At 74.7% G+C, this 55,776-nt stretch carries 57 protein-coding genes and 1 pseudogene (1 of these 58 only partly in view); 45 read left to right on the top strand and 13 right to left on the bottom strand.

Going from position 1 to position 55,776, the window contains the following annotated elements; all coding sequences use genetic code 11:
• Positions 1–281: the end of a CHAP domain-containing protein gene (locus tag AB0I11_RS09535; protein ID WP_357316094.1), read on the top strand. It extends 397 nt beyond the left edge of the window; 281 of the gene's 678 nt are visible here — the last part of the coding sequence; its start codon lies off the left edge, out of view; it ends in the stop codon at positions 279–281.
• 120 nt (positions 282–401) lie between these two features.
• On the opposite strand, the gene AB0I11_RS09530 is transcribed toward AB0I11_RS09535, so the two are convergent.
• From AB0I11_RS09530 to AB0I11_RS09520, 3 genes are read right to left on the bottom strand one after another with little or no spacing between them, the layout of a single operon-like run.
• The gene (locus tag AB0I11_RS09530; protein ID WP_357316089.1) at positions 402–1,121 is read right to left on the bottom strand and encodes a VTT domain-containing protein; all 720 of its coding nucleotides are present in this window, start codon (positions 1,119–1,121) and stop codon (positions 402–404) included.
• A complete protein-coding gene (locus AB0I11_RS09525; RefSeq protein WP_357316086.1) occupies positions 1,118–1,840 on the bottom strand; it encodes a glutamine amidotransferase in 723 nt (240 codons plus the stop codon). Before AB0I11_RS09525 ends, AB0I11_RS09530 begins: the two co-directional genes overlap by 4 nt.
• The gene (locus tag AB0I11_RS09520) at positions 1,830–3,077 is read right to left on the bottom strand and encodes a MurT ligase domain-containing protein (protein WP_357316577.1); all 1,248 of its coding nucleotides are present in this window, start codon (positions 3,075–3,077) and stop codon (positions 1,830–1,832) included. Before AB0I11_RS09520 ends, AB0I11_RS09525 begins: the two co-directional genes overlap by 11 nt.
• Positions 3,078–3,432: 355 nt before the next feature.
• Between AB0I11_RS09520 and mraZ the strand changes: the two genes are divergently transcribed.
• From mraZ to AB0I11_RS09400, 24 genes are all read left to right on the top strand, one after another.
• Positions 3,433–3,864, top strand: coding sequence for a division/cell wall cluster transcriptional repressor MraZ (gene mraZ, locus AB0I11_RS09515; RefSeq protein ID WP_046569779.1), 432 nt, complete (start codon positions 3,433–3,435; stop codon positions 3,862–3,864).
• A gap of 207 nt (positions 3,865–4,071) precedes the next feature.
• Positions 4,072–5,175 (top strand): 16S rRNA (cytosine(1402)-N(4))-methyltransferase RsmH, encoded by a 1,104-nt coding sequence (gene rsmH / locus AB0I11_RS09510; protein WP_357316574.1) that lies wholly within the window; start codon positions 4,072–4,074, stop codon positions 5,173–5,175.
• Positions 5,172–5,762, top strand: coding sequence for a hypothetical protein (locus AB0I11_RS09505; protein ID WP_357316081.1), 591 nt, complete (start codon positions 5,172–5,174; stop codon positions 5,760–5,762). The genes rsmH and AB0I11_RS09505 overlap by 4 nt, the downstream gene beginning before the upstream one ends.
• Positions 5,763–5,765: 3 nt before the next feature.
• Positions 5,766–7,973 (top strand): penicillin-binding protein 2, encoded by a 2,208-nt coding sequence (locus AB0I11_RS09500; protein WP_357316078.1) that lies wholly within the window; start codon positions 5,766–5,768, stop codon positions 7,971–7,973.
• Between the two features lie 53 nt (positions 7,974–8,026).
• Positions 8,027–9,601, top strand: a complete 1,575-nt coding sequence (locus AB0I11_RS09495; RefSeq protein ID WP_357316075.1) for a UDP-N-acetylmuramoyl-L-alanyl-D-glutamate--2,6-diaminopimelate ligase — start codon at positions 8,027–8,029, stop codon at positions 9,599–9,601.
• On the top strand, positions 9,598–11,043 hold the full coding sequence (gene murF / locus AB0I11_RS09490; protein WP_357316072.1) for a UDP-N-acetylmuramoyl-tripeptide--D-alanyl-D-alanine ligase: 1,446 nt from the start codon (positions 9,598–9,600) through the stop codon (positions 11,041–11,043). The genes AB0I11_RS09495 and murF overlap by 4 nt, the downstream gene beginning before the upstream one ends.
• A complete protein-coding gene (mraY, locus tag AB0I11_RS09485) occupies positions 11,040–12,167 on the top strand; it encodes a phospho-N-acetylmuramoyl-pentapeptide-transferase (RefSeq protein ID WP_357316069.1) in 1,128 nt (375 codons plus the stop codon). The genes murF and mraY overlap by 4 nt, the downstream gene beginning before the upstream one ends.
• A gap of 200 nt (positions 12,168–12,367) precedes the next feature.
• The gene (locus AB0I11_RS09480; protein ID WP_357316571.1) at positions 12,368–13,783 is read left to right on the top strand and encodes a putative peptidoglycan glycosyltransferase FtsW; all 1,416 of its coding nucleotides are present in this window, start codon (positions 12,368–12,370) and stop codon (positions 13,781–13,783) included.
• Positions 13,783–14,889, top strand: coding sequence for an undecaprenyldiphospho-muramoylpentapeptide beta-N-acetylglucosaminyltransferase (gene murG / locus AB0I11_RS09475; RefSeq protein ID WP_357316066.1), 1,107 nt, complete (start codon positions 13,783–13,785; stop codon positions 14,887–14,889). The genes AB0I11_RS09480 and murG overlap by 1 nt, the downstream gene beginning before the upstream one ends.
• Positions 14,890–14,920: 31 nt before the next feature.
• The gene (gene murC / locus AB0I11_RS09470) at positions 14,921–16,408 is read left to right on the top strand and encodes a UDP-N-acetylmuramate--L-alanine ligase (protein ID WP_357316063.1); all 1,488 of its coding nucleotides are present in this window, start codon (positions 14,921–14,923) and stop codon (positions 16,406–16,408) included.
• Positions 16,405–17,223: an FtsQ-type POTRA domain-containing protein gene (locus AB0I11_RS09465; protein WP_357316058.1), complete on the top strand. Its 819-nt coding sequence runs from the start codon at positions 16,405–16,407 to the stop codon at positions 17,221–17,223. The genes murC and AB0I11_RS09465 overlap by 4 nt, the downstream gene beginning before the upstream one ends.
• Before the next feature lie 231 nt (positions 17,224–17,454).
• The gene (gene ftsZ / locus AB0I11_RS09460; RefSeq protein WP_357316055.1) at positions 17,455–18,570 is read left to right on the top strand and encodes a cell division protein FtsZ; all 1,116 of its coding nucleotides are present in this window, start codon (positions 17,455–17,457) and stop codon (positions 18,568–18,570) included.
• Positions 18,571–18,579: 9 nt separating this feature from the next.
• Positions 18,580–19,326, top strand: coding sequence for a YggS family pyridoxal phosphate-dependent enzyme (locus tag AB0I11_RS09455; protein WP_357316052.1), 747 nt, complete (start codon positions 18,580–18,582; stop codon positions 19,324–19,326).
• Positions 19,327–19,524: 198 nt separating this feature from the next.
• The gene (gene sepF / locus AB0I11_RS09450; RefSeq protein WP_357316048.1) at positions 19,525–20,220 is read left to right on the top strand and encodes a cell division protein SepF; all 696 of its coding nucleotides are present in this window, start codon (positions 19,525–19,527) and stop codon (positions 20,218–20,220) included.
• Positions 20,221–20,248: 28 nt separating this feature from the next.
• Positions 20,249–20,554, top strand: coding sequence for a YggT family protein (locus AB0I11_RS09445; RefSeq protein WP_357316045.1), 306 nt, complete (start codon positions 20,249–20,251; stop codon positions 20,552–20,554).
• A gap of 41 nt (positions 20,555–20,595) precedes the next feature.
• Positions 20,596–21,399, top strand: coding sequence for a DivIVA domain-containing protein (locus AB0I11_RS09440; RefSeq protein ID WP_357316041.1), 804 nt, complete (start codon positions 20,596–20,598; stop codon positions 21,397–21,399).
• 75 nt (positions 21,400–21,474) lie between these two features.
• Entirely contained in the window at positions 21,475–22,131 is a 657-nt protein-coding gene (locus AB0I11_RS09435) for a hypothetical protein (RefSeq protein ID WP_357316039.1), read from the top strand.
• The gene (locus AB0I11_RS09430; RefSeq protein WP_357316036.1) at positions 22,128–22,430 is read left to right on the top strand and encodes a DUF167 domain-containing protein; all 303 of its coding nucleotides are present in this window, start codon (positions 22,128–22,130) and stop codon (positions 22,428–22,430) included. Before AB0I11_RS09435 ends, AB0I11_RS09430 begins: the two co-directional genes overlap by 4 nt.
• Before the next feature lie 22 nt (positions 22,431–22,452).
• Positions 22,453–23,952 carry a potassium/proton antiporter gene (locus tag AB0I11_RS09425; protein ID WP_357316033.1) on the top strand — a complete coding sequence of 500 codons (1,500 nt, stop codon included), beginning with the start codon at positions 22,453–22,455 and terminating at the stop codon, positions 23,950–23,952.
• Positions 23,953–24,176: 224 nt separating this feature from the next.
• Complete coding sequence (locus AB0I11_RS09420) at positions 24,177–24,596, top strand: TraR/DksA C4-type zinc finger protein (protein WP_046569752.1); 420 nt, start codon at positions 24,177–24,179, stop codon at positions 24,594–24,596.
• A 68-nt stretch (positions 24,597–24,664) separates the two neighbouring features.
• On the top strand, positions 24,665–25,267 hold the full coding sequence (gene lspA / locus AB0I11_RS09415) for a signal peptidase II (RefSeq protein WP_357316028.1): 603 nt from the start codon (positions 24,665–24,667) through the stop codon (positions 25,265–25,267).
• Entirely contained in the window at positions 25,264–26,208 is a 945-nt protein-coding gene (locus tag AB0I11_RS09410) for an RluA family pseudouridine synthase (protein WP_357316025.1), read from the top strand. The genes lspA and AB0I11_RS09410 overlap by 4 nt, the downstream gene beginning before the upstream one ends.
• A 12-nt stretch (positions 26,209–26,220) precedes the next feature.
• Positions 26,221–27,102 carry a hypothetical protein gene (locus AB0I11_RS09405; RefSeq protein WP_357316019.1) on the top strand — a complete coding sequence of 294 codons (882 nt, stop codon included), beginning with the start codon at positions 26,221–26,223 and terminating at the stop codon, positions 27,100–27,102.
• A gap of 140 nt (positions 27,103–27,242) precedes the next feature.
• Positions 27,243–28,682: an ATPase gene (locus tag AB0I11_RS09400; protein WP_357316016.1), complete on the top strand. Its 1,440-nt coding sequence runs from the start codon at positions 27,243–27,245 to the stop codon at positions 28,680–28,682.
• Positions 28,683–28,762: 80 nt separating this feature from the next.
• Here AB0I11_RS09400 and AB0I11_RS09395 read toward each other — a convergent pair whose 3' ends face one another.
• Complete coding sequence (locus AB0I11_RS09395; protein ID WP_357316613.1) at positions 28,763–29,323, bottom strand: hypothetical protein; 561 nt, start codon at positions 29,321–29,323, stop codon at positions 28,763–28,765.
• Here AB0I11_RS09395 and AB0I11_RS09390 point away from each other — a divergent pair.
• Positions 29,309–30,184, top strand: coding sequence for a DUF2567 domain-containing protein (locus tag AB0I11_RS09390; protein ID WP_357316568.1), 876 nt, complete (start codon positions 29,309–29,311; stop codon positions 30,182–30,184). The genes AB0I11_RS09395 and AB0I11_RS09390 overlap by 15 nt on opposite strands.
• Here the strand turns inward: AB0I11_RS09390 and AB0I11_RS09385 are convergent.
• Positions 30,150–30,851: an LON peptidase substrate-binding domain-containing protein gene (locus AB0I11_RS09385; protein ID WP_357316013.1), complete on the bottom strand. Its 702-nt coding sequence runs from the start codon at positions 30,849–30,851 to the stop codon at positions 30,150–30,152. The two genes, AB0I11_RS09390 and AB0I11_RS09385, sit on opposite strands and share 35 nt — an antisense overlap.
• 106 nt (positions 30,852–30,957) lie before the next feature.
• Between AB0I11_RS09385 and hisD the strand changes: the two genes are divergently transcribed.
• From hisD to hisF, 12 genes are all read left to right on the top strand, one after another.
• Positions 30,958–32,280, top strand: coding sequence for a histidinol dehydrogenase (gene hisD, locus AB0I11_RS09380; protein WP_357316010.1), 1,323 nt, complete (start codon positions 30,958–30,960; stop codon positions 32,278–32,280).
• A gap of 61 nt (positions 32,281–32,341) precedes the next feature.
• Positions 32,342–33,412 (top strand): histidinol-phosphate transaminase, encoded by a 1,071-nt coding sequence (locus tag AB0I11_RS09375; protein ID WP_357316007.1) that lies wholly within the window; start codon positions 32,342–32,344, stop codon positions 33,410–33,412.
• A 55-nt stretch (positions 33,413–33,467) separates the two neighbouring features.
• A complete protein-coding gene (hisB, locus tag AB0I11_RS09370; protein WP_046569734.1) occupies positions 33,468–34,079 on the top strand; it encodes an imidazoleglycerol-phosphate dehydratase HisB in 612 nt (203 codons plus the stop codon).
• 118 nt (positions 34,080–34,197) lie between these two features.
• Complete coding sequence (locus tag AB0I11_RS09365) at positions 34,198–34,368, top strand: hypothetical protein (RefSeq protein WP_357316002.1); 171 nt, start codon at positions 34,198–34,200, stop codon at positions 34,366–34,368.
• A 58-nt stretch (positions 34,369–34,426) separates the two neighbouring features.
• Positions 34,427–35,050 (top strand): imidazole glycerol phosphate synthase subunit HisH, encoded by a 624-nt coding sequence (gene hisH, locus AB0I11_RS09360; RefSeq protein WP_357315998.1) that lies wholly within the window; start codon positions 34,427–34,429, stop codon positions 35,048–35,050.
• Between the two features lie 7 nt (positions 35,051–35,057).
• Positions 35,058–35,381 carry a hypothetical protein gene (locus AB0I11_RS09355; RefSeq protein WP_357315995.1) on the top strand — a complete coding sequence of 108 codons (324 nt, stop codon included), beginning with the start codon at positions 35,058–35,060 and terminating at the stop codon, positions 35,379–35,381.
• 15 nt (positions 35,382–35,396) lie between these two features.
• Positions 35,397–36,125, top strand: a complete 729-nt coding sequence (gene priA, locus AB0I11_RS09350; RefSeq protein WP_357315992.1) for a bifunctional 1-(5-phosphoribosyl)-5-((5-phosphoribosylamino)methylideneamino)imidazole-4-carboxamide isomerase/phosphoribosylanthranilate isomerase PriA — start codon at positions 35,397–35,399, stop codon at positions 36,123–36,125.
• Positions 36,122–36,553 carry a RidA family protein gene (locus AB0I11_RS09345; protein WP_357315989.1) on the top strand — a complete coding sequence of 144 codons (432 nt, stop codon included), beginning with the start codon at positions 36,122–36,124 and terminating at the stop codon, positions 36,551–36,553. Before priA ends, AB0I11_RS09345 begins: the two co-directional genes overlap by 4 nt.
• A gap of 81 nt (positions 36,554–36,634) precedes the next feature.
• Positions 36,635–37,081, top strand: a complete 447-nt coding sequence (locus tag AB0I11_RS09340; RefSeq protein ID WP_357315986.1) for a MarR family transcriptional regulator — start codon at positions 36,635–36,637, stop codon at positions 37,079–37,081.
• A 5-nt stretch (positions 37,082–37,086) separates the two neighbouring features.
• Positions 37,087–37,512 (top strand): organic hydroperoxide resistance protein, encoded by a 426-nt coding sequence (locus AB0I11_RS09335; protein ID WP_357316565.1) that lies wholly within the window; start codon positions 37,087–37,089, stop codon positions 37,510–37,512.
• Positions 37,509–38,507 (top strand): NADP-dependent oxidoreductase, encoded by a 999-nt coding sequence (locus AB0I11_RS09330; protein WP_357315983.1) that lies wholly within the window; start codon positions 37,509–37,511, stop codon positions 38,505–38,507. The genes AB0I11_RS09335 and AB0I11_RS09330 overlap by 4 nt, the downstream gene beginning before the upstream one ends.
• A 133-nt stretch (positions 38,508–38,640) precedes the next feature.
• Entirely contained in the window at positions 38,641–39,408 is a 768-nt protein-coding gene (hisF, locus tag AB0I11_RS09325; RefSeq protein ID WP_357315980.1) for an imidazole glycerol phosphate synthase subunit HisF, read from the top strand.
• A gap of 62 nt (positions 39,409–39,470) precedes the next feature.
• Here the strand turns inward: hisF and AB0I11_RS09320 are convergent, their stop codons facing one another.
• Positions 39,471–39,932, bottom strand: a complete 462-nt coding sequence (locus AB0I11_RS09320; protein ID WP_357315977.1) for a hypothetical protein — start codon at positions 39,930–39,932, stop codon at positions 39,471–39,473.
• Between the two features lie 164 nt (positions 39,933–40,096).
• A complete protein-coding gene (locus AB0I11_RS09315; protein WP_357315975.1) occupies positions 40,097–40,774 on the bottom strand; it encodes a hypothetical protein in 678 nt (225 codons plus the stop codon).
• 58 nt (positions 40,775–40,832) lie between these two features.
• Here AB0I11_RS09315 and AB0I11_RS09310 point away from each other — a divergent pair, with 58 nt between their 5' ends.
• Positions 40,833–42,290 carry a PLP-dependent aminotransferase family protein gene (locus AB0I11_RS09310; protein WP_357315972.1) on the top strand — a complete coding sequence of 486 codons (1,458 nt, stop codon included), beginning with the start codon at positions 40,833–40,835 and terminating at the stop codon, positions 42,288–42,290.
• A gap of 82 nt (positions 42,291–42,372) precedes the next feature.
• The gene (locus tag AB0I11_RS09305; protein WP_357315969.1) at positions 42,373–43,680 is read left to right on the top strand and encodes a low temperature requirement protein A; all 1,308 of its coding nucleotides are present in this window, start codon (positions 42,373–42,375) and stop codon (positions 43,678–43,680) included.
• Positions 43,681–43,797: 117 nt separating this feature from the next.
• On the opposite strand, the gene AB0I11_RS09300 is transcribed toward AB0I11_RS09305, so the two are convergent.
• The 3 genes from AB0I11_RS09300 to AB0I11_RS09290 form a co-directional block, all read right to left on the bottom strand.
• On the bottom strand, positions 43,798–45,624 hold the full coding sequence (locus AB0I11_RS09300; RefSeq protein WP_357315966.1) for a long-chain fatty acid--CoA ligase: 1,827 nt from the start codon (positions 45,622–45,624) through the stop codon (positions 43,798–43,800).
• A gap of 139 nt (positions 45,625–45,763) precedes the next feature.
• A complete protein-coding gene (locus AB0I11_RS09295) occupies positions 45,764–46,714 on the bottom strand; it encodes a terpene synthase (protein ID WP_357315963.1) in 951 nt (316 codons plus the stop codon).
• Between the two features lie 164 nt (positions 46,715–46,878).
• Positions 46,879–47,508, bottom strand: a complete 630-nt coding sequence (locus tag AB0I11_RS09290) for a TIGR03085 family metal-binding protein (protein ID WP_357315960.1) — start codon at positions 47,506–47,508, stop codon at positions 46,879–46,881.
• A gap of 219 nt (positions 47,509–47,727) precedes the next feature.
• Here AB0I11_RS09290 and AB0I11_RS09285 point away from each other — a divergent pair, with 219 nt between their 5' ends.
• Complete coding sequence (locus AB0I11_RS09285; RefSeq protein ID WP_357315957.1) at positions 47,728–49,650, top strand: ABC transporter ATP-binding protein; 1,923 nt, start codon at positions 47,728–47,730, stop codon at positions 49,648–49,650.
• Between the two features lie 56 nt (positions 49,651–49,706).
• Positions 49,707–51,494, top strand: a complete 1,788-nt coding sequence (locus tag AB0I11_RS09280) for an ABC transporter ATP-binding protein (RefSeq protein ID WP_357315954.1) — start codon at positions 49,707–49,709, stop codon at positions 51,492–51,494.
• A 458-nt stretch (positions 51,495–51,952) separates the two neighbouring features.
• On the opposite strand, the gene AB0I11_RS09275 is transcribed toward AB0I11_RS09280, so the two are convergent.
• From AB0I11_RS09275 to AB0I11_RS09265, 3 genes are read right to left on the bottom strand one after another with little or no spacing between them, the layout of a single operon-like run.
• A complete protein-coding gene (locus AB0I11_RS09275) occupies positions 51,953–52,552 on the bottom strand; it encodes a TetR family transcriptional regulator (RefSeq protein ID WP_357315951.1) in 600 nt (199 codons plus the stop codon).
• Complete coding sequence (locus AB0I11_RS09270) at positions 52,552–53,307, bottom strand: ABC transporter permease (RefSeq protein WP_357315948.1); 756 nt, start codon at positions 53,305–53,307, stop codon at positions 52,552–52,554. Before AB0I11_RS09270 ends, AB0I11_RS09275 begins: the two co-directional genes overlap by 1 nt.
• Positions 53,304–54,029 carry an ABC transporter ATP-binding protein gene (locus AB0I11_RS09265; RefSeq protein ID WP_357315945.1) on the bottom strand — a complete coding sequence of 242 codons (726 nt, stop codon included), beginning with the start codon at positions 54,027–54,029 and terminating at the stop codon, positions 53,304–53,306. The genes AB0I11_RS09270 and AB0I11_RS09265 overlap by 4 nt, the downstream gene beginning before the upstream one ends.
• Before the next feature lie 103 nt (positions 54,030–54,132).
• On the opposite strand from AB0I11_RS09265, the gene AB0I11_RS09260 reads away from it, so the two are divergent.
• The 3 genes and pseudogenes from AB0I11_RS09260 to AB0I11_RS09250 form a co-directional block, all read left to right on the top strand.
• Positions 54,133–54,522: a MerR family transcriptional regulator gene (locus AB0I11_RS09260; RefSeq protein ID WP_357315941.1), complete on the top strand. Its 390-nt coding sequence runs from the start codon at positions 54,133–54,135 to the stop codon at positions 54,520–54,522.
• Positions 54,519–55,523, top strand: coding sequence for an aldo/keto reductase (locus tag AB0I11_RS09255; RefSeq protein ID WP_357315938.1), 1,005 nt, complete (start codon positions 54,519–54,521; stop codon positions 55,521–55,523). The genes AB0I11_RS09260 and AB0I11_RS09255 overlap by 4 nt, the downstream gene beginning before the upstream one ends.
• A gap of 69 nt (positions 55,524–55,592) precedes the next feature.
• Positions 55,593–55,776, top strand: a pseudogene (locus AB0I11_RS09250) (phosphoribosyl-AMP cyclohydrolase); the annotation flags it as partial.

The raw sequence follows: 55,776 nt of genomic DNA, 5'->3' as shown, positions 1-55,776 counted from the left end.
TCAACGCCGCCGCCGCCAGCTTCCGCACCTACGGCATCAACAACGGCACCTGGCACGGTCGCGGCAGCGGTTACATCCCGCGCAAGGGGGACGCGGCGGTCTTCGACTGGGACGGTAACGGGACCATGGACCACGTGGCGATCGTGACCTCCTACTACGACACCACCACCGACGGCGACTACTACGTGGTCGGTGGTAACCAGTCGAACGGGGTGACGCACGTCCTGCACCGCAACTGGGAGTCGAGCGTCGTCGGCTACGCCTCGCCGGCGAAGAAGTAGCACCCGCTCCGAACGCGCGACCGGTCCGGTGCCTGGTGGTCCGGGCCGGTCCTGCGTGGGTGGCGGGACCGGTGGGACGCCGCAGGCTGGCCGACCGGCGGCTTCCCGGCGCCGCTCACCTCAGCTCGACCCCATCCGCCGCTTGCGTTCGGCCCGCCACCAGCGGTGGATGATGATCGCGCTGGCGATCAGGCCGAGGCTGGCCGGGGCCGCGGCGTACCAGTTGATCGAGTCGGGGGAGCTGACCGCCGCCCCGATGGCCGCGTAACCGATGGCGGTGGGGGCGGCGGCGATCACGCTGCCGGCCAGGAACGGCAGCACCCGCGCCCCGGTGGTGCCGTAGCCGTAGCTGACCAGGCCGAACCCGGCGATGGGCAGCAGCCGGACGGTCAGCACGCCGAACACGCTCTGCCGGGCGAACCAGCCGTCCAGCCGGGCCAGCCGGCCGCGGACCCGTTCGGCGACGAACTGCCGGCCCAGCAGGCGGCCGACCGCGAAGCCGAGGGCCGCCGCGAGCAGCGCGGCGCCGAGGGCGTACGCGGCGCCCTGCACCGGACCGAAGATCGCCCCGGCGGCCAGCGTGACGAAGGTACGCGGGACCAGCGCCACGAGCAGCAGGGCGCCGCCCACCACGGCGGCCACCGGCGCGTACCCGCCGAGCGAGTCGGCCAGCCGGGGCAGCTCGCCCAGGTCCGGGCGGGGAACCAGCAGCAGCGCGACGCCGAACCCGGCGAGCAGCAGGAGCAGCAGCGCGAACCGGCGTGCGGACGGCTGCCGGAGCAACCGGAGGCACCGGCGCAGGCCCGGTGGTCGCCGCCGCAGTCGGGCGGCGCCGGTCATGCCCTCGCGGCCGCGGCCACCGCGGTGCGGCGCTCCGACCGGAGCCGGTCGGCCCAGGTGTCGTCGAGCGCGGGGAGCTGGTGGATGCCGGTCGCCCAGCGCAGCAGCAGGTCGGCCAGGGCCGGGTTGCGGGCCAGCGCCGGGCCGTGCGAGTAGGTGCCGAGCAGCTTGCCCCGCCAGGCCCCCTCGGTGACCCCGTCGTTGCCCACCCCGGCGGTCACCCGGGCCAGCGGCGACACCCCGGCGCCGAGCCGGGTCCGCCCGCCGTGGTTCTCGAACCCGGTCAGGTGCGGGATGCCCAGCCGGGGGTCGACCTCGCCGGCCAGTTCGCCGACGGCCCGGGTGGGGCCCCGGTCGGAGGAGATGTCCAGCAGCTCCAGCCCCGCGTACTGGGCGCCCTTGGCGAAGAAGGAGGTGCCGAGGAGCTGGTAGCCGGCGCAGACGCCGAAGACCACCGAGCCCTGGGCCACCGCCCGGTGCAGGCCGCCGTCGGCGATCAGCCGCTGGGCGCCGAGCGCCTGCGGGCCGTCCTCGCCGCCGCCGAGCAGGTAGATGTCGGCGGTGGCGGGCAGCCGCTGGTCGGAGCGGACCTCCAGCACCTCGACCGGCATGCCGCGCAGCTGGGCCCGGCGGGCCAGGATCAGCGCGTTGCCGCGGTCGCCGTAGGTGGAGAGCAGGTCGGGGTAGATCCAGACGATGCGCAGGCTCTCAGTTGACACGGTCCAGCTCCGCTCGGATGTCCTGGAAGGCGGTGTAGTTGGCGATGACCTCCAGCCGGCCCGGCGGCACCGCGCGGACCGCCTCGTCGAAGCTGCGCATGTGCTGGAACGGGACGGCGTTGACGTCCAGCCGGACGGCCAGGTCGTAGGCCCGGTCGCCGGTGATCAGCACCTGCCGGCCGCGCAGCGGCGAGAAGTCGACGTCGAAGAGCCAGGAGGTGTCCAGCCCGTCGGGGTCGCGGGCGTTGATGGAGAGCAGTGTCGGCGCCTCGTCGGCCATGTCGAACGCCTCCAGCCAGCTGGCCGGGTTCTTGGCCAGCAGCAGCCGGATGTTGCGCCCGTCCCGGTCGACCTGCGCGTAGCGGCCGGCGACCGAGCTGACCGCGCCGAGCCGGGAGACCGCGTCCACCGGGCGTACGCCGAACTCGGCGGCCACGGCGAGCGCGGTGGCCGCGTTGCCGAGGTTGACCTTGCCGGGGAGCTGGAGCTGCACCTTGTGCCAGGCGCCGGTGGGGTCGAGCACGCCGTCGTCCTCGACGGTCCACTGCGGCTCGGGGCGGCGTAGCGGGCAGCCGGTGCACCACCACTGCTCGCCGGAGCGTTCGATGGTGGAGCCGCACTCGGGGCAGACCCACGAGTCGTCGTGCCAGCGCTGGCCGGCGCTGAACCAGGTGACGTGCGGCGGGACGTGGCCGTGCGCCGGGTCGGCCGGCGGGCTGGCCGCCCAGACCACCATCGGGTCGTCGGCGTTGGCGACCACCCGCACGTCCGGGTGCCGGACCAGCGCGGCGCGCCAGAGCTGCGCCATCATGGCGACCTCCTTGGCCCGGTCGAGCTGGTCGCGGGAGAGGTTGAGCAGCGCCACCACGTGCGGCTCGGTGGCCTCGAGGACCTGGGCCAGGTAGTGCTCGTCGACCTCCAGCACCGCGTACGGGGTGCTGCCGGCCTTGGCCAGGGCCGAGGTGTGGCCGGTGGGCATGTTCGCGCCGAAGGAGTTGGTGGCGACCCGGCCGAGCACGCCGACCGCGGCGGTGGTGAGCCGGGTGGTGGTGGTCTTGCCGTTGGTGCCGGACACCAGGGCGATGGCCCGGCCCGACGAGAGATGGGCGAGCAGGTCCGGGTCGATCTTGAGGCCGATCCATCCGCCGATCACCGAGCCGTCGCCACGGCCCGCGGCCCGCGACAGCGCCGCGGCGGTCCGCGACACGGAGCTGGCCACCTTTGCCCGCAGGGGCATCTTCGCGTCCGTCACGCGAGCGAGGTTACCGGACCCCGGGGCCCACCAGACCGCCGCCGACGGCGAACCGTTCGGCCGGGACGGCCCGGCGGACGGCCAGCGGGCGGTCCGCCGGACGGAGTCGATCAATGTCGGGTAGCGGACCGGCGCGCCGCGCCGCTGCGGCCCTCCACTCCGCTCCACCCCTTCTGACGTGCGCTTTTGCGCGCGGAAACGCCGCGCCACGCGGGCGTTTCTGGTTGCGGGTGGAGGGAAGTGGAGTAGAGTGGGGCGCGATGGTGAGGCCGGGAGGGCCACACCGGCCCGGGGGGTCAGCGGCGCCGCGAACGCCGCTCAGGGCGAGGGGGTTGGGCCGATGTTCCTCGGCACCCACACTCCGCGCCTGGACGACAAAGGCCGGTTGATCCTGCCGGCCAAGTTCCGGGATGAGCTGGCGGGGGGTGTCGTGATCACCAAAGGGCAGGAGCGCTGCCTCTACGTCTTCCCGATGCCCGAGTTCCAGCGGATCGCCGAGCAGTTGCGCGCGCAGCCGATGACGAGCAAGGCGGCCCGGGCCTACAGCCGGGTCTTCTTCGCGGGCGCGCACGACGAGGTGCCGGACAAGCAGGGTCGGGTGACCATCCCCGCGCACCTGAGGTCCTACGCCGCGCTCGACCGAGAGCTGGTCGTGATCGGCGCGAGCACCCGGGTGGAGATCTGGGACAAGGCGGCCTGGGAGGCCTACCTCACCGACAGCGAAGACGACTTCGCCGACATCGAGGAGGGGGTGCTGCCCGGCGGTCTGTAGGGCGTGACGGCGCCCGACGTACTGCGAGATCTCCACCCGCTTTCGAGTTCCTGGCACCCCTTCCCCGGTGCCAGGCGCACGATCCGTAACGGAGGGCCGCGGCCTCCGGCGGGCGGGAGCGGATGGGGATCTGGCGGTATGACGAGGCGCCGTGACGAGTACGGACGCGAGATGGACGGAAGCGAGTTTCAACCAGTGGGGGTCGAGATGGGGGAGCTACGCGGCACGCACGTGCCGGTGCTGCTCGAGCGGTGTCTCGAGTTGCTGGCCCCCGCGCTGGGTCGGAACGGCCGCACCGTCCACGTCGACGCCACGCTCGGTCTGGCCGGGCACGCCGAGGCGGTGCTCGCCGCGCATCCGCAGACGGTCCTGGTGGGTCTGGACCGGGACACCGAGGCCCTGGCCCACGCGCGGGTCCGGCTGGCCCGGTTCGCCGACCGGATCCACCTCGAGCACGCGGTCTACGACGAGTTGCCCGAGGTGCTCGACCGGTTGGGCTACCCGGCGGTCGACGGGGTGCTGTTCGACCTCGGCGTGTCGTCCCTGCAACTGGACGCGCCCGACCGCGGGTTCGCGTACGCGCAGGACGCGCCGCTGGACATGCGGATGGACCAGACCCGGGGGGTGACCGCCGAGGAGGTGGTCAACACCTACGCCCACCCGGACCTGGCCCGGGTGCTGCGGGTGTACGGCGAGGAGAAGTTCGCCGGGCGGATCGCCTCGGCGATCATCCGCGAGCGCGAGCGCGCGCCGATCACGTCGTCGGCGCGACTGGCCGAGCTGGTCCGGGAGAGCATTCCGGCACCAGCCCGACGAACCGGGGGACACCCGGCAAAGAGAACGTTTCAGGCTTTACGGATCGAGGTAAACAGAGAACTGGCAGCGCTGGAGACGGCGCTGCCGGCCGCTCTGGACAAGCTCACCGTGGGCGGCCGCATGGTGGTCCTGTCCTACCACTCGCTGGAGGACCGGCTCACCAAGCAGGCGCTCGCCGATCGGGTCCGCAGTAAGGGCCCGATCGACCTCCCGGTCGAACTGCCCGGGTCGGGTCCGACGTTCCGGCTGCTCAGCCGGGGCGCGGAGCTGCCCGGGGAGGCCGAGGTCGCGGCGAACCCGCGAGCCGCCTCGGTGCGGCTGCGGGCCGCGGAACGGCTCGACCCGGAGGCGGCCCGGCAGGGGCGTACCGACCGCGAACGGTACCGCCGCCGGGTCAAGGCGATGCACCAACCGGGGACGGGGTCACCGGGGTCCGAGCGGGACCCGGGGGCGGCCCCGAGGGACGGGACGGACGAAGAGGGGGAGGGGACATGAACGTTGACCAGCGCGACGGCCGGGACGCCGTCGGGCAGCGCGCACCGCGGTCGGGGGGCCGGACCACGGCGCAGCGCACCACGCGTACGATGACGGGGGCCGACCGGCTCGACCGCCGGGGGGAGGCTCGCGCCCGGGGGGCGCGCGAGTTCCCCACCCAGGGCAGCGCCGCCCTGCGGCCGGCCGAGCGGACCCGCCCCGCCGGTGCCCCGGCGCCCCGGCTGCGGGTCGCCCCGCCGCCGCCGGTCCGGGTGCCCCGGGCGCCGTTCGTCGGGCTGATCCTGGTGCTCGTGGTCGGCGGGGTGCTCGGCATCCTGGCGGTCAACACCAAGATCAACGAGAACGCCTTCAAGCTGGAGAAGCTCCAGCAGCAGCAGGCCAAGCTCGACGTCGACCAGCAGCAGCTGGAGAAGGAGATCGCCGACCAGAAGGCACCCGGCAACCTGACCGCCAACGCCCGCAAGCTGGGCCTGGTGGAGTCGGACGACCCGGCGTACATCCGGCTGCCGGACGGCAAAACGATCGGCATCCCGCACCCGGCGGAGGGTGCGCCGGCCATCACCAGCCAGCAGGGCAACGGAGGCTGATCGATGCCGCCGAGATCGGACGATCCGCGCCGGGACGCCACAGGCTCCCGGCGCGGGTCGTCGCGGGGTGGCGAGCCGCGGGAACCGGGCGTCGGCGGCATCTCCGACGCCCGGGCGTACACCCCGCGGGGCCGGACCATCCGCGAGGGCGGCGCGGCCGCCCGCACCGGCACCGGCGCCGAGCAGCGGCGTACCCCGCGCAGCAACCGCTCCGGGGACCCGTTCCGGCCGGCGTTGCAGGTGCTCGACGGCGGCCGGGCCGGGGCCGCCCGCGCCGGCCGCCGGGAGAGCGCCGCGGGCGGCCGGGCCGGCGTGGTGCGGACCGTCTCCGCCCGGCCCGCCCGGGAGCCCTTCGACGACGACGACGACGCGCCGCCGCCGCGCCGCCGGCCCGGCCCGCGCCGCCCGGCGCGCCCAGCCGCCGCCCGGCGACCGTCCCGCAAGCCGCCGCGCCCGCCGAAGCTCGCCGACCCGCGCCGCCGGCTGCGGCTGGGCACCCTGCTCGCGCTGGCGCTCTTCACCACCATCGGCATCCGGCTGATCGCCCTGCAGACCGTCAACACCCCGGCCTACGCCGACGGTGGGCTGAACAGCCGGCTGGCCGTGGTCGAGCTGCCCGCCCCGCGCGGGGCCATCTACGACCGCACCGGCGCCCCTCTGGCGCACAGCGTCGAGGCCCGGTACGTCTTCGCCGACCCGACCCGGGTGAAGGACCGCCTCACCACGGCGAAGCTGCTCTCCCCGCTGCTCGGCGTGCCCGCCAGCGAGCTGGCCGACCGGATGAAGCCGCGCAAGCTGCCCACCGGCGTCCCGTCCCAGTTCGAGTACCTGGCCCGCGGCGTCGACATCGACAAGGCCAAGCAGATCATGGCGCTGGACCTCGTCGGCATCAACGTGCACCGGGACGAGCGGCGCGAGGTGCCCGGCGGCGACCTGGCCGCCAACCTGATCGGCTTCGTGAGCCAGGACATGGTCGGCCTGGAGGGACTGGAGGCCAAGTACGACGACCTGCTGGAGGGCAAGTCCGGCAAGAAGCGCTACGAGATCGGGCAGGGCGACCTGGCCGCGCCGATCCCCGGCGGCTACAGCGAGACCACCCCGGCCAAGCCGGGCGGTTCGCTGCAGCTGACCGTCGACCGGGACCTCCAGTTCCAGGCGCAGCGCATCCTGTCCAGCCGGATGGCCCAGACCCGGGGCAGCGTCGGCGCCGCGGTGATCATGGACGTGCCCACCGGCGAGGTGCTGGCCCAGGCCAGCTACCCCGGCTACAACGCCGCCGCCCCGCAGAAGGTCGCCTCGCCGCGGGACCGGGAGGACGCGGCCACCAGCTTCATCGTCGACCCCGGCTCGATCCACAAGGCGATCACCTACGGCGCCGCCCTGCAGGAGGGCGTGATCACCCCGGACACCGCGTTCCCGGTCGCCAACACGATCACCCTCGGTGGCGTCCCGTTCAGCGACACCCGCCCGGCGAACGGGCGGACGATGAGCATCCCCGGCATGCTGGCCTTCTCCTCCAACATCGGCACCATCAAGATCGCCGAGAAGCTGGGCAAGGAGCGGCTGATCGACTACCAGAAGCGGTTCGGGCTCGGGCAGGCCACCGGGGAGGGCATGCCGGGGGAGGCCCCCGGCCGGCTGCTCCCCGCCGACCAGTGGAGCGGGTCGTCGTACGGGTCGGTGCCGATCGGGCACAGCGTGGACGCCACCCCGCTGCAGATGGCCGCCGCGTACAACGCGATCGCCAACAACGGCACGTACGTCCAGCCGCACCTGATCCGGAACGTGATCAGCCCGGACGGGAAGAAGACGACACCGGCGAAGCCGGTCACCCGCTCGGTGCTCAGCCCGGCCAACGCCGCCGCGCTGCGCACCATGCTGGAGGCGGTCACCACCGTCGACGGCCCCGACGGGCGGGCCACCGGCCTGGCCGCCGCCGTCCCCGGCTACCGGGTGGCCGGCAAGACCGGCACCGGCCTGCGGTACGACAACGGCAAGCGCCAGCCCGGCGACGTGGCCTCGTTCATCGGCATGGCCCCGGCGGAGAAGCCCCGGTACGTGGTGGCGGTCTTCGTCTGGAGCCCGGGCGGCGAGGGCGGCGCGCTGGCCGCGCCGGCCTTCCGCGACATGATGGGCTTCACCCTGCGCCACTACCGGGTGCCGCCGTCCGCGACCGACCGGTCGCCCAAGTTCGAGGTCTTTCCGCGCTGAGCGGGCACGGCGGGACATCATCGGTGAGTGGGGACGAACCACCGGGGCGGGCTGTGCGCCCGGAACCGGACGACCGGGTAGGGTCTGACGCCGTGTCCGGCAATCCACGCCCCCGTACCGTGCATCCCGTCCGGCTCGGTGACCTCGCTGTCCGGTTGCCGGCGAGCGGCCGGAGCGGCCTCGCGGGCGACCCGGCGGCGGTCGAGGTCACCGGGGTGACCCACGCCAGCCAGGAGGTCCGCCCGGGCGACCTGTACGCGGCCCTGCCCGGTGCCCGCCGGCACGGCGCGGAGTTCGCCGCCGGCGCGGCCGAGGCCGGCGCGGTGGCCGTGCTGACCGACCCGGCCGGCGTCGAGCGGGCCGCCGCGGCGGGCCTGCCGGTGCTGGTGGTGGACGACCCGCGGGCGGTGCTCGGGGACGTCGCGGCCGCCGTCTACGGCGACCCCACCGCCGGGCTGACCATGATCGGGGTCACCGGCACCGCCGGCAAGACCTCCACCAGCTACCTGATCGAGTCCGGGCTGCGCGCCGCCGGGCGCACCACCGGGCTGATCGGCACCGTGGAGACCCGGCTGGGCGACCTGGTGATCGACAGCGTACGGACCACCCCGGAGGCCACCGACCTGCACGCCATGCTGGCCGTGGCCGGCGAGCGGGGGGTCGACACGGTGGTCATGGAGGTGTCCAGCCACGCCCTGGCCATGGGCCGGGTCGGCGGGGTGCGGTTCGACGTCGGCGGCTACACCAACTTCGGCTCCGACCACCTGGACTTCCACGCCGACGAGGCGGACTACTTCGCGGCCAAGGCCAAGCTCTTCGACGGGCGCTGCGCGGTCGAGGTGCTCAACCACGACGATCCGGCGCTGCGGCCGCTGCGGAAACCGGCCACCGTCACCTACTCGGCGGCCGGCGACCCGGCCGCCACCTGGTGGGCCGACGGGATCGACGGCGAGGGTTACGCCCAGCGCTTCACCGTGCACGGCCCGGACGGGCTGACCCTGCCCACCGGCGTGGCGCTGCCCGGCCGGCACAACGTGGCCAACGCGTTGCTGGCGATCGCCGTGCTGGTGGCCGCCGGCGTCGACCCGACCACCGCGGCGGCCGGGGTGGCCGCCTGCGGCGGGGTGCCCGGCCGGCTGGAACTGGTCAGCGGGGACGCCCCGGTGCGCGGCGTGGTCGACTACGCGCACAAGGCCAACGCGATCGAGGCGGTCCTGGCCGCGCTGCGCGGGCTGACCCCCGGCCGGCTGGTCTGCGTGCTCGGCGCCGGGGGCGACCGGGACCGGGGCAAGCGGCCGGTGATGGGCGCCGCCGCGGTGACCGGGGCGGACGTGGTGCTGGTGACCGACGACAACCCGCGCACCGAGGACCCGGCCGCGATCCGGGCCGAGGTGCTGGCCGGGGCGTACGCCGCGAACGTCGGCGCGCGGATCATCGAGGTGCCCGGCCGGCGGGCCGCGATCGAGGAGGCGGTCCGGTTGGCCGAACCGGGGGACGTGGTGGCGGTGCTGGGCAAGGGTCAGGAACGCGGGCAGGAGGTCAACGGCGAGGTGCTGCCGTTCGACGACCGGGTCGAGCTGGCGGAGGCGCTGCGGGCCCGCTTCGGTGACCGGGCGGGGCAGCGGTGATCCCGCTGAGCCTGGCCGAGGTGGCCGGCGCCGTCGACGGCCGGCTGGTCGCCGCCGACCCGGCGGCCCGGGTCACCGGCACCGTGGAGTTCGACTCGCGCAAGGTCACCCCGGGTGGGCTCTTCGTGGCGTTCCCCGGCGAGCAGGTGGACGGGCACGACTACGCCGCCGCCGCCGTCTCGGCGGGGGCCGTGGCGGTGCTCGGCACCCGCGAGGTGCCCGGCGTGCCGATGGTGCTGGTCGCCGACGCGCTCGCGGCGATGGGGCGGCTGGCCCGCGCGGTGGTCGACCGGCTGCCCGGGCTCACCGTGATCGGACTGACCGGCTCCTCCGGCAAGACCACCACCAAGGACCTGATCGCCCAGCTCACCACGCGGCTCGGCCCCACCGTGGCGCCGCCCGGCTCGTTCAACAACGAGCTGGGCCACCCGTACACGGCGTTGCAGGCCGACCCGGAGACCCGGTACCTGATCATGGAGAAGGGCGCCCGCGGGGTGGGGCACGTGCGCTACCTGTGCGACGTGGTGCCGCCGCGGATCTCGGTGGTGCTCAACGTCGGCGTGGCGCACCTCGGCGAGTTCGGCTCGCGGGAGACCATCGCGCTGGCCAAGGGGGAGTTGGTCGAGGCGCTGCCCGCCGACGGGCTGGCCGTGCTCAACGCCGACGACCCGCTGGTCGACGCGATGGCGGCGCGCACCGTGGCCCGGGTGGTCCGGTACGGCGAGTCGGAGCGGGCCCAGGTGCGCGCCACGGCGGTGACCCTGGACGAGCGGGGCCGACCGTCGTACACCCTGGTCACGCCGGAGGGGAGCGCGCCGGTGCGGCTCGGGCTGACCGGGCGGCACCAGGTCTCCAACTCGCTCGCCGCCGCGGCGGTCGCCCGGGAGCTGGGCATGCCCCTGGCCGAGCTGGCCGTCGCGCTGGGCGAGCTGGGCCTGGTCTCGACCCGGCGGATGGACGTCTTCGAGCGCGCCGACGGGGTCACCGTGATCGACGACTCGTACAACGCCAACCCGGCCTCGATGAGCGCCGCGCTGCGGGCGCTGGCGAGCATGCGGGGACGGGGGCGTACCGTCGCGGTGCTCGGCTACATGGCCGAGTTGGGCGACTTCGAGGCGGAGGGACACCAGCAGGTGGGCCGGCTGGCGGCCGAGCTGGGGGTCGACCGGCTGCTCGTGGTGGGCGAGCCGGCGGCGCCGATCCACGAGGGCGCCACAGCGGTAGGCAACTGGGGAGGAGAGTCGGTGCTGCTCACCGATCAGGCGGCGGCCGTCGAGGTGCTGCGGGGTGACCTGCGTCCGGGTGACGTGGTCCTGGTGAAGGGCTCCCGGTACCGCACCTGGGAGGTCGTCGACGCGCTGCGCGAGGCCACCGGGAAGAGCCCGGACGGCGCGGGAAGCCCGCTGTCGGGCCCGGCCGGGACCGAGGACGGCGCCGCGTGAGGGCGGTCATCGTCGCCATCGGGGTCGCCTTCCTCATCTCCCTGCTCGGCACCCCGATCGCGATCAAGGTGTTCACCCGGCTCAAGGCCGGCCAGCCGATCCGGGCCGAGGGCCCGGCCATGCACCAGGGCAAGAAGGGTACGCCGACGATGGGCGGCGTGGTCTTCATCCTGGCCACGGTGATCGCGTACGTCGCCGGCCACCTGGCCCTGACCACCCTGCCGGACGCGCAGATCGCCCAGGTCGAGCCGACCATCACGGCGCTGGTGCTGCTGGGGCTGATGGTGTTCTCCGGCGCGGTCGGCTTCATCGACGACTTCCTGAAGGTCCGCAAGCGGCACAGCGGCGGCCTGAACAAGCGTGGCAAGCTCGCCGGCCAGATCCTGGTCGGCGCGATTTTCGGCGTGGTGGCGCTCTACTTCCCGAGCAGCATGACCGACGCCAGCGGCACGGCCACCAACACCGAGACCGTCGGCAGCACGACGCTGAGCTTCATCCGGGACATCCCGTTCCTGGAGATCGGCAAGATCGGCTCGGTGATCGTGATCATCATGGTGGTGATGGCGGCGACCAACGGCGTGAACCTCACCGACGGGCTGGACGGCCTGGCCACCGGCGCCTCGGTGATGGTGCTCGCGGCGTACGCGCTGATCGCGTTCTGGCAGTACCGGCACTGGTGCGCGGACCCGAACTACCCGGCCGGTGAGTACTGCTACACGGTGCGCGACCCGCTGGAGATCGCGCTGATCGCCGGGGCCGCGGCCGGGGCCTGTGTCGGCTTCCTCTGGTGGAACACCTCGCCGGCCCGGATCTTCATGGGCGACACCGGCGCGCTCGGCCTCGGCGGCCTGATCGCCGGCATGGCGATGTCCACCCGGACCATCCTGCTGCTGCCCATCCTGGGCGGCCTCTTCGTGATCATCACGATGTCCGTGGTGATCCAGATCATCTCGTTCCGGACCACCGGCAAACGGGTGTTCCGGATGTCGCCGCTGCAGCACCACTTCGAGTTGGCCGGCTGGAGTGAGGTCAACATCGTGGTCCGGTTCTGGATCATCGCGGGCATCGGGGTGGCCATCGCGCTCGGCCTGTTCTACAGCGAGTTCCTCGCCGCGGTCAGCTGAGCGGCCGCGCGCCACGGCGGGCCCGACACGCCGAGCGGGCGGTTGCGCCACGGGCGGGCCGGCGCAGCCAGCATGATGGGCACGTGGGGGAGGGACGAGACACCGACGGCACGACCGACACGCCGCCCCGGCGGCCACCCGCGGAGGACCGGCCGGCGGAGCCACCGGCCCCGCCGGCGCGCTTCGACGCGGCCGGCGGGCTGGCCGCGTTGCAGGGCCTGCTGGCCCGGCCGCTGGCCTCCTACTACCTGCTGCTCTCCAGCGCCGGCCTGCTGCTGCTGATCGGCCTCACCATGGTCTTCTCGGCGACCAGCGTGAAGGACTACGCCGACCAGGGCGACGCGTCCGCCTCGCTGGTCAAGCAGACGATCTTCGCGGTGATCGGCATCGTGGCGTTCTGGGCCTGCCAGCGGCTGCCGGCCCGGACCTTCCGGGCGGTGAGCCGCCCCTTCCTGGGCGTGGCCGTGGTGCTGCTGCTGGTGCTCAACCTGCTGGTCGCGCTGGAGTCGCTGTTCCGGGTGAAGGCGATCGGCCCGCTCAAGGCCGAACTGCTCTGGCTCTACCTGGGCCCGGTCTCGGTGCAGCCGGTCGAGGTGGCCAAGTTCGCGTTGGTGCTCTGGGGCGCGCACGTGCTGGCCCGCAAGGGCGCCGCGCTCGGCTGGTGGAAGGAGCTGGCCACCCCGCTGTTCCCGGTGGTCGGCCTGCTCTTCGTGCTGGTCGGCTACAACGACCTGGGCAGCATGCTCTGCCTGCTGGCGCTGGTGGTCGGGATGCTCTGGGCGGCCGGGGTGCGGATGCGGGTGTTCGCCACCCTCACCGCGGTCGGCCTGGCCGGCGTCGGCCTGCTGGTCGCCGCCGCCTCCCTCGGCGCCGGGTCCGGCGCGCGCGACGACACCAACTACCGGCTGACCCGGCTCACCTCCTTCCTCGACCCGCCCGACCCGAAGACCTGCTTCGAGGAGCAGCTCGAGGGCTGCTACCAGCTCGTCCAGGCCCGGTACGCGGTCGAGCACGGCGGCTGGTTCGGGGTCGGGCTGGGCAAGAGCAGCTTCAAGTTCGGCTGGCTGCCGGAGGCGCACAACGACTTCATCTTCGCGATCATCGCCGAGGAGCTGGGCGTGGTCGGCTGCGCCGTGGTGCTGGTGCTCTTCGCCGTGCTGGCGTACACCGGGCTGCGGATCGCCCGGCGGGTGGAGGACCCGTTCCGCCGGCTCGCCGCCGCCGGGGTGACCGCCTGGCTGGTCGGCCAGGCGGTAATCAACATCGGCGGGGTGACCGGGTTGCTGCCGCTGACCGGCGTGCCGCTGCCGTTCATCTCCGACGGCGGCAGCGCCCTGGTGGTGACCCTGGCCGCGGTCGGCATGCTCGCCTCCTTCGCCCGCGCCGAGCCGGACGCGGCCCGAGCCCTGCATGCCCGTCCCCCGGCGCGCTGGGTCCGACTAGTGTGGGCCCCGTTGCCGCCGCTACCCGGCCGGCGTCGCCGCCCGGCGTCGCCACCGCCGGACCGTGGGTCCGTACCCCGGTCCCGGACGCGGCGGTCCGACGACCAGGCCGCGGTCCGCGGCGCCCGGCCGGGCCGGGCCCGCGCCGGCACGGCGAGCGAGAGGAGACGCTGATGGGTCCGCTGCGTTCGGTGGTGCTCTGCGGAGGGGGTACGGGTGGGCACATCTACCCGCTGCTGGCCTTCGCCGACTGCCTGCGCCGACACGACCCCAGCGTGCGGATCACCTGCCTGGGCACCCCGAAGGGCCTGGAGAACGAGCTGATCCCGCCGGCCGGCTACGACCTGCGCCAGATCCCCGCCTACCAGCTGCCCCGGTCGGTCAACATGAGCCTGGTCCGCACCCCGGACCGGATGTGGAAGGCGGCCCGCGCGGCGGGCAAGGTGATCGACGAGGTGCAGGCCGACGCCGTGGTCGGCTTCGGCGGGTACGTCTCGGTGCCCGGCTACCTGGCCGCGTGGCGGCGCGAGCTGCCGATCGTCATCCACGAGGTGAACGTGCCGCCGGGGGTGGCCAACCGGCTCGGGATGAAGTTCACCAAGCACGTCGCGGTGGGCTTCCCGCACCAGCCGGCGCAGGCCGAGTCTCTGCGCGACGCCCAGGTGGTCGGGGTGCCGCTGCGCCGGGGCATCGCCGGGCTGGACCGGGCCGCCATGCGGGACGCCGCCCGGGCCCACTTCGGCCTCCGGCCCGACCTGCCGGTGCTCTTCGTCGCCGGCGGCTCGCAGGGCGCCCGCTCGATCAACCTGGCGGTGTCCGGGGCGGCCAAGGAGCTGGCCCGCAACGGCGTGCAGGTGCTGCACGTCATCGGCGCCCGCAACGAGCCGGTCTCCGTCCCCACCGACCTGCCGGTGCCGTACGTGACCCTGCCCTACCTGTCCGAGATGGAGCTGGGCTACGCGGCCGCCGACCTGATGCTGGGCCGGGGCGGCGCGATGACCTGTGCCGAGGTGGCGGCCATCGGGCTGCCCACCATCTACGTGCCCTACCCGCACAGCAACCAGGAGCAGAAGCGCAACGCGCTGCCCGTGGTGGAGGCCGGCGGCGGGTTGCTCGTCGACGACGCCGAGGTGACCCCGGACTGGTTGGAGCGCACGGTCATCCCGCTGATCCGGGACCCGCGGCGGCTCGCCGCGATGGGCGCCGCCGCGGCCGGGTACGGCCGGCGCGACGGCGACGTCGCCCTGCTGAACTTCGTCTACCAGGCGGTGGCCCGATGACGCCGGGCGCCGCGACGGGAAGGTACCGCTGATGAACACCGCGCAGTTCACCCCCGCCGGCACGATGACCGCGGAGGACCTGGGCCGGATCCACCTGATCGGGGTGGGCGGGGTCGGCATGAGCGGCCTGGCCCGGCTCTTCCTCACCCGGGGCCTGCCGGTCTCCGGCAGCGAGCTGCGGGAGTGGCCGTCCCTGGCCGGCCTGCGGGCGCTCGGCGGGACCATCCACTCCCGCCACGAGGCGTCGAACCTCGACGGGGTGGACACCGTGGTCTACTCCTCGGCGATCCCGCAGGACCACCTGGAGCTGGTCGAGGCGCGCCGGCGCGGGCTGCGGGTGCTGCACCGCTCCGAGGCGCTCGCCGCCGCGATGACCGGCCGGCGGACCGTGGCGGTCGCCGGCACGCACGGCAAGACCACCACCACCTCGATGGTCACCATGGTGCTCCAGCAGGCCGGCACCGATCCGTCCTTCGTGATCGGTGGCGAGATCTCCGAGGTCGGCTCGGGCGCGCACCACGGCACCGGCGAGTACTTCGTGGTCGAGGCCGACGAGAGCGACCGCTCCTTCCTCATCTACCGCCCGTTCGTGTCGGTCATCACCAACATCGAGGCGGACCACCTCAACACCTACGGCGACCTGGCCAACCTGGAGGCGGCCTTCGCCGAGTTCGCCCGGCTGACCGACCCGGAGGGGTTCATCGTCACCTGCGCCGACGACCCGGGCGGCCGGCGGCTGGCCGAGACGCTGCGGGCCGAGGGGCGCCGGGTCTGGACGTACGGCGAGGCGCCCGACGCCGACCTGCGGCTGAGCGGGATGGCCTCCTCCGCCCGCGGGGTGCGCTACCTGGCCGAGATCGAGGGCCGGCCGCTGGGCGAGATCCGGCTGCCGGTGCCCGGCCGGCACATGGGGCTGAACAGCGCCTCGGCGGTGCTCACCGCGTACCTGCTCGGGCTGCCGGTCGAGGCGGCCGAGGCGGCGCTCGGCGCGTTCCCCGGGGTGCGCCGGCGTTTCGAGCGCAAGGGCGTGGCCGACGGCGTGCTGGTCTACGACGAGTACGCGTACCACCCGACCTCGATGACCCTGGCGCTGCAGACGCTGCGCGAGGTGGCCGGCGAGGGCCGGCTGATCGTGGTCTTCCAGCCGTACCGGCTCTACCGCACCCGGGACCTCCAGGCGGAGATCGCCGCGGCCCTGGCCATCGCCGACGAGCTGGTGCTGCTGGAGGTCTTCGGCCCTGGCGAGCTGCGCCAGCCGGGGGAGGGCGCGGCCGCGCTGGTCGAGGCGGTGCCGCTGCCGGCCGACCGGAAGGTCTTCGTCGAGGCGTGGGACGACGTGCCGGCCGAGGTGGCCCGCCGGGCCCGTACCGGCGACGTGGTGGTCACCATGGGCGCGCCGCCGATCTCGCTGATGGGCGACCAGCTCCTCGACGCCCTGCTGGCCCGCACCGGCGCCGCGGGGGGCGCGGCGCTCGGCACCGGCGTCGACCCGGACGGCGCGGCCGCCACGGCCGGATGAGCCCCGGCCCGGCCCGCGGCCGGACCCCCGGCCAGGAGGGCGGGGGCGGCCGGCGCAACCCGGTCCGGCAGTGGCAGCTGGTCCGGGCCGGCGCGGACGCCGTACCCCCGTCGACCCGGCGGTTCATGGCCCGGGCCCGGCGCCGCCGGATGCGGGCGGCGCTGCCCTGGGCGGTGGCCGCGGGTGTGCTCGCGCTGGCCGGGCTGGTCGCCTGGACCGTCCTCGGCACCGGCCTGTTCGGGGTCCGCGAGGTGCGGGTGGTCGGCGCGCACCTGGTCACCCCGGTCGAGGTACGCGACGCCGCGGCGGTGCCCGACGCCGCGCCGCTGGCCCGGGTGGACCTGTCCGCGACCGCCCGCCGGGTCCGGGCCCTCGCCCCGGTGGAGCGGGTCACGGTGCAGCGGGACTGGCCGGGCACGCTGGTCATCCGGGTGGTGGAGCGGACCCCGGTGGCGGTGGTGCCGAAGGGCGAGCGGTTCGTCGTGCTGGACCGCGCCGGGGTGGTCTTCCAGGATCTGCCCCGGGCCCCCGCCGGGCTGCCGGTGATCCGGGTCGGCGCGCCGGCGCCGGACGACCCGGGCACCCGGGCCGGGCTGGCGGTGCTCGCCGCGCTCAGCCCGAAGCTGCGCGCCGAGCTGGTCTCGGTGGACGTGGCCGGGCTGGCCCGGATCACCCTGCGGCTGCGCGGTGACCGGACGGTGTTCTGGGGCGACGCGACCCGGGGCGCGGACAAGTCCACTGTGGCCACCGCCCTGCTCGGTCGGAAGGTCGACACGATCGACGTCAGCGCGCCGGACGTGGTCACCTACCAGTGAGCCGGCGGCCCGGAACGTGAGCCGGCCCGCTCCGGCCGGCGACACGCCGGAGAGGTCCTTGGCTCATCGGGCGGTGGCGCATACGTTGCCCCGAAGAGATCAGTGGTTGACATAACTCTAAGCCTCTAGTAGAGGGTGAGGGTTTCAGACCCGCAGGGAAGTGCTCCGCCGCTGGTCCGGCCAAGCCGTGTGGGGTCGGCCCATGCCAATCTCGAAGGGAAAGGACCGGAGATGACACCTCCGCACAACTACCTGGCGGTCATCAAGGTCGTCGGCATCGGGGGCGGCGGCGTCAACGCCGTCAACCGGATGATCGAGGTTGGGCTCAAGGGCGTCGAGTTCATCGCGATCAACACCGACGCGCAGGCGCTGCTGATGAGCGACGCCGACGTCAAGCTCGACGTCGGCCGGGAGCTGACCCGAGGGCTGGGCGCGGGCGCGAACCCGGACGTCGGCAAGAACGCCGCCGAGGACCACCGCGACGAGATCGAGGAGGTGCTCAAGGGCGCCGACATGGTCTTCGTGACCTGCGGCGAGGGCGGCGGCACCGGCACCGGCGGCGCGCCGGTGGTGGCGAACATCGCCCGCAAGCTCGGCGCGCTCACCATCGGCGTGGTCACCCGGCCGTTCTCGTTCGAGGGCAAGCGGCGCCAGGTGCAGGCCGAGGCCGGCATCGAGGAGCTGCGCAACCAGTGCGACACGCTCATCGTGATCCCGAACGACCGGCTGCTCGCCCTCGGTGACCGCAACATCTCCATGATGGACGCCTTCCGGACCGCCGACCAGGTGCTCCTCTCCGGTGTCCAGGGCATCACCGACCTGATCACCACCCCGGGTCTGATCAACCTGGACTTCGCCGACGTCAAGAGCGTGATGAGCGGCGCGGGCAGCGCGCTCATGGGCATCGGCAGCGCCCGCGGCGAGAACCGGGCGGTGGAGGCGGCCCAGGCGGCCATCTCCAGCCCGCTGCTGGAGCAGAGCATGGACGGCGCGCGCGGCGTGCTGCTCTCCATCGCCGGCGGCTCCGACCTGGGCCTGTTCGAGATCAACGACGCCGCGCAGCTGGTCACCGACGCGGCCCACCCGGACGCCAACATCATCTTCGGCGCGGTCATCGACGACGCGCTCGGCGACGAGGTGCGGGTCACCGTGATCGCCGCCGGTTTCGACGGGGGCGCGCCCGCGTACAAGGCGGTGGAGCCGGCCCGCAAGACCAACCAGAACCAGCCGGCCCAGCCGAGCACGCCGGTCAGCCCGCCGACCACCATGCCGGCGCCGCAGCAGTCGCCGCGGCGGGTGCTCTTCGACGACGTCGACGTGCCCGACTTCCTCAAGAACGGTTCCTGAGCGGCGCCGATGACCGACACACCAGGCGCGGTGCGACCGGACCGGCGCGCCGAGCTCGCGGCCGGGCTGGCCCAGGTCCGGGCCCGGATCGCGGACGCCTGCGCGGCCGCCGGCCGGGACCGGGGCGAGGTCACCCTGATCGCGGTGACCAAGACGTATCCGGCCGGCGACGTGGTGGCGCTCACCAGGCTCGGGGTGACCGACGTGGGGGAGAACCGGGACCAGGAGGCCGCCCCGAAGGCGGCCGAGGCGGCGGCGGCCGGGGCCACGCCGCGCTGGCACTTCATCGGGCAGTTGCAGCGCAACAAGGCCCGCTCGGTGGTCCGGTACGCCGACGTGGTCCAGTCGGTGGGCAGCGTCCGGCTGGCCGCCGCCCTGGACGCCGCCGCGGCGGCCGTCCGGGACCGGCCGCTGGACGTGCTGGTGCAGGTGAGCATCGACGGCGACCCGGCGCGGGGCGGGGCACTGCCCGGCGCCGGGGATCCGGACCGCGGGCTGGATCCGGTGGCCGAGGCGGTGGCGGGCTCGGCCGGGCTGCGGCTGGCCGGCCTGATGGCGGTGGCGCCGTTGGGCTGGGAGCCGGAGCGGGCCTTCGCCCGGCTGGCCGAGGTGGCGGAGCGGTTCCGGGCCGGGCATCCGGGCGCGACCGTGTTGTCGGCCGGGATGAGTGGGGATCTGGAAAGCGCGATCGGGTACGGCGCGACACATGTCCGCGTCGGCAGCGCGTTGCTCGGAATGCGCCCCACGCTGCGGTAGCCTGACCGCGAAAGAAGCAAATTACATCAGTGTTGTTCAGGACGGCGTTTCCCGTAGCCGGGGGCCGTGGCGGGCGGACCGCGAAACCGCCCGTCGGGGGATTGCCGATCCGGTCCGGTGGGCATTGCGTTGTCCACTCGTGATCAAAGCGACACGGCACGGGGGCGCGTGCCGCACGGCGGACGGAAGGGCGCGGGGATGGGTGCACTGCGCAAGGCGGGGGTCTGGCTCGGACTCGTCGAGGAGGATGACGAGCGGGCGTACGACGACGCTGCCTACGACAAGGGCGGCTACCGCGAGTCGCGCTACCGGTCCAGCCGGTACGCGGAGGAGTTCGCCGACGACGAGGACGAGGAGTCCGAGGAGCCGCCGGCGACCCGTGGCCGGGCGGGTGACCGGGGCCGGCTGAGCGAGCGCGCCTCGAGCCGCGCCGTCGACACCGAGCGGGCCGACCACGACCGTCCGGAGCGGACCGAGCGCTCCAGCGTGCGGTCGATCACCCGGTCGGGTGGTGGGGAGTCGTCCGGCGCGCTGACGTACCACACCCGGGACAACCTGGCCCTGGCGCCGCAGGTGCAGCCGCGGGAGCGGGTCGCCGCGCCGGAGGACGAGCAGCGCTACCAGATCACCACGCTGCACCCGACCACGTACCGGGAGGCGCGCACCATCGGTGAGCACTTCCGGGACGGCGTGCCGGTGATCATCAACCTCACCGAGATGGATGAGGCGGACGCGCGCCGGCTGGTGGACTTCGCCGCCGGACTCGCGTTCGGGCTGCGCGGTACGATCGAGCGCGTGACCAACCGGGTGTTCCTGCTCTCACCGGCCAATGTCCAGGTCACCGCGGAGGACAAGGCCAAGATCGCTGAGGGCGGCTTTTTCAGCCTGAGCTAGCCCGCACGACCGAGGGGCGTCGCCTGCCGTGTTGTCGATCCTGTTCCAGGTGCTCTACCTGGTCCTCTACCTGTTCCTGCTTGTGCTGTTGGCCCGATTTGTCCTCAGCGCCGTCCTGGCCTACGGACGGCGCTGGCAACCCGGGCGCGGAGCATCGGCCGGATTGGAAGTGGTGTGGAGCGTCACTGATCCGCCCCTGCGCGCGTTGAGGCGTGTGATTCCACCACTGCGAATTGGTAGCGTGAGCATCGACCTGGCCTCTCTTGTGCTCCTGGTTATCCTGTTCGTGCTGATGGAGTTCGTGTTAGGGCAGCTGATCCAGGCGTTTGCCTGATCAGGCTGCTTTCGCGGCCGCAACTGACCCGAGGAGTTTCGATGCCGCTGACCCCGGCCGACGTCCACAACGTCGCCTTCAAAAAGCCACCGATCGGCAAGCGGGGCTATGACGAGGAGGAGGTCGACGCTTTCCTGGACGAGGTCGAGCGCGAGCTCGCCCGTCTCATCGAGGAGAACAACGAGCTGCGCGCCCAGGTGGAGCGTGGCGGTCGGGGTGGCGCGCCCGCCGGCCCCGGCGGCGACGCCCGGCTCGCGGCGGAGCTCAACGACGTCAAGGCCCAGCTCGACCGGGTGCAGCGCGACAAGGCGGCCGCCGAGCAGGCGGCCCGCGCGATGCAGGCCGAGCTGGAGCAGGTCCGCACCCAGGGCGTCCCGGCCGCCGGCACCGACGGCGAGCAGCAGGCGCTGCGGGTGCTCATGATGGCCCAGCGCACCGCCGACGACCACGTGTCCGACGCCCGCCGCGAGGCCGACCAGCTCCTCTCCGAGGCCCGTTCCAAGGCCGAGGAGGTCACCCGGGAGGCCCGCGCCAAGGCCGACGCCCTCGAGCGGGACGCCCGCCAGCGGCACCAGGAGGCGATGGGCGGCCTGGACGCCAAGCGCACCGCGCTGCAGAAGCACATCGAGGAGCTCAAGCAGTTCGAGCGCGAGTACCGCACCCGGCTCAAGGCGTACCTGGAGAGCCAGCTGCGTGACCTCGACGGTCGCGGCCAGGGCCTCGAGGTCGAGATGAACCGCGAGGGCAACCGTGCCGCCGGTGGCAGCAACGGCCTCGCCGCCGCCGGCCTCGCCGGCTCCTACGGCGGCGGCGGTCGCGCCGGCTCGCTCGAGTCCGGCCGCTGATCCCGCCCGTCGGCGGCCGCCCCCGGGCGGCCGCCGGCACGGCGCAGACCGACACGAGGCGGCGAGGGGTGGGCCGTGATAGTCGCCAGCATCCTGCTCATCGTCGTGGCGGTCGTGCTCCTGGTGGCCGGGCTGGCCGGTGGCTCCAGCCCGCTGCTGATCACCTCCATCGCGGCCAGCGTGCTGGCCGCTGTGGCCCTCGTCGCGGTTGCCCGCCAGGCGGCCGCCACCCGGGCCACGACCGGCCGGTCCGGCCGGCCGGCCGAGCGCACCGGTCCCGGCGACTCCGGGTACGGCCCTCCGCCGGGGGAGCCGGAGATCCCGGTCCAGCACATGCCGTCGACGGTCGGCACCGGCACGTCGGGGTGGCGGCAACCACCCGAGGCGCCGGAGTCGGCGTACTCCCCGCGCGAGTCGGTCCTCGACGACGCCGGCCCGGCGTCGGACGCCCCGGCGCCCACCTCGCCGGCCGCCGGGGGCGGGTTCGACGGCGAGCCACCCGCGCAGCCGCTCTCGCCGGCACAGGCCGAACGCCTGGCCGAGGTCTTCGCCGACGTCCAGGTGGTCGACGGCCACCCGCGGTTCCACCTGCCCGACTGCCCGCACCTGATCGGCCGCGACGACGAGCCGTTGCCGGTCGGCGAGGCGGTGCAGCTCGGCTTCACCCCGTGTGCCGACTGCGCGCCGGCCACCGCGCTGCTGCCCGACCCGCCGCGGGACCGGTCCTGGTGACCGGGGAGCCGCTCACCGTCGCCGTCCGGGTGAAGCCCGGCGCATCCCGGGCCCGGGTCGGTGGCCGCTTCGACGGTCCACACGGGCCGGCCCTGGTGATCGCCGTGCACGCGCCCGCGGTGGACGGGCGGGCCACCGAGGCGGCCCGCCGGGCGCTGGCCGACGCCCTGGGCGTCCGGCCGGCGGCGGTCTCGCTGCGCGCCGGCGCGGCCAGCCGCGACAAACTCTTCCTGGTCGAGCCGGCGGCGCCCGGGGCGCCCGAGGCGCTGCGCCGGCTGCGCGACGGATCGGCCGAGTGAGGTCCGCGCGGGCCGGTAACCGATGACGGCCGGGCTCGACGTCGCGCTGCTGGTCGGCGCGGCCGTGCTGCTCGTGGCCGTGGGCGCGGTGCGCTTCTCCACCCGCCTCGGCGTGCCGAGTCTCCTGGTCTACCTGGCGCTCGGGGTGGCCATCGGCGAAGGCGGGCTGGGCATCCGCTTCGACGACGTCGAACTGACCCGGGTGCTCGGCTTCTGCGCGCTGATCGTGATCATCGCCGAGGGCGGGTTGAGCGCCCGGTGGAGCACGCTGCGCCCGGTGCTCGGCATGGCGGCCGCGCTCTCCACCGTCGGCGTGGTGGTCAGCATCGTGGTGGTCGGGGTGGTGGTGCACCTGCTGCTCGGCCTCGACTGGCGGCTGGCGCTGCTCTACGGCGCGGTGCTCTCCTCCACCGACGCGGCGGCGGTCTTCGCCACCCTGCGCCGGCTGCGGCTGCCACCACGGCTGGTGGCCACCCTGGAGGCCGAGTCGGGCATCAACGACGCCCCGGTGGTGATCCTGGTGCTGCTGCTGTCCCGGGACGTCACCGCCCACCCGTGGTGGTACGAGGTCGCCCTGGTCAGTTACGAGCTTGGCGTCGGGGCAGCCGTCGGGGTGGCCGCCGGCATCACCGGCCGGTACGCGCTGCGCCGCGCCGCGCTGCCCTCGGCCGGGCTCTACCCGATCGCGGTGGTCGGCTTCACGGTGCTGGCGTACGCGGCCGGCTCGGTGCTGCACGCCTCCGGCTTCCTCGCCGTCTACGTCGCCGGGGTGCTGCTCGGCAACGCCCGGCTCCCGCACCGGCAGGCCATCCTCGGCTTCGCCGACGGGCTGGCCTGGTTGGCCCAGATCGGGCTCTTCGTGCTGCTGGGCCTGCTGGTGTCGCCGAGCCGGCTGGACGCCGCCCTGCTGCCGGCCGTGGTGACCGGGCTGGCCCTGCTGCTGCTGGCCCGCCCGCTGTCGGTCATGGTCTCCGCGCTGCCGTTCCGGTTCGGGCTGCGCGAGCAGCTCTTCCTCTCCTGGGCGGGGCTGCGCGGGGCGGTGCCGATCGTGCTGGCCACCATCCCGCTCTCGTTGCGGGTGCCGGGCGCGGACCGGCTCTTCGACGCGGTCTTCGTGCTGGTGGTGATCTTCACGCTGCTGCAGGCCGGGACGCTCGCCCCGGCGGCCCGCCGGCTCCGGGTGACCGCGCCCGCCGAAGCCGCCGAGATCCGGGTCGACACCGCGCCGCTGGAGCGGATGCGCGCCGACCTGCTCCAGGTCGAGGTGCCGCCGGGCTCCCGGCTGGGCGGTGTGCACGTGGACGAGCTGCGGCTGCCGGTGGGCGCCTCGGTGACCCTGGTGCTGCGCGACGGCACCGGCTTCGTGCCCGGCCTCGACACCCGGCTGAAGGTGGGGGACAGCCTGCTCATCGTGGCCACCGCCGAGGTGCGCGACGAGGCGGAGCGGCGGTTGCGCGCGGTGAGCCGCCGGGGTCGGTTGGCCCGCTGGTTTGGCGAGTACGGCGAGGATCAGGACGCCTGATCTGCTAGCGTTCCTTTTGCCCCAATTGGTGGCTGTTCGGGGCTGAAAAACGGTGCGACGGTGCGGCACGTTGTCGGACGCCTGTACGTTCCGTATTCTTGCCACCCTCCGGAGTGCACGGCCGTCCATGCCGTGCGCCCGTTCCGTACATGGGGACCGCCCCGGCAGGTGACCCCTGCCCGGGCACCGCCGACCGCCGCGGCATGCGGCCGAGGGAGCTGACGATGGCGAAGCCAGCCGACACCAAGACCGCCGGCCGAAAGCCGGTGGCGAAGGCCACCCGCAGCGCGGCGGAGACCGAGAAGATCCGGGCCGCCCTGGCGGCACGGCGGGACGAGCTGAATGCCGAGTACGATCAGACGCTGAGCGAGATCACCGAGCTGCAGCGCGATCGGCTGACCGACTCGGCCGGGGACGACCAGGCCGACACCGGCACCAAGACGTTCGAGCGGGAGCAGGAGATCTCTCTCGCGAACAGCATCAAGGAGCGGATCACGCAGGTCGAGCGCGCCCTCGAGCGACTCGACGAGGGCGGGTACGGCTGGTGCGAGCGGTGCGGCAACCCGATTCCGGTGGAGCGGCTCGCCGCGTTCCCGTCGGCCACCCTCTGCGTGACCTGCAAGCAGCTGGAGGAGCGGCGCTGACGTCCGCTCCCCGGCGGCCGTACGGCAGACGGTGAGGCCCACCGTCGGAGAGCGTCGATGGGGAGCAGATGACCGCAGCACCGCCCGCCGGGTCCGGCACCGTGGAATCGGGTGGCCGTACCCCCCGCCGTAAGGCGGTCGGGATCCTTCTCGGCGTCGCCGTGGTCGCGCTCCTCGCCGACCTGGCCACCAAGCAGCTCGCCCTCAACACGCTCAGCGGCCGGGGTCCGCTGTCCCTGCTCGGCGGCGCGGTCTATCTCACCCTGACCCGCAACAGCGGTGCGGCGTGGAGCATCGGCTCCGACCACACCTGGGTGTTCCCGCTGATCACCATCGGCGTGGTCGGCTGGATCGCCTGGATGGCGCTGCGCCTGCGGTCGCTGCCGTGGGCCGTCTCGCTCGGGCTGGTGCTCGGCGGCGCCCTGGGCAACCTGACCGACCGGATCTTCCGCGCGCCCGGCCACTTCGTCGGCCACGTGGTCGACATGGTCAGCCTCTTCGACCCGTACGGGCAGGTCTGGCCGGTGTTCAACCTGGCCGACAGCTCGCTGGTCTGCGGCGTGCTGCTGGCGATCTTCCTGGAGCTGACCGGCCGGCAGCGGGACGGCTCCCGGGCCGCCGCCGAGCAGCCGGCCGGCGACGCGCCGGCCGACCGGCGGGAGGCCGCGTGACCGCCGCCTTCGCCGCCGGCGGCGACCACCGCTCCCTGCCCGTGCCCGACGGTCTCGACGGGCTGCGCCTGGACCAGGCCGTGTCCCGGCTCTTCGGGCTCTCCCGCACCGCCGCGGCCGGCCTGGTCGACGCCGGGGACGCGCTGGTCGACGGGGTCGCCCGGCCCAACTCGCACAAGGTCAAGGCGGGCTCCTGGCTGGAGGTGACGCTGCCCGCGCCGGCCGCCCCGCCGACCGTGGTGCCGCAGGCCGTGCCGGGGCTGACCGTGGTCTACGCCGACGACGACATCGTGGTGGTGGACAAGCCGGTCGGGGTGGCCGCCCACCCCAGCCCCGGCTGGACCGGCCCCACGGTGATCGGCGGGCTGGCCGGGATCGGCCACCGGATCTCCACCAGCGGGGCCGCCGAACGGCAGGGCGTGGTGCACCGGCTCGACGTGGGCACCACCGGGATCATGGCGGTGGCCAAGAGCGAGCAGGCGTACACCGCGTTGAAGCGCGCCTTCAAGTACCGCGAGGTGGAGAAGCGCTACCACGCCGTGGTGCAGGGCCACCCGGACCCGCTGCGCGGCACCATCGACGCGCCGATCGACCGGCACCCGCACCACGACTACCGCTGGGCGGTGGTCTCCGGCGGCAAGCCGAGCATCACCCACTACGACACCATCGAGGCGTTCCCGTCGGCCAGCCTGCTCGACGTACGGCTGGAGACCGGCCGGACCCATCAGATCCGGGTGCACTTCTCCACGCTGCGGCACCCCTGCGTGGGCGACCTGACCTACGGCGCCGACCCGACCCTCTCGGCCCGGCTCGGGCTGGCCCGGCAGTGGCTGCACGCCCGCTCGCTGAGCTTCGTGCACCCGCGCACCGGCGAGGAGGTCACCTTCGTCAGCGAGTACCCGGACGACCTGGCCCGGGCGCTGGAGATCCTGCGCGACTGACCGGCCCGGCCGATGACCCGCAACCCGCCGCCCCCCGAGCCGCCGGCGCGCCCGCCCCGGCGCCCCGCCGCGCTCACCTGGATCGCGCTGGCCTGCGCGTTCGCCGTGCTGCTGGTCGCGGTCGCGCAGCGGCGGGACGCGCCGAGCGGCGACCGCACCGTGGGCGAGGTGACCCGGGTCGGCGTGGCCGACGGCGGCTCGGTCCCGGACTACCTGCGGGCCGCGGCGGCCGAGCTGACCGGGCTCGCCGCCCCGGCCACCCCCGGACCGGGCGACTACGCCCTGGTCTCGTTCGGCACGTACCTGACACCCGCCCGGGCGGCCGCCGCGCTCGGCGACACCCCGGTCGCCGCGGTGCTGGCCCGGGTGCCGCTGGCCGGCCGGCAGACCGAGATCGTCCGGATCGCCGCCCTGCGGCTGCCCGACGACGTGGTCGCCGGGATGGCCGAGGTGGCCACCCGCAAGGACCGGGAGGCCGCCGACTACCGGGCCCGCGCCGCCGCCCCGGCGGCCTCCGCCGATCCCGAGGCGGGCCGGGTGTACGCGACCGGCGCCGCGGTCGCGGCCCGCGAGGCGGCCGCCTACCGGGCCGGCTGCGCCTGCGTGTACGCGGCCGTGGTGCGGGCCGCCCCGGACGCGCTGCGGGCCCTCACCGGCCGGCCCGGCGTACGGGCGGTCGACCCGGCGCCCGAGGTGACCCGGCTGGACCGCGCGGTGTTCACCCCGCCGCTGCCCGAGCAGCGGGACGTGGCCCGGCCCCCGGTCGACACCGGGCTGGCCGCCCCGGCAGTGGGCGATTCGTCGGAAGCCGCACCGACGGTGAGCGGATTCTCACGCACCCCCGGCGCGGCGTCGACCGGCCGCGACCGGCCGAATCCGGCTCCCACCTCCTGAGACATGCCTGCTCGGGGCCGGCCACCCGGGTCGCCGGTGCGCAGACCCCCCGGGGGATGTGCGGATAGGGGTGTGGTCCGAATAGGGTTTCGTTCGTAGCCTGTCAGGCGTAGATCGATGGGCTGGGGGAGGACGGAGCCTTGGACGGCAGCGAGACCGGCTGGGGTCGGCAAACTGAGCCGGCACCGCGGTGGCGGGCGCTGTTGGACCGGGCCCGGCTCGGCGGCCGCGGCGCGGAGCACAGCGACGCCGAGCGGCACCCCGACGAGGCCCCACCAGGCCCACCCACCGCGCCGCTGCCCCGGCGGCCCGCCGGCAGCGGCTGGACCGGCCGGGCGTCGGCCGCCCCGCCCGGCGAGCTGCCGTACGACGCCGAGCCGGCGTACCGGGTCGAGGCCAGCTACCGGGTCGAGCCGGCCTACCGGGTCGAACCCGGGTACGCCGGGGAACCGGCCTACCGGGCCGAGCCGGCCTACCGCCCGGAACCGGAACACCGCCCCGAACCGACCTGGCGGGCCGAGCCGGCGTACCGGGCCGAGCCGGCGCCGCCGGAGCCGCGCGGTCGGGCCACCGCCCCGGTCGAGTCCCGCTACTCGCTGCTCGACGACGGCGGCTACCGGCCCGAGCCGCCGCCCCCGGTCGAGTCCCGGTACGCGCTGCTGGAGCGCGGCCGCTACCGGCCGGCCGAACCGTCCTATCCGGAGCCGGCCACCCCCACCCCGGGCTACCCGGCCGCGGCCCGGGTCGAGTGGCGCGCCCCCGAACCGGACGCCGAGCTGGAGCGGGCCACCGGCGTGCTCCGCCGCGAGCTGGGCGCCCCCCGGGTGCTCGCCTTCGCCAACCCCAAGGGCGGCGTACACAAGACCACCGCCACCGTGCTCGGCGCGGCCACCGTCGGCAGCGTGCGCGGGCGGGGCGTGCTCGCCTGGGACGACAACGAGCTGCGCGGCACCCTCGGGCTGCGCGCCGGCAGCGCCCGGCACGCCCGCACCATCCGGCACCTGGTCCAGGATCTCGCCCAGATCGAGATCCTCGAGGGCAACACGCTGCTGTCCCACCTCGACGACTACCTGCGGCACGCCTCCGACGGCTCCTACGACGTGCTCGCCGGCGAGGAGAGCCCGCGCTTCGCCCAGCGGCTGGACCAGTTCACCGTCAAGCGGGTGCTGGAGTTGCTGCGGCGTACCCACGAGGTGGTCTGCGTGGACACCGGCAACAACGTGGAGAGCGCCAACTGGCGTACCGTCATGCAGGCCGCCGACCAGCTCGTGGTGACCACCGTGCCGCGCGAGGACGCCGCGTTCAGCGCGGACTGGATGCTCGACCTGCTGCACGAGGTGGGCATGGGTGAGCTGGCCGACAACGCGGTCACCCTGATCTCCTGCCCGACGCCGGGGCGCAGCCCGCTCCAGGACGACCTGGAGCGGCACTTCGCCACCCGGACCCGGGCCGTCGCCGTGGTGCCGTACGACCCGGCGTTGGAGACCGGCTCCTCGATCGAGTACCACCAGCTCCAGGCGGAGACCCGGGAGGCGTGGCTGAAGGCGGCCGCCGTGATGCTGGAACCCTTCACCCGCTGACCCCGCTGACCCCGCTGACCCGCTGACCCCGCTGTGGCCGCCCGCCGCCCGCCGCCGCCGGGGGGGGGGGGCCGGCGTGATCAACTCCGCTTGCGGCAAATCGGGGTATCCGTCCCGCCCGAAGCCACGACCTGCCGCAACCCGCGCCGCGCCCCGCCCGGGACGCCACCGTCCGCGCCGACGCCGCCACCGCGGCCCCGAGGCGGGCGCTCGCCTGAGAGGATCACCGGGTGAGTCCGGACACCCCTGATCCCGAGCGGGCCGCCGACCGTACCGGCGGACCCGGTGCCGCTGATCGTGCCGCCGCGCCGGGCGAGACTGACCGAGCCGGCGGGACCGACGCCGTCGACCGTGCCGCGCCGGGCGTGGCTGACCGTGCCGCCGCGCCGGGACCCGCTGCGCCGGGCGCCGGTGACCGAGCCGGCGGGACCGACGCCGTCGATCGTGCCGCGCCGGGTGCCGCTGACCGTGCCGCCGCGCCGGGCGGGACTGACCGTGCCGCTGCGCCGGGACCCGCTGCGCCGGGTGCCGCTGACCGTGCCGGCGGGGCCGACGCCGCTGCCCGTGTCGGCGCGCCGGGCGAGACCGACCGTGCCGCGGCGCCCGGTGCCGCCGCGCGGCCCGAGCTGTCGCCGGGGCACGGCCCGGCGGCCGAGCGGCCCGGGTCCGCGTCGGCCGAGCTGCCCGGCTGGCCGGCCGGCCTGCCGGTGGCCGCCGGCACCCCGGTGACCGCGCCCGGTGCCGATCCGCTCGCCGGCCATCCCGGGGTCGCCGGCCTGGTGCCCGGGGCGCCGACCGCCACCCGCCGGACCGGCCGGCTGCGGGCGGTCGCCACCACCGTCGTGGCCGCGCTGCTGGTGAGCGTGCTCGGGGCGCCGCTGGGGCTGCTCTGGGCGGCCGTCGCGCCGGACACCCCGGTACGCAAGACCGCCGAGGGCGCGGTCTATGCCACCAGCCAGCCCGAGCAGCCGATCGCCGCCGACGGCTGGTTCAGCCTGCTCGGCCTCGGCTTCGGGGTGCTCGTCGCGATCGCGCTCTGGATCCTGCTGCGCCGCCGGCGCGGCCCGGTCGGCCTGTTCGCCGGGGTGCTGGGCGGGCTCGGCGCGGCCGTACTGGCCTGGCAGGCCGGCCGCCGGATCGGGCTCGGCACCTACCAGCGGCTGCTGGCCGGCGCGCCGGCCGGGACGGACTTCACCAAGCCGGCCGACCTGCGCGCCGGCGGCGTGGACTGGTATTTCGGGCTGCTTCCCGTGCCGCACGGCGACCTGCTGCTGGCCGCGTTCGGCGCGGCCGTGATGTACACCCTGCTGGCCGGCTGGTCGCGGTGGCCGTCGCTGCGGCCGGAGCCGGCGGCCGGCTGGCCACCCCCCGACCCGGACCCGGCGGCCGGCTGGCCACCCCCCGGTCCGGACCCGGCGGCCGGCTGGCCGCCGCCCGGCCCGGACCCGGCCGCGGGGTGGCCCGGGATCAGTTCGGGGCCGGAGGACCGGCCAGCTCACTGAGCGGTACCGGCACCGCCCGCACGTGGCGCAGCAGCGCCGTCTCCCGGTGCAGCAGCCGCAGCTCGGCGCGGAGCCGGGCGGCGGTGTCGTCGATGGCGAGCAGCCGCTGCCGGTCGTCGACGGTCAGCGCCGCGGTCGCGGCGACCAGGTGCGAGAGCACGGTCGGGTCCTCCGGCAGCTGCTCGGAGATCTCCTGCGGGTCGGGCCGGACCAGGCCGAGGTACTGCCGGAACACCGAGATCACCCGGGCGGCCAGCAGGCCGGCGCCCTCGTCCGGACCGGCCGGCTCGGGCAGCCATTCCACCGCGGCGGTCAGGTAGGGCGCGGCGTCGGAGTCCACGTCGGCGATCCGGAACCGCCGCCGCCCCACGGTCACGATGTCGAACCCGCCGTCGGCCAGCTCGGTGACCTGCCGCAGCTCGGCGGTGCAGCCCACCTCGTGCAGGGTCACCTCGCCGTCGAGCGCCGGCCGGCCCGGCGACCCGGCGGGGGCGACCTCCCAGCCGGCCCGGATCGCCACCACCCCGAACTCCCGGGTCGCGCCCTCCGGCAGGCCGACCAGGTGGCGCACCAGCGCCCGGTAGCGCTCCTCGAAGATGTGCAGCGGGAGGACCAACCCGGGGAACAGGACCGTCCCCAGCGGGAACACCGGCAGCCGTGCGGTCACGTGATCGAGGGTATCCCGCGCGCGCCGTGCGGGCGTGTCCCGGCTCACCGTCCCGCCGTGCGGGCGGCGTGGGCGGCGCCGGCGGCGGGCCGCCTAGACTCCAAGGGTGCTGAACCGGATCGACCTGCGCGGCGGGTTCCGTGACCCGCGCCACCTGCTGCCCCGTGCCCAGCTCGACGTCTCCGTGGCCGTCGAGCGGATCCGCCCGCTCGTGGAGGCGGTCCGGGAGCATGGGTACCCGGCGATCCGCGAGGCGAGCGAACGGTTCGACGGCGTCTCCCCGGAGCGCCTGCGGGTGCCGGCCGAGACGATCCGGGCCGCCGAGGGCAGCCTCGATCCGCAGGTCCGGGCCGCGCTGCTGGAGTCGATCACCCGGGCCCGCCGGGTGCACGCCGACCAGCGGCGCACCGACCACACCACCCAGGTGGTGCCGGGCGGCACGGTGACCGAGCGTTGGGTGCCGGTCGACCGGGTCGGTCTCTACGTCCCCGGTGGCCTGGCCATGTACCCGTCGACCGTGGTGATGAACGTGGTCCCCGCCCAGGCGGCAGGGGTGCGCTCGCTGGTGGTGGTCAGCCCGCCGCAGAAGGAGAACGGCGGCCTGCCCGACCAGCGGGTCCTCGCCGCCTGCGCGCTGCTCGGCGTCGACGAGGTGTACGCCGTCGGCGGCGCCCAGGCGGTGGCCATGCTGGCGTACGGCGCCGACGTCGACCCGGACGGCGCGGAGCGCTGCGAGCCGGTCGACATGATCACCGGTCCGGGCAACATCTGGGTCACCGCCGCCAAGCGGCTGCTGCGCGGCGTGGTCGGCATCGACGCCGAGGCCGGCCCCACCGAGATCGCCATCCTGGCCGACGACACCGCCGACCCGGTGCACGTGGCCGCCGACCTGATCAGCCAGGCCGAGCACGACCCGCTCGCCGCCAGCGTGCTGGTCACCCCGTCGGTGGCGCTCGCCGACGCGGTCGACGTCGAGCTGGCCCGGCAGGTGCCGGCCGCCAAGCACGCCGAGCGGATCGGCACCGCACTGGGCGGCGAGCAGAGCGGCGTGGTCCTCGTCGACGACCTCAAGGCGGGGCTGCGGGTGGTCGACGCGTACGCGGCCGAGCACCTGGAGATCCAGACCGTGGACGCCCGCGAGTGGGCGCTGCGGGTCCGCAACGCCGGGGCGATCTTCGTGGGCGCGTGGTCGCCGGTGTCGCTCGGTGACTACTGCGCCGGCTCCAACCACGTGCTGCCCACCGGCGGCTGCGCCCGACACTCCTCGGGGCTGTCGGTGCAGTCCTTCCTGCGCGGCATCCACCTGGTGGAATACAGCCAGGAGGCGCTGCGTGAGGTGGCCCCGCACGTGGTCACCCTGGCCGGGGTCGAGGACCTGCCGGCGCACGGCCAGGCGGTCAGCGCGCGCTTCCCGGGGGCCGGCTCGTGACGGGGCGTACCCGCCGGCCCGGCCCGCCGCCGGGCGTCCTCGACCGGAGCGAGGTGGCGGCATGACCGCGCTGGACGACCTGCCGATCCGGGACGACCTGCGGGGCCTGACGCCGTACGGGGCGCCGCAGCTGGACGTGCCGGTCCGGTTGAACACCAACGAGAACTCCTACCCGGTGCCGGAGCCGGTGGTGGAGGCGATCGGCAAGGCCCTCTCCGCCGAGCTGCGCGACCTCAACCGCTACCCGGACCGCGACGCCGTGGCGCTCCGCGCCGACCTGGCGGAATACCTCGGCCACGGGCTCACCGTCGACCAGGTCTGGGCGGCCAACGGCTCCAACGAGATCCAGCAGCAGCTGCTCCAGGCGTTCGGCGGGCCGGGCCGCACCGCGCTCGGCTTCACCCCGGCGTACTCGATGCATCCGCTGCTGGCGCTCGGCACCGGCACCGGCTGGATCCCGGCCGCCCGCGACGCCGACTTCGGGCTGACCGCCGACGAGGCGGTGGCCCAGGTCCGGGCGCACCGGCCCGACGTGGTCTTCCTCTGCTCGCCGAACAACCCGACGGGCACCGCGCTCGACCCCACGGTGGTCGCCGCCGTGCTGGCCGAGGCGCCCGGCATGGTGATCGTGGACGAGGCGTACGCCGAGTTCGCCCGGCCGGGCACGGTCAGCGCGCTCGCCGTGCTGCCCGGCCATCCGCGGCTGGTGGTCACCCGCACCATGAGCAAGGCGTTCGGGTTCGCCGGCGGCCGGCTGGGCTATCTGGCCGCCGACCCGGCGGTGGTGGCCGCGGTGCAGCTGGTCCGGCTGCCGTACCACCTCTCCGCGCTCACCCAGGCCGCCGCGCGGGCGGCGCTGGCGCACCGGGAAGCCCTGCTCGGCACCGTCACCGCGATCATGCGGCAGCGGGACCGGATCGTGGCCGAGCTGCGCGCCCGCGGGCACCGGGTCGCCGACAGCGACGCCAACTTCGTCCTCTTCGAGGTCGGCGGCGACCAGGCTGCCGCCTGGCGTACCCTGCTCGACGCCGGTGTGCTGGTCCGCGACGTCGGCCTGCCCGGCTGGCTGCGGGTCACCGCCGGCACCCCCGCCGAGACCGATGCCTTCTTGTCCGCAATGGAGGAGCTGTAGTGGCAGCGCGAGGAGTGAGCTTGCGAGCCCCGCAGTCGCGACCGAAAGGCGAGCAATGAGCCGGACCGCCCGGGTGGAGCGGATCACCAAGGAGACCAAGGTCCTCGTCGAGATCGACCTCGACGGCACCGGCAAGGCCGACATCGAGACCGGCGTCGGTTTCTACGATCACATGCTGCACCAGATCGCCCGGCACGGCGGCTTCGACCTGACCGTGCACACCCTCGGCGACCTGGAGATCGACGCCCACCACACGATGGAGGACACCGCGCTGGCCCTGGGCGCCGCGTTCGACCAGGCGCTGGGGGACAAGGCCGGCATCCGGCGGTACGGCTCGGCCACCGTCCCGATGGACGAGGTGCTGGTCCGGGCCGCGGTCGACCTCTCCGGCCGGCCGTACGTGCTGCACGACGAGCCGGTGCTCGCGCCGTACATCGGGCCGGTCTACCCGACCAGCATGACCCGGCACATCTGGGAGTCGTTCGGCCAGGCGGCCCGGATCACCCTGCACGTGGATGTGTTGCGGGCGGCCCGGCCGGGCGGCCACCCGGACGCCCACCACGTGGTCGAGGCGCAGTTCAAGGCGGTCTCCCGGGCGCTGCGCGAGGCGACCGGGATCGACCCGCGCAACGCCGGCGCGATCCCCAGCACGAAGGGCGCGCTCTGATGAGCGCGAGGAGTGCAGCGCAGCGGAGCCCCGCAGTCGCGAATGAAGGAGGGGCTCTGATGAGCGCGAGGAGTGCAGCGCAGCGGAGCCCCGCGGTCGCTGACGGAGGTGAGCGCTGATGGCGCCGGTGCTGACCACGTTGCTGCTGATCCTGGCCGGGGTGCTGGTGGGTGGCACGTGGTCGCTGTACCGGCAGGGCGCGCCGCGGGCGGCCGTGGTGATCACCGGCCTGCTGGCCGTGCTGGCCACGGTCGGCGGGCTGCTCCGGCTGCTGCCCGGGGATGGCTGATGAGCGAGCGTGGTGGCCGGACCGCCGGTGCGGCCGGCGAGCGGAGCGGGGTGACCGGATGAGCCGGCGGGTGGTGGTGCTCGACTACGGCTCGGGCAACCTGCGTTCGGCCGAGCGGGCCCTGGCGCGCGCCGGCGCGGAGGTCACCGTGACCGACGACCTGACCGCGGCGGCCCGGGCGGACGGCCTGGTGGTGCCGGGCGTCGGCGCGTTCGCCGCGTGTATGGCCGGGATCGAGACGCTGGGCGCCGGCCCGGTCATCGCCGAGCGGGTGGCCGCCGGCCGCCCGGTCCTGGGCATCTGCGTCGGCATGCAGGTGCTCTTCGAGCACGGCGACGAGCACGGCGTGGTGACCAAGGGGCTCGGCCTGTTGCCGGGTGGCGTGACGAAGCTGCCGGCCGCCCGGCTGCCGCACATGGGCTGGAACACCGTCGACGCCCCGGCCGGCTCGGTGCTCTTCGCCGGCCTGCCGGCCGACGCCCGGTTCTACTTCGTCCATTCCTACGGGGTGACCGACCCGGCCGGGCTGGCCGCGGCCGGCGCCACCGTCACCACGGCGCAGCACGGCGCCGATTTTGTCGCCGGGGTGGAGCGGGGCGCGCTCTCGGCAGCCCAGTTCCACCCGGAGAAGTCGGCCGACACCGGGGCCGCGTTGCTGCGCAACTGGCTCGCCGCGCTGTGAGCGCGCGGTGAGCAAGGAGCGGGCCCGCCGCCGGGAGGCCCGCGAGGCCCGGTTGGCGGCCGAGCGGGCCGCTCGTGCCCGCCGGGAGGACCGGCGGGCACGCCGCCGGGCGCTGGCCCGCCGGTTGACGCCGGCGCTGCGGCGTGGCCGGACGGGACGGCTGCGCCGGCACAGCCGGGGGGAACGGGCCGCCATCGTGCTGCTCACCGCGGCGGCGCTGGCCGGCATCTGGAGTTTCGTCGACGACCTGGCGCTGCGTCTGGTGCTGGTCGTGCTGTTGCTGCTGGTCCTGCCGGCGATCGTGGTGATCGCGCTGGACCGTCGTACCTGATGCGAGGAGAGAACGTTGAGCTTGACCCTGTTACCCGCCGTGGACGTCGCTGACGGCCAGGCCGTCCGGCTCGTGCAGGGCGCCGCCGGCAGTGAGACCGCGTACGGCGACCCGCTGGAGGCCGCCCTCGCCTGGCAGGCGGACGGGGCCGAGTGGATCCACCTGGTCGACCTGGACGCCGCGTTCGGCCGGGGCAGCAACGCGCACCTGCTCGCCGAGGTGGTCCGGCAGCTCGACGTGCGGGTGGAGCTTTCCGGCGGCATCCGGGACGACGAGTCGTTGCAGGCCGCGCTGGGCACCGGGGCGGCCCGGGTCAACATCGGCACCGCCGCGCTGGAGGACCCGCAGTGGTGTGACCGGGTCTGCGGCGAGTACGGCGACCGGGTGGCGATCGGGCTGGACGTGCGGGGCCGTACCCTCTCCGCGCGCGGCTGGACCCGCGACGGCGGTGACCTGTACGAGGTGCTGGAGCGGCTGGAGAAGGCCGGCGCCGCGCGTTACGTGGTCACCGACATCACCAAGGACGGCACCATGCGCGGGCCCAACCTGGACCTGCTGCGCGAGGTCTGTTCGCGCACCGACGCCCCGGTGATCGCCTCCGGTGGCGTGTCCACCCTGGACGACCTGCGCGCCCTGGCCACCCTGGAGTCGATCGGGGTGGAGGGGGTCATCGCCGGCAAGGCGCTCTACGCGGGCGCGTTCACCGTCGCCGAGGCGCTGGCGACCCTGCGGGCCGGGGCGTGACCGCCGTCGCGGGCGGCGCCGCCGGGCCGGCGGACGCGATCGTGACCCGGCTCGGCTCCGGTGGCCCGTGGGAGGCGCGGTACGGCTACGCGCGGGTGGTGCGGGTCGGGAACCTGGCGATCACCGCCGGCTGCACGGCCACGGTGGACGGTCGGGTGGCGCACGTCGGGGACGCGGCGGCGCAGACCGCCCAGGCGCTGCGGATCGGCCTGGACGCGCTGGCCGAGGTGGGCGCGGAGCCGGGCGACGTGATCCGGACCCGGATGTACGTGACCGACCGGCTCTACGCCGACGAGGTGGGGCTGGCGCACAACGCGGTCTTCGGGGCGGTCCGTCCGGTGGCGACCATGGTGGTGGTGGCCGGCCTGATCGACCCCGATCACCTGGTGGAGGTCGAGCTGGAGGCGTACCTGCCGGACGGTCGCTGAGCCGGGCGGCGCCGGGTGGGGGAGGTCACTCCGCGCCCAGATTGGTTGTGCACAACTCGATTGCGCACTACCGTTCGTCGGGTGATCGATGACCTGGTGCTGCGCCGGCAGGTGTGCTTCGCCCTCTACGCGGCGTCGCGCGCCCTCACCGACGTCTACCGGCCCATCCTCGACGCGCACGGCCTGACCTACCCGCAGTACCTGGTGCTGCTCGTGCTCTGGGAGTGCGGCGACGACGCGCCCACCGTCTCCGAGCTGGGCAACCGGCTCCGGTTGGACTCCGGCACGCTCTCCCCGCTGCTCAAGCGGTTGGAGACGGCCGGCCTGGTGGCGCGGGTCCGGGCCGCGCGGGACGAGCGCCGGGTCGAGGTGCACCTCACCGGGGCGGGCCGGGCGCTGCGCGAGCGGATGGACGAGGTGCCCCGACGGGTGGCCCGCGCCACCGGCCTCACCGAGGCCGAGCTGGTCGCCCTGCGCGACACCCTCACCCGGGTCACCGAGACGATCCACCGACAGAAGGAGCAGTGACCACCATGCAGGTGCTCTACACCGCGTCCGCCCGGGCCACCGGCGACGGCCGCGACGGCCACGTCCGCACCTCCGACGACACGCTCGACCTCGACCTGGCGGTGCCGAAGGAGATGGGCGGCGCCGGCGGCGCGGCTAACCCCGAGCAGCTCTTCGCCGCCGGCTACGCGGCCTGCTTCCACTCGGCGCTGCGGCTGGTCGCCCGCCGGGCCAAGGCGGACGTCGCCGGCTCGGTCGTCGAGGCCGAGGTGGGCATCGGCCCGAACGGCGCCGGCGGCTTCGGCCTGGCCGTCACCCTCGTGGTGGACCTGCCCGCCGTCGAACGCGACGCCGCCGAGCGGCTGGTCGAGGCGGCCCACCAGGTCTGCCCGTACTCGAACGCGACCCGGGGCAACCTCGACGTCGCCCTGACGCTGCGGGAGACCCGATGAGCGGCAACCGGGAGATCCACCTGGCCTCCCGCCCGCAGGGCTGGCCGACCGCGGAGAACTTCCGGCTGGTCACCACCGAGGTGCCGACCCCCGGCCCCGGCCAGCTCGTGGTCCGCAACCGGTTCATCTCCGTCGACCCCTACATGCGCGGCCGAATGAACGACGTCAAGTCGTACGTGCCGCCGTTCGCGCTCGACGCCCCGCTCGACGGCGCCGCGGTCGGCGAGGTGCTGGCCAGCGAGGCCGAGGGCTTCGCCCCCGGCGACACCGTGCTGCACGGTCTCGGCTGGCGCGAGTACGCGCTGCTCGACGCCAGGGCCGCCCGGAAGATCGACCCGGACCTCGCGCCGGTCAGCGCGTACCTGAGCGTGCTGGGGATGACCGGGCTCACCGCGTACGCCGGGCTGCTCGACGTGGCCGCCATGCGGCCCGGCGAGACCGTCTTCGTCTCCGGCGCGGCCGGCGCGGTGGGCAGCATGGTGGGCCAGATCGCCAAGCTGCGCGGCGCGGGCCGGGTCATCGGCAGCGCTGGCTCGCCGGCCAAGGTCGAGCGGCTGCGGGCGCTCGGCTTCGACGCCGCCTTCGACTACCACGACGGCCCGGTGTACGGGCAGCTCAAGGCCGCCGCCCCGGACGGGATCGACGTGTACTTCGACAACGTCGGCGGCGAGCACCTGGAGGCCGCCATCGGGGCGATGAACCTGCACGGCCGGGCCGCGATCTGCGGCATGATCGCGCAGTACAACGCCACCGAGCCGCCCGCCGCCCCGCGCAACCTGGCCCTGCTGATCGGCAAGCGGCTGACCCTGCGCGGCTTCCTGGTCGGCGACCACAACCACCTGCGCGAGCAGTTCGTCCGGGAGACGGCGGACTGGCTGCGCGACGGGAAGCTCAGCTACGACGAGACCGTGGTCGACGGCATCGAGCACGCCCCGGAGGCGTTCCTCGGCATGCTGCGCGGCGAGAACCTGGGCAAGATGCTCGTCCGGGTGTGAGGAAAGGGCCCCCGCGCTCGCCGTCCGCGGCAGCGCCGGGGCCCCCGCCGTAGGCACCTGGCCCACCCGTCGGGGCGGTGGCCGGCCACACATGCCGGCCGCCGCCCCGCACCGATTGGATAGGCTTCCCGGCATGACCGTGGCGGTACGCGTGATCCCCTGCCTGGACGTGGATGCCGGGCGGGTGGTCAAGGGCGTCAACTTCCTCGACCTGCGCGACGCCGGCGACCCGGTGGAACTGGCCGCGGCGTACGACCGGGCCGGCGCGGACGAGCTCACCTTCCTCGACGTCACCGCCTCCGCCAGCGACCGCGGGACGATGCTCGACGTGGTCCGGCGTACCGCCGAGTCGGTCTTCATCCCGCTCACCGTGGGCGGCGGCGTCCGGCAGGTCGCCGACGTCGACACGCTGCTGCGCGCCGGGGCCGACAAGGTCGGGGTGAACACCGCCGCGATCGCCCGCCCCGAGCTGATCGCCGAGATCGCCGAGCGGTTCGGCCGCCAGGTGCTGGTGCTCTCCCTCGACGTGCGCCGCGCCCCGGCCGGCGGCACGCCCAGCGGCTTCGAGGTGACCACCCACGGCGGCCGGCGCGGCACCGGCCTCGACGCGGTGGAGTGGGCCCGGCGGGGGGCCGAGCTGGGCGCCGGGGAGATTCTGCTCAACTCGATGGACGCCGACGGCACCAAGGCCGGCTTCGACCTGCCGCTGATCCAGGCCGTGCGGGCCGTGGTGGACGTGCCGGTGATCGCCAGCGGCGGCGCCGGCCGGGTCGCGCACTTCCCGCCGGCCATCGGCGCGGGCGCCGACGCGGTGCTCGCGGCCAGCGTCTTCCACTTCGGCGAGCTCACCGTCGGCGAGGTCAAGGACGCGCTGCGCGGCGCGGGTCACCCGGTCCGCTGACCGCGCGTGCCGCGGCCTGGTGAACAGGCGGCGCGGCCGGGGCGGCGTCGGACCCGGGTGGGTCAGGGCCGGCCGGAGTGCCCCTCAGGGGAGCGGCGCGGCATCGGGATCGAGCGGACCGCGTACTCCTGCACGGCGGCGGCGTGGTCGTCCTCGTCGAGGCACCAGTCGGCCTCACCGGGGCTGTGCCGCCGGGTGAGCACGCCCTGCACCGTGTCCACCATGGTCCCGTAGCCGGCGCTGGGCCGGCTGCGCCACAGCTGCTCGCCGTCCGGCGTGATCCGGAACCAGCCGTCCGAGACGCTGACCAGGCCGGCTCCGACCAGCCGGCGGACGGCGCTCTCCACCTCGTGCCGCTCGGGGATGGCCCGGTTGAGATGGTCGGCCGTGGAGAGGACGTCGGCCAGCCGGACCCCCTCGGGCCGCCGGGTGGTGGCCGAGCGTCGGTGCCGTCCGGCTCCGCTCGCGATCACCAGCGAGACGAAGATCCAGGCGTCGGTCCAGCGCCATCCGTTCTCCGTCATGAACGAATGATGCCCGGCGTTGACGGCGGAGAAAACACCTGGTTTCACCCCGGGACGTCACCGCAGCTCACCGGGGGTGCCTGCCGTCCCATCCGGTGGCGTTCGGCCCGCCGTCGGTCACCGAGCGTGGCGATCGCCGGAAATGGCGGCGAGGCCCGCGACGATCAGGCCGCCTCGCCGGCCGGCCGGGTGGCCCGGCCCAGCACGGGCTGCCCGGCGGTGGGCCCGGTCGGCTCCGGCGGCACCGCGAAGAGCGGGATGAACCGCTGGGCGAGCGGCCCGATGGCCAGCGCGTACGCCACGGTGCCGACGCCGACGGTGCCGCCGAGCAGCCAGCCGAGCGCGAGCACGGTGACCTCGATGGCGGTGCGGACCAGCCGGATCGAACGGCCGGGGCGGCGGGCCACGTACCCGGTCATCAGGCCGTCGCGCGGGCCGGGCCCGAGGGCCGCGCCCAGGTAGAGCCCGGTGGCCGCGCCGTTGGCGACGATCGCCACGACCAGCAGGCCGATCCGGACCGGCAGCCCGCCGCCGGCGGGCAGCAGGGCCAGGGTGGCATCCACCACGAGGCCGATCACCACCACGTTGCTGACCGTGCCGAGCCCGGGGCGTTGCCGCAGCGGGATCCAGAGCAGCAGGACCAGGGCGCCGACCGCGATGGTGACGGTGCCGATGGTGAGGCCGGTCTGGCGGGCCAGCCCCTGGTGGAAGACGTCCCACGGGTCGAGGCCGAGGCCGGACCGGACCATCAGCGCCATGCTGACGCCGTACAGGACGAGCCCGGCGTAGAGCTGGGTCAGCCGCCGGACCGGCCGGTACCGCAGATTGCCAATCGGTGCCATGCATGCCACCCTAGGTGCCAATCTCGGTCGAGACAGAGCCAATTTGAGAGGGGTGGCCATGACCAGTCAGGTGCGCGGCAGCCAATTGGCGCGGCTCCTGGGTCAGTGGCATGCGCTCCCCGGCCGCCGGCGCAGCCCCGACTACGCGGCGCTCGCCGCCGCCGTCCGGGGCCTGCTCGCCGACGGCCGGCTCCCGCTCGGGGTACGCCTGCCGGCCGAACGGGAGCTGGCCGAGGCGCTGCGGATCAGCCGGACCACGGTCACCGCCGCCTACCGGGAGCTGCGCGAGAGCGGGCACCTGGCCAGCCGCCGGGGCGCCGGGAGCTGGACCATGTTGCCCGGCACCCACCGGGTGGCCAGCACCGGGCTGTGGACGCCGCTCGACGACCGGGACATGATCGACCTCGGGGTGGCCGCGCTCGCCGCCCCGCCGCAGCTGGTGCCGGCGGCTCGGGCCGCCGCCGAGGACCTGCCCCGCTACCTCGGCGGCGCGGGCTACCACCCGACCGGCATCGTCGAGCTGCGCGAGGCGGTGGCCCGGTCGTACACCGCCCGGGGGCTGCCGACCAGCCCCGAACAGATCATGGTCACCAGCGGCACCCAGCACGCGCTGGATCTGGTGCTGCGGCTGGCGCTGGCGCCCGGCGGCGGGGTGCTGGTGGAGTCGCCGACCTATCCCAACGCGCTCGCCGCGCTCGCCGCCCGGCGGGCCCGGATCACCACCCACGGGCTGGCCACCGACGGCGACGGCTGGGACGCCGACCTGCTGCTGGGCAGCATCCGGCAGGGCCGGCCGAAGCTGGCCTACCTGATCCCGGAGTTCCAGAACCCCACCGGCCACCTGATGGGCGCCGAGCTGCGCGAGCGGCTGGTCGGCGCGGCCCACGCGGCCGGCACCGACCTGGTCATCGACGAGTCCTTCGTGGACCTGCCGCTGGACGGCACCGAGCTGCCCCCGCCGGTGGCCACCTACGACCGGCACAGCCGGGTGATCAGCATCGGCGGGATGAGCAAGCCGTACTGGGGCGGGCTGCGGATCGGCTGGGTGCGGGCCTCCGCGCCGCAGGTGCAACGGCTCGCCGCCGCCCGGGTCGGCGTCGACATGGCCAGCCCGGTGCTCGACCAGCTCGTCGCGGTGCACCTGCTCGGCGACGCGCCGGCCATCGTGGCCGCCCGGCGGGCCCAACTCGCCGCCCAGCGCGACGCCCTGGTCGGGGCGTTGGGCGAGCGGCTGCCGGACTGGCGGGTCAGCATCCCGCGCGGCGGGGTCACGCTCTGGGTCGAGCTGGACGGCCCGATCTCCAGCGCGCTGGCCCGCGCCGCCGAGGAGGTCGGCGTACGCCTGGCGCCCGGACCCCGGTTCGGCCTGGACGGCACCCTGGAACGATTCCTGCGGCTGCCCTTCACCCTGCCCGCCGCGGACCTGGTGGAGGCGGTCGGCCGGCTCGCGGCGGTCCGGTACGACCTGGACCGGACCGGCCGCCCCCAGTGGCGGGAACCCTCGGTCATCGCCTGAGCGGGCCTGGCGGCCGGCCCCGTTCCGGTACGGTTCGCCGGATCGGCACCGGCGCGGGGCCGACGCTGCGCAGACTGCCCGGGTGGGGAACGGCGGGGGTGGCCGGTGGTCGCGGGTCGTGCGGCTCGCCGGGCCGGGCGCCCGGACCAGCCGGGTGGAGCTCTTCTACGACCTGGTCTTCGTGTTCGCGTTCCTCAACGTCACCACCCTGACCGCCACCCGGCTCACCCCGGCCAATCTCTACCGCTGTCTGCTGGTGCTGGCCCTGCTCTGGTGGTCGTGGAGCAGCTTCGTCCGCCTGGGCAACGCGGTCCGCGCCGATCAGGGCGTGCTGCCGGTGGTCGGCTTCATCACGGTGGGCGCCACCTTCCTGCTGGTGCTCAGCGTGCCGTCGGCGTTCGTCGACCGCCCCGGCGGGCTGAACGGCCCGCTGGTCTTCGCCGCCTGCTACCTCGTGATCCGGCTGACCCAGCTCGCGGTCTTCGGCTGGGTGGAGCGCACCCACCCGGCCCGACGCCAGTCGCTGCTGCCGCGCGCGCTGGTGCCGACGACGGCCACCGCGCTGCTGGTGGTCGCCGGCACCGTGCCGGCCCGGCTCGCCGACCGGCGAACCGCCGTGCTGCTGCAACTGGCCCTCTGGACGGTGGCGATCGTGGTGGAGTACGTCGGCGGGACCATCCTGGCCCGACGGTGGTGGGTGGTGACCTCGGCCGGGCACTGGGCGGAACGGCACGCACTGATGGTGCTCCTGGCGCTCGGCGAGTCGATCATCGCGCTCGGGCTCGGTCCGAAGACCGGCCTGCCGCTCGCCGGACCGGTGGCGGTCGGCGCGCTGCTCGGCATCGCGATCGTGGCGGTGCTCTGGTGGGCCTACTTCGACACCCTGGCCGATGCGCTGGAACAGGCCTTGCACCGGGCCCGTGACCCGGCCGTGCGACGCCGGCTGTCCCGAAACGTGTACACGTTCCTGCACCTGCCGCTGATCAGCGGCGACATCCTCTTCGCGCTCGGCCTCAAGGACCTGCTCGCCGAGGTGGCCGAGCCGACCACCCCCACCTGGGGGGCGCCGCTGGGCGGCTTCTGGGTCGCCGTCTTCTACGGCGGGGTGGCTCTCTACCTGCTCAGCCTGGCCGGCTGCGCGCTGGTGGCCCTGCACGACGTGCGCTGGTCGCTGGTCGGCACCGTGGCGGTGCTGGCGGTCGTCGCCCCGTTCGCCGCGCCGATCCCGGAGCTGGCCGCGCTCGGCCTGCTGGCGCTGATCACCACCGTCGGGGTGGCCGTCGAGACGCTCAGCGAGGACGGCCGGCGGCGCCAGGTCCGGCACCTCGCGCTGGAGGAGCAGATCGCCGCGGAGACCGAGCACAGCCGCTGGCGGCGGCACCACCTGTGACCGTGCCGGCCGGCACGCGGCGGCGGCACCACCGGTGACCGCGCCGGGCGGGCGGTACGCGGCGGCGGCCGCACCCCGGGACGGAGGGGCACGGCCGCCGGGCGCGGCGGCAGCTCGCTACAGCTCGGCGAGGGTGCCCGCGTACATCTTGTCGATCTCGCCGGCGAAGTTGGTCTCCACGCTCCGGCGCTTGATCTTCAGCGACGGGGTGACCTCGCCGTCCTCGATGGTGAGATCCCGGGGGAGGATGGTCACCTTCTTGATCGTCTCCCAGCGGTTGAGCCTGGCGTTCAGCTCGGCCACGTACCCCTCGACCATCGCCTGCGCCTCCGGCGAGGTGACGATGTCGGTGTAGTCGCGCCCCTCCAGCGGGGTGCCGGCGGCCCACCCCTTGATTGCGTCCGGGTCGAGGGTGACCAGCATGGTGCAGTAGTTGCGGGCCTGCCCGATCACCACCGCCTGCGAGGTGTACGGGCAGACGGCCTTGAACATGCCCTCGATGTGCGACGGCGCGATGTACTTGCCGCCGGAGGTCTTGACCAGGTCCTTCTTCCGGTCGGTGATGCGCAGGTAGCCGTCGTCGTCGAGGCTGCCGATGTCCCCGGTACGGAAGAAGCCGTCCTCGGTGAAGGCCGCGGCCGTCTCCTCGGGGAGGTTGTGGTAGCCGCGCATGACCGGCTTGCCGCGGACCAGGATCTCGCCGTCGGTGTCGATCCGGCATTCCAGGTCGCCCATGGCCCGGCCCACGCTGCCGATCTTCAGCCCGTCGGGTGGGTTGACGAACGCGCCGGCGCTGGTCTCGGTGAGGCCGTACCCCTCGGAGATGGGCAGGTTCGCGGCCGCGAAGAAGGTGGCGATCTCCTGGCTCAGCGGCGCCGCGCCGGAGACCAGCACCCGCATCCGGCCGCCGAGCCGGGCCTGGAGCTTGCTGAAGACCAGCTTCTCGGCCAGCGCGTACTTGAGCTTGAGGCCGCCGGGCACCGGCTTGCCGGCCTGCTCCAGCGCGACCTTCTCCTTGCCCACCCGGACGCCCCAGGCGAAGATCTTGGCCTTCGCGCCGCCGGCGCTCTGCGCGGTGGTGACCGCCTTGTTGTAGACCTTCTCGAAGACCCGGGGCGCGCCGCACATCAGCGTCGGGCGGATCACCCCGAGCAGCTCGACCAGCTTGTCCACCCGGCCGTCGACGTAGGTGGGCAGGCCGACGTGGGTGGCGCCGCAGAGCAGCGTCTTGCCGAACGAGTGGGACAGCGGCAGCCAGAGGTACTGCAGGTCGTCGACGTGCAGCAGGCCCAGCTCGGCCTGCGCCACCCCCTCCCAGCACCAGCCGCCGTGCAGCAGCTCGACGCCCTTGGGCCGGCCGGTGGTGCCCGAGGTGTAGATCAGGGTGGCCAGGTGGTCCGGGCCGATCCCGGCCACCAGCATGTCGATCAGGTCGGGCTCGTTGGCCAGGGCCTGCGCCCCCCGCTCCTCGAGCTGGGCCAGGGTGAGCTGCGCGACGGCGGCGGCCGGGTCCGGCTCGCCGTCGAAGAGCACCACGTGGGTCAGCGCCGGCAGTGCCGCGCCGGCGAGCTTGGCCGCCTGGGCCGGGTTCTCGGCGAAGACCACCTTCGAGCCGGAGTCGGCGATGATGTACGCCGCGTCCTCCGGCTCGGTGGTCGGGTAGACGGTGGTGGTGGCGCCGCCGGCGCACATGATGCCGAAGTCGGCGAGCGCCCAGTCGAGCCGGGTGTTCGCCAGGATCGCCACCGGATCCTCCAGGCCGACACCGAGCCCGTGCAGCCCGGCCGCGATGGCCTTGGCGCGCTGCCCGACCTGCTCCCACGTCAGCCAGACCGGCCCCGAGTCGTCCGGGGCGGGATGGGCGAAGGCGTGCCGGTCGGGGGAGTCCGCCACGCGCTTGAGAAACATGTCGGGTACGGAACGGTACGGTACATCGAGAGCCATCGCTGTAGCCGCCTTCAGGGTGGAGGGACGTGACGGGGGTCACGCCGTTCTGCGGTTACCGAAGAGTATTGCCTCGACCCGCGCAGCGGCTAGCCCTCCTGGCCTGCGTCGACCGCCCGCCACCGGCGGGGTACGCCGATCAGGCGTACCGGGTGGCGGCCAGCGACCAGTCGTAGGTGGCCCGGATCCAGTTGCGGCGGGTGGCGAGGAAGGCCCGGACCCCTTCGTCGCCCTCGGCGGCCAGCACGGCCTCGCGTTCGGCGTATCCGGCCAGCGCCTCGTTGAACCGGGCGGCCGCGGCGTGCAGGGCGTCCTGCTCGTCCCGCCCGCCCTCGGCGATGATCGTGGCGACCAGGTTGTGCCCGTCCCGCTCGCCGCTGCGCTCCTTGCCGTACGAGAAGAGGTCGTTGCACCAGCAGACCAGGTCGGCGGCGAGGGCGTCCAGGGCGGTCAGGGCGGGATCGGCCCGGCGCCCGGCGCTCGGCAACGCGTCATGGGCCAGGTCGGTGAGGGTGAAGCTGGGGCCCACCCCGCCGGTGTGCCGGCGCATCTGGACGTACTCGGCCACCCCGGGCACCCGCTGGTGCTCCCGGTTGGCCGCCTCCCAGAGCAGCGCGAGCAGGTACTCGCGGAGCTGGCTGACCAGGCGCAGCAGCAGGGTGGGCCGCTGCCGGGCGCGGGCCCGCCGGCAGAGGTCGTCCAGGGCCAGCCCGAGCGGGCCGGACCCGGTCGGGCGCGGCACGTCCGGGTCACCGTGCCGGTCGAGCACCGTGAGCAGTCCCGCCACCACCGGCGCGAGCCGGGTCGGACTGGCCGCCAGGCCGTCCTCGTCGCAGGCGTCGTCCAGCACGAACAGCCAGGTGATCAGGTCGCTGAGCAGGCACAGCCGATCCACCGGCGCGTCCGGGCAGGCCCGGGCGGCCAGCTCCGCGGGGCTGGCCCCGCCGAGGCGGCGCAGGGCGTCCGGAGTGCCGACCAGGCCCAGGTCGCGCGCCCACCCGAGGCTCGCCCCGGCCGCCAGCTCGACGGCGGCGTGCCGGCGGGCCGGAAAGGGCGGCTCGCGCAGGGCCGAGACCGCGAAGCTCCGCATCCGTGCTCCCTCGTCTCGCCGCCCCGGCGGTGGGCGGCGGGCAGGAGCGTACGGCACCGGCATTCGGCACGGTCGATGGGGGTGAGGTGATTTCACATTCCGCCGCGGGGCGGCGGCCCCAGACCCGGCGACCACGGCGGCCGGTCGATCCCCGATCGTCCTGGTCAGAAGCCCAGCGGGGCGCTCCGCAGCCGCTCGGCCGGCGCCGCCGGCCCGTCCACCTGTACCCGGGCCACCCGCTGCCGGCCGGAGAGGAAGAGCACCAGCTCGCCCGGGGCGCCCACCAGCCGCAGCCGCTCGCCGCCCCGGCCGACCTTGCGCTCGCCGAAGCCGGGCGCCTGCACCAGCAGGTCCGCCGGGAAGCGGCGCAGCGCCGTGCGGGCCAGCAGCGCCCCCCGCCGCCACAGCGCCGCGTTCAGCCCGGCCGGCAGATCCCGAGGGCGCCAACCGGACTGCGCCCGCCGCACGTCCTCGTGGTGGATGAAGAACTCCAGGGTGTTGACCAGCTCGTCGGTGAGCGGGTTGCTCACCGGGCTCCACCGCGGTGGCCGCCGGACCCGTGCCACCAGCTCCGGGTACGGCCCGGCGGCCAGCCGCCGGCGGACCGCCTCGCCGTAGCGGCGCAGCGGCGGCAGCACGATCCCCCCGGCGGCGTCCGGCCGGCGCTCCCGCACCACCAGGTGCGCGGCCAGGTCGCGGGTGGTCCACCCGTCGTTGATCGTCGGCGCTTCCGGTCCCAGGTCCAGCAGCAGATCGGCCAGCGCCTCGCGCTCCGATCGGGCGTACCGCGGCATCCCCCGATCGTACGGCCGGACGCGGCCGGCGGCTCGCCCGGCGCGGCGGCACCCCGCACCGCCGGATCGCGGCACCCGGCCGGCGGCGCACCCGCGGCCCTGCTCGCCGCGGGGTCGCGGCGGGACGTGACGGTGGACATATCCCTGCCGGGTCGGCGGATCTCGCCTCGACCGGTAAGGATGAGGGGGCAAAATTGCGGCTTACGGCGGGGGAGAACGTTGGCGAGCGGGACAAGTCGGGACGTCCTCGGCAGCGGGTTTCGGGTGCTCGGCCGAGCGATCCGGGAACAACCGCGGATCTTCGCGGTCGCGGTGACCGGCAGCGTGCTCTTCGGCCTCATGGTCATCGCCAGCGCGTACGTCATCGGCGGCGTGGTCGGCAAGGTCGTGGTGCCGGCCATCGCCCGCGGCTCGGTGGCCGGCGGCACCCTCGCGCTGGCCGCCGCAGCGCTGTTCGGGATCAGCCTGCTGCGGGTGGTCGGCATCTTCGGCCGCCGGCTCGGCGCCGGCTACATGCAGTACCGGCTCCAGGCCGCGTACCGCCGCCGGGTCACCCGCCGCTACCTCGAGCTGCCGCTGGCCTGGCACCACCGCAACGCCACCGGGACCCTGCTTTCCAACGCCAACTCCGACGTGGAGGCGGCCTGGTACCCGATCGCGCCGCTGCCGTTCGCGGTCGGCACCCTGGTGATGCTGGTCGGCGCGGTGGTCTCGCTCTTCCTCACCGACTGGGCGCTCGCCCTGGTCGGCCTCGCGGTCTTCCCGGCGCTGTTCGCGCTCAACGTGGTCTACTCGCGCCGGATGGCCCCGCGCCAGGCCCGCGCCCAGCGGTTGCGCGCCGAGGTCAGCGGCATCGCGCACGAGAGCTTCGACGGCGCCCTGGTGGTCAAGACGATGGGCCGCGAGGCCCAGGAGACCGACCGGTTCGCCGCCCGCGCCGGCGAGCTGCGCGACGCGCTGATCGCGGTCGGCAAGCTGCGCGGCGTCTTCGACCCGATGCTGGAGACCCTGCCCAGCCTCGGCACCCTCGCCGTGCTCGTGGTCGGCGCGGTGCGGCTGCAGCAGGGCGCGATCAACGTCACCGAGCTGGTCAGCGTCGCCTTCCTCTTCACCGTGCTGGCCTTCCCGGTCCGCGCCATCGGCTGGGTGCTGGCCGAGCTGCCGCGCAGCGTCGCCGGCTGGGACCGGGTCCGCCGGGTGCTCGACGCCACCGGCGAGATGCCGTACGGCACCCGGACCCTCGACCCGGCCACCCCGACGCCGGCCACCCTGGCCTTCCACGACGTGCACTTCGGCTACGAGCCGGCCGAGGCGCACCTGCCCGGCACCGAGGTGCTCGGCGAGGTCAGCTTCACCGTGCCGGCCGGCCGGACCGTCGCCCTGGTGGGGCCGACCGGGGCCGGGAAGTCCACCATCGCCTCCCTGGCGGTGCGTCTGGTCGACCCGCGCGCGGGCACGGTCACCGTGGACGGGGTCGACGTGCGGGAGCTGACCGCCGCGTCGCTCGCCTCGACCGTGGCCCTGGTGGCCCAGGTGCCGTTCGTCTTCGACGACACCGTCCGGGCCAACATCAGCCTGGACCGCCCCGGCATCGGCGATGACGAGGTCTGGGCGGCGCTGCGGCTGGCCGAGGCGGACGGGTTCGTGGCGGCCCTGCCCGACGGGCTGGACACCATGGTCGGTGAGCGGGGCACCTCGCTCTCCGGCGGGCAGCGGCAGCGGCTCACCCTGGCCCGGGCGCTCGCCGGCCGCCCCCGGCTGCTGGTGCTCGACGACGCCACCAGCGCCGTCGACCCGCGGGTCGAGGCGGCCATCCTGGCCGGGCTGCGCGCCCCGGCCGGGCGGACGTCGGCCGATCCGGAGCACCGGTCGCCGACGCCGGATCACGGCGGCGGCGCGCCCGCCTCGATCCTGGTGGTCGCCTACCGGCGGGCCACCATCGCCCTCGCCGACGAGGTGATCTACCTGGAGCACGGGCGGGTGCTCGCCCGCGGCACCCACGCCGAACTGCTGGCCACCGTGCCCGGCTACGCCGACCTGGTGACCGCGTACGAGCAGGCCGAGCAGGAACGCGAGCAGCAGCACAGCTACGACGAGGTCACCCCGCTGACCTCCGGCCTGGAAATCGAGGTTGACCGGTGAGCGCGAGGAGTGAGCCGGGTCTGCGAGCCCCGCAGTCGCGAACGGAGACCGACACGGTGAGCGCGAGTGTGGAGGCGGACCGGCCGGCCGAGGCGACCGAGTCGACCTGGCGGACCCTGCGCCGCGGCCTGGCCCTCTCGCCGGAGCTGCGGACCGGCCTGGCCGGCACGCTGGTGCTGGCGCTGATCTACATGGTCGGCCGGGTCGCCGTGCCGGTGGCCGTGCAGCGCGGCATCGACCACGGCATCGTGGGCGGGCTCGACCTGAACGTGGTGTCGCTGACCGTGATCGCCACCGCCGCGGTGCTGGTGGTCACCACCACCTGCGGATACCTGATGATGCGGCGGCTGTTCACGGTCAGCGAGACCGCCCTCGCCGCGGTGCGTACCCGGGCGTTCCGGCACGTGCACGACCTGTCCATGCTGCACCAGCAGTCCGAGCGGCGCGGCTCGCTGGTCTCCCGGGTGACCAGCGACGTCGACCAGATCACCCAGTTCCTCCAGTGGGGCGGCGTGATCCTCATCGTCAACCTGGGCCAGCTCGTGGTCACCACCGCCGTGATGCTCGCGTACTCCTGGCAGCTGACCCTCGTGGTGCTCGTCGCGTTCGCCCCGGCGGTGCTGGTGATCCGGCTGCTGCAGCGCCGGCTCGCCGGCGCGTACGGCCTGGTCCGGCAGCGGATGGGCACGCTGCTCGGGACGATCGGCGAGAGCGTGGTGGGTGCCCCGGTGATCCGGGCGTACGGCATCGCCGGGCGGACCGCGCGGCGGCTCGACACGGCGATCGAGGGGCAGCGGCAGGCCCAGCAGAGGGCGATCCGGATCAGCATCCTGGGCAGCTCGGTCGGGGAACTGGCCGCCGGGCTGGCGCTGGCCGGCGTGGTGGTGGTCGGGGTCAACCTGGGCGTGGACCGCACCCTGTCGATCGGCCAGCTCACCGCGTTCCTGTTCCTGGTGACGCTCTTCATCCAGCCGGTGCAGATCGCCACCGAGGTGCTCAACGAGGCGCAGAACGCGATCGCCGGCTGGCGTCGGGTGCTGGACGTGCTGGACGTCGCCCCGGACGTGGCGGACCCGGGAAAGCAGGGTCGGGAGCTGCCGGCCGGGCCGTTGGACATCCGGTTCGCCGGGGTCACCTTCGCCTACCCCGGCGGGCCGCCGGTGCTGCACGAGGTGGCTCTGGATATCCCGGCGAAGAGCCGGGTGGCCGTGGTCGGCGAGACCGGCAGCGGCAAGACCACCTTCGCCAAGCTGCTCACCCGGCTGATGGATCCCACCGAGGGCGACGTGCTGCTCTCCGGCGTCCCGCTGCGCGACCTGCGCTTCGACTCGCTGCGTTCCCGGGTGGTGATGGTGCCGCAGGACGGCTTCCTCTTCGACACCACGGTGGGGGAGAACGTCCGCTTCGCCCGGCCGGAGCTGACCGACGCGCAGCTCACCGCGGCCTTCACCGAGCTGGGCCTGGCCGACTGGCTGGACGGGCTGCCGGCCGGCCTGGACACCCAGGTGGGGGAGCGCGGCGAGGCGCTGAGCGTCGGCGAGCGGCAGCTCGTCGCGCTGGCCCGGGCGTACGTGGCCGACCCGGACCTGCTGGTGCTCGACGAGGCGACCAGCGCCGTCGACCCGGCCACCGAGGTACGCCTGCAGCGCACCCTGGACGCGGTCACCCGGGGCCGGACCACGCTGGCCATCGCCCACCGGCTCTCCACCGCACAGGCGGCGGACGAGGTGATCGTGGTGGACCGGGGCCGGATCGTGCAGCGCGGCCCGCACGACGTGCTGCTCCGGGATCCGGACTCCGTCTACGCCCTGCTCTACGCCTCCTGGCTCGAACAGACCCGCTAGCCCTCGGCTCGATGTCTGCCTGCCGGTGGGTGCCCGGCGGGGTCGGTGCCTGCCGCCCCCGGCACCGGAACCCGACCGGCGGCGATCCTCAGGGTGAGGGCCGTGGTGAGCGTCACTGCTGGCGGCGCCCGCGCCTCCACATCGGCGGGAGTTGTGTCAGCTGGGCGCCTGTGGAGCTGATATCAAGAACGACTCACGACGGCGCGGCGGATGGGCTGGCAACCCGCTGGAAACGCCGGCGCGGCTGGTCCAGGCGGCGCCGCGAGTCGTTTCTGATCTCAGCTCCACAGTGCGCGGCAGCGTAGGGCCGCCCGCCGCCCGCCGCCCGCCGCCCGCAGCCCGCAGCCCGCCGCCCGCCGCCCGCAGCCCGTCGCGCGCCGCCCGCCGCCCGCGGCCCGTCCGGCGAGCCCGGCGCTGTCCGGCGCGCGCCCCGCGCTGCCGGCCGCGCGCCCCGCGCCTCAGCCCGGATCCAGTGGGCCGGTGAGGTAGCGCTGGAGGGTGGGGCCGATGGTGGCGGCCAGGGTGTCCACCGGCGCGGAGGCGACCGGTTCGAGGCGGATCACGTACCGCATCATGGCCAGCCCGGCGACCTGGGTGGCCACCAGCGCGCCCCGCAGCGGCACCTCCGCCGGGTCCAGGTCGAGCTGGTCGACGACCCGGCGCAGGATCTGGGTGACCAGGAACTCGCGGAGCAGGCGGGCCGTCCACTGGTTGCTCATCGCCGAGCGGAGCAGGGCCACCGCGGCGGGGCCGACCGGGGAGTCCCAGGCCGTCAGGAAGGTGCGGACCAGCCGCTCGCCGACCTCGTCCCGGCCCCCGGCCAACACCCGGGGCACCAGCTCGGCCGGGTCCACCGGGATCGCCACGGTGGCCCGGAACAGCTCCTCCTTGGTGCCGAAGTAGTGGTGCACGAGCGCGGGGTCCACCCCGGCGGCGGTGGCGATCGTCCGGATCGAGGCGGCGTCGAAGCCGCGCTCGGCGAACGCCGTCCGGGCCGCCGCGAGGATGGCCTCCCGGGTGTCCGGGTTGCCGGGCCGCCGGCCGGTGCGCCGGGCCATCACCCGCTGCGCCGGCGCAGCGTCGCGGCGGCGAGCACCAGGGCGGCCACCGCGGCCGCGGCCACGATCGCCACGTCGCGCCACATCGTGGCGGTCGGATCGGCGTGCGCGCCGACCTCCTGGAGCGCCTCGACGGCGTACGACAGGGGCAGCACATCGCTGATCGCCTGGAGCCAGCCGGCCATCTCGCCGCGGGGCACGAAGAGCCCGCAGAGCAGCAGCTGCGGCAGCACCACCACCGGCATGAACTGCACGGCCTGGAACTCGGTGCGGGCGAAGGCGCTGCAGAACAGCCCGAGCGCGACGGCGAGCACCGCGTTGACGGCGGCGATCATGATGACGAGCCCGATACTGCCGGCGGTGGTCAGGTCGAACACCCAGTACGCCACGGCCGAGGCGACGCTGGCCTGGACCACACCGGCCAGGCCGAACGCGATGCCGTAGCCGAAGAGCAGGTCGAGCTTGCCCAGCGGGGTGGTGAGCAGCCGTTCCAGCGTGCCGGTGGTGCGCTCGCGCAGCATGGCGATGCTGGTCACCAGGAACATGATGATGAACGGGAAGAAGCCCAGCATGACCAGCGCCACCCGGTCGAAGAGCGTGGGCTGCCCCGGCGGGGTGGGCTGGTCGACGTACATGAAGTAGACCAGCGTGAGCAGCACGGTGGGGACCACGACGAGCAGCGCCACGGTCCGCTTGTCGTGCCGGAGCTGGCGCAGGATCCGCCCGGTGGTGGCGGCGAGGATGCGTGGGTTCATGAGCTGGCCTCCTGCTCGCTCGCCTTGATCAGGCGGAGGAACGCCTCCTCCAGGTCGGCCACGCCGGTGCTGGCGCGGACCGCGGCCGGGGTGTCGTCGGCGACCAGCCGGCCGTCCCGGATGAGCAGCAGGCGGTCGCAGCGGCCCGCCTCGTCCATCACGTGGCTGGAGACCAGCAGCGTGGTGCCCGCGGCGGCCATGGCGTGGAACCGGGCCCACAGGTCGGCCCGGAGCACCGGGTCCTGGCCCACGGTGGGTTCGTCGAGGATGACCAGCTCGGGGTCGCCGACCAGGGCGCAGGCCAGCGAGGCGCGGCTGCGCTGGCCGCCGGAGAGGTTGCCGACCAGTTGGCCGGCGGCGCCGGCCAGCCCGACGTCGGCGACCGTCTGGTCGGCGTGGGCGTGGTCGCGCCCGTGCAGGGCGGCGAAGTAGCGGGCGTTCTCCCGGACCGTGAGGTCGGCGTACACGCTGGGGGCCTGGGTCAGGTAGCCGACCCGGCGGCGCAGGTCGGCCGCGCCGGCGGGCCGTCCGAGCACGGTGACCGTGCCCGCGGAGACCCGCTGCACCCCGACGATCGCGCGCATCAGGGTGGTCTTGCCGCTGCCGCTGGGCCCGAGCAACCCGGTGACCGTGCCGCGGGGCACCGCGCACGAGATGCCCTGGAGCACCCGCCGCCGCCCCCGGTCGACCACCAGGTCACGGACCGACACCGCGTCGTCCATGGCCGCCTCCGAAACTCATCAGGTGATGAACTCAACGGTAGTTGAATTGTGTCCCGCCGCACAAGGTTGACTTCGAGTGCCCTCGAACTGGAAGCCTGGGAGGGTGGACATCAGCACGCGGGAGATGAGCCTCACCGTCGGTGAGGCGGCGGAACGGGTCGGCCTGACCACCTACACCCTGCGCTGGTACGAGCAGGAGGGCCTGGTCGCACCGGTGGGGCGGGACTCGGCGGGCCGGCGGCGCTACACCGAGTCCGACGTCAACTGGCTGTTCCTGCTCACCCGGCTGCGTCGCACCGGGATGCCGGTGCGGGACATGCGCCGCTACGCCGAACTGGCCCGGCAGGGCGACCGGACACTCGGCGCCCGGCGCGCGCTCTTCGAGGCGCACCGGGGGCGGGTGCTGGCCCGGATGGCCGAGCTGACGGAGGACCTCAAGGTGCTCGATTACAAGATCGACGCGTACCGACGGGCGGAGGAGGAGCTGTCTTGATCAAGCGACGGATGGGTGCGACCGGGCCGGAGGTCTCGGCGATCGGGCTGGGCTGCATGGGCATGAGCTACGCCTACGGCACCGCCGACGACGCCGAGTCGACGCGTACCCTGCACCGGGCTCTCGACCTGGGGATCGACCACCTCGACACCGCCGACATGTACGGCTTGGGCGCCAACGAGCGGCTGCTCGCCCCGGTGCTGCGGGCGCGGCGGGACGAGGTCTTCCTGGCCACCAAGTTCGGCAACCGGACCAGCGGGGACAGCTTCGCCGGCACCGGCACCCCCGGCGCGTACGTGGACAGCAGCGCGGCCTGGGCCAGGCAGGCCTGTGACGCCTCGCTGAGCCGACTCGACGTGGACACCATCGACCTCTACTACCTGCACCGGCGCAACCCGGACACGCCGATCGAGGAGACCGTCGGCGCGATGGCCGACCTGGTCCGGGCCGGCAAGGTACGCCTCCTCGGCCTCTCCGAGGTCAGTCCCGCGACGCTGCGCGCCGCGCACGCCGTGCACCCGATCGCCGCCGTGCAGATCGAGTACTCGCTGTTCACCCGGGACGTCGAGGCCGAGATGCTGGACACCTGCCGGGAGCTCGGGGTGTCCCTGGTGGCCTACTCGCCGGTCGGCCGGGGCCTGCTCACCGGGGCGATCACCAGCCGCGAGCAGCTCGCCGCCGACGACTGGCGGCGGAACGTGCCGCGCTTCGCCGAGGGCAACCTCGACGCCAACGTGAAGCTGGTCGAGGCGGTACGCGAGGTGGCCGCCGAGCTCGGCTGCACCCCGGCCCAGGCCGCGCTGGCCTGGCTGCTCGCCCAGGGTGAGGACATCCTGCCGATCCCCGGCACCAAGCGGGTCCGCTACCTCGAGGAGAACGCCGCCGCGGCCGGCATCCGGCTCACCCCGCAGCAGCGGGACCGGCTCGGTGCCGCGGTCCCGGCCGGCTCGGTCTCCGGGGAAAGGTACACGCCGGCAGGAATGCGAACGGTCGGGCACTAGGTTCGCACCGGACACCACGTCCGGCATCCGTCATTGCGGTGAAGATCGGACGTCCGGCACGATGACGCGGTGGGTCCCGCTCCGTTGCCCGAGACCGGATTCTTCGACGACTGGGCCGCCCGTCTCCGGCAGGCCGCGGACCGTCCCGTCGTCGGGATCATGCTGCGTGGCAGCCATGCCCGCCGGGCCGCCACCGAGCACAGCGACGTGGACGTGGACGTGCTGGTCGTCCTGGACGACGAGCACGACCACG

This window comes from Micromonospora sp. NPDC050495, assembly GCF_040655175.1.
GTDB lineage: Bacteria > Actinomycetota > Actinomycetes > Mycobacteriales > Micromonosporaceae > Micromonospora.
Note: the sequence above shows the minus strand (reverse complement) of the source record. Positions and strands in the feature narration are given on the sequence as shown.

Coding starts and splice junctions, on each gene's coding strand:
- AB0I11_RS09300 (WP_357315966.1), bottom strand. CDS start 45,624: ATGGCTCTCGATGTACCGTACCGTTCCGTACCCGACATGTTTCTCAAG.
- AB0I11_RS09455 (WP_357316052.1), top strand. CDS start 18,580: ATGACCGACACACCAGGCGCGGTGCGACCGGACCGGCGCGCCGAGCTC.
- AB0I11_RS09365 (WP_357316002.1), top strand. CDS start 34,198: ATGGCGCCGGTGCTGACCACGTTGCTGCTGATCCTGGCCGGGGTGCTG.
- murC (WP_357316063.1), top strand. CDS start 14,921: ATGAACACCGCGCAGTTCACCCCCGCCGGCACGATGACCGCGGAGGAC.
- mraZ (WP_046569779.1), top strand. CDS start 3,433: ATGTTCCTCGGCACCCACACTCCGCGCCTGGACGACAAAGGCCGGTTG.
- ftsZ (WP_357316055.1), top strand. CDS start 17,455: ATGACACCTCCGCACAACTACCTGGCGGTCATCAAGGTCGTCGGCATC.
- AB0I11_RS09315 (WP_357315975.1), bottom strand. CDS start 40,774: ATGGCACCGATTGGCAATCTGCGGTACCGGCCGGTCCGGCGGCTGACC.
- AB0I11_RS09295 (WP_357315963.1), bottom strand. CDS start 46,714: ATGCGGAGCTTCGCGGTCTCGGCCCTGCGCGAGCCGCCCTTTCCGGCC.
- AB0I11_RS09500 (WP_357316078.1), top strand. CDS start 5,766: ATGCCGCCGAGATCGGACGATCCGCGCCGGGACGCCACAGGCTCCCGG.
- rsmH (WP_357316574.1), top strand. CDS start 4,072: ATGGGGGAGCTACGCGGCACGCACGTGCCGGTGCTGCTCGAGCGGTGT.
- AB0I11_RS09335 (WP_357316565.1), top strand. CDS start 37,087: ATGCAGGTGCTCTACACCGCGTCCGCCCGGGCCACCGGCGACGGCCGC.
- AB0I11_RS09405 (WP_357316019.1), top strand. CDS start 26,221: ATGACCCGCAACCCGCCGCCCCCCGAGCCGCCGGCGCGCCCGCCCCGG.
- hisF (WP_357315980.1), top strand. CDS start 38,641: ATGACCGTGGCGGTACGCGTGATCCCCTGCCTGGACGTGGATGCCGGG.
- AB0I11_RS09375 (WP_357316007.1), top strand. CDS start 32,342: ATGACCGCGCTGGACGACCTGCCGATCCGGGACGACCTGCGGGGCCTG.
- AB0I11_RS09265 (WP_357315945.1), bottom strand. CDS start 54,029: ATGGACGACGCGGTGTCGGTCCGTGACCTGGTGGTCGACCGGGGGCGG.
- lspA (WP_357316028.1), top strand. CDS start 24,665: ATGACCGCAGCACCGCCCGCCGGGTCCGGCACCGTGGAATCGGGTGGC.
- hisB (WP_046569734.1), top strand. CDS start 33,468: ATGAGCCGGACCGCCCGGGTGGAGCGGATCACCAAGGAGACCAAGGTC.
- AB0I11_RS09425 (WP_357316033.1), top strand. CDS start 22,453: ATGACGGCCGGGCTCGACGTCGCGCTGCTGGTCGGCGCGGCCGTGCTG.
- AB0I11_RS09440 (WP_357316041.1), top strand. CDS start 20,596: ATGCCGCTGACCCCGGCCGACGTCCACAACGTCGCCTTCAAAAAGCCA.
- AB0I11_RS09290 (WP_357315960.1), bottom strand. CDS start 47,508: ATGCCGCGGTACGCCCGATCGGAGCGCGAGGCGCTGGCCGATCTGCTG.
- murG (WP_357316066.1), top strand. CDS start 13,783: ATGGGTCCGCTGCGTTCGGTGGTGCTCTGCGGAGGGGGTACGGGTGGG.
- AB0I11_RS09420 (WP_046569752.1), top strand. CDS start 24,177: ATGGCGAAGCCAGCCGACACCAAGACCGCCGGCCGAAAGCCGGTGGCG.
- AB0I11_RS09310 (WP_357315972.1), top strand. CDS start 40,833: ATGACCAGTCAGGTGCGCGGCAGCCAATTGGCGCGGCTCCTGGGTCAG.
- AB0I11_RS09270 (WP_357315948.1), bottom strand. CDS start 53,307: ATGAACCCACGCATCCTCGCCGCCACCACCGGGCGGATCCTGCGCCAG.
- AB0I11_RS09520 (WP_357316577.1), bottom strand. CDS start 3,077: ATGCCCCTGCGGGCAAAGGTGGCCAGCTCCGTGTCGCGGACCGCCGCG.
- AB0I11_RS09505 (WP_357316081.1), top strand. CDS start 5,172: ATGAACGTTGACCAGCGCGACGGCCGGGACGCCGTCGGGCAGCGCGCA.
- AB0I11_RS09465 (WP_357316058.1), top strand. CDS start 16,405: ATGAGCCCCGGCCCGGCCCGCGGCCGGACCCCCGGCCAGGAGGGCGGG.
- AB0I11_RS09330 (WP_357315983.1), top strand. CDS start 37,509: ATGAGCGGCAACCGGGAGATCCACCTGGCCTCCCGCCCGCAGGGCTGG.
- AB0I11_RS09530 (WP_357316089.1), bottom strand. CDS start 1,121: ATGACCGGCGCCGCCCGACTGCGGCGGCGACCACCGGGCCTGCGCCGG.
- AB0I11_RS09320 (WP_357315977.1), bottom strand. CDS start 39,932: ATGACGGAGAACGGATGGCGCTGGACCGACGCCTGGATCTTCGTCTCG.
- hisH (WP_357315998.1), top strand. CDS start 34,427: ATGAGCCGGCGGGTGGTGGTGCTCGACTACGGCTCGGGCAACCTGCGT.
- sepF (WP_357316048.1), top strand. CDS start 19,525: ATGGGTGCACTGCGCAAGGCGGGGGTCTGGCTCGGACTCGTCGAGGAG.
- AB0I11_RS09275 (WP_357315951.1), bottom strand. CDS start 52,552: ATGGCCCGGCGCACCGGCCGGCGGCCCGGCAACCCGGACACCCGGGAG.